Annotated in this window: 48 protein-coding genes (1 of these 48 cut by a window edge); 28 read left to right on the forward strand and 20 right to left on the reverse strand. The window is 73.9% G+C overall.

Annotation, left to right across the window (positions count from 1 at the left end):
• Window positions 1-992, reverse strand: the 5' portion of a protein-coding gene (locus H7H31_RS00245; protein WP_187059703.1) for an NAD(P)/FAD-dependent oxidoreductase. Its footprint begins 268 nt before the window's first position; only the first 992 of its 1,260 coding nucleotides appear in the window; it begins with the start codon at window positions 990-992; its stop codon lies off the left edge, out of view.
• A gap of 3 nt (window positions 993-995) precedes the next feature.
• Window positions 996-1,184 carry a ferredoxin gene (locus H7H31_RS00250; RefSeq protein WP_187059704.1) on the reverse strand — a complete coding sequence of 63 codons (189 nt, stop codon included), beginning with the start codon at window positions 1,182-1,184 and terminating at the stop codon, window positions 996-998.
• 354 nt (window positions 1,185-1,538) lie between these two features.
• Here H7H31_RS00250 and H7H31_RS00255 point away from each other — a divergent pair, with 354 nt between their 5' ends.
• Together H7H31_RS00255 and H7H31_RS00260 are read left to right on the forward strand one after the other, a co-directional pair.
• Complete coding sequence (locus H7H31_RS00255) at window positions 1,539-2,894, forward strand: glutamine synthetase family protein (RefSeq protein WP_187062740.1); 1,356 nt, start codon at window positions 1,539-1,541, stop codon at window positions 2,892-2,894.
• A 19-nt stretch (window positions 2,895-2,913) separates the two neighbouring features.
• Window positions 2,914-4,212: a cytochrome P450 gene (locus H7H31_RS00260; protein ID WP_187062741.1), complete on the forward strand. Its 1,299-nt coding sequence runs from the start codon at window positions 2,914-2,916 to the stop codon at window positions 4,210-4,212.
• Window positions 4,213-4,286: 74 nt separating this feature from the next.
• On the opposite strand, the gene H7H31_RS00265 is transcribed toward H7H31_RS00260, so the two are convergent.
• The 9 genes from H7H31_RS00265 to H7H31_RS00305 all read right to left on the reverse strand — a co-directional run bounded on the left by H7H31_RS00265 (window position 4,287) and on the right by H7H31_RS00305 (window position 14,313).
• The gene (locus H7H31_RS00265; protein WP_187062742.1) at window positions 4,287-4,730 is read right to left on the reverse strand and encodes a nuclear transport factor 2 family protein; all 444 of its coding nucleotides are present in this window, start codon (window positions 4,728-4,730) and stop codon (window positions 4,287-4,289) included.
• A 51-nt stretch (window positions 4,731-4,781) separates the two neighbouring features.
• Window positions 4,782-6,230, reverse strand: coding sequence for an aldehyde dehydrogenase family protein (locus tag H7H31_RS00270; protein ID WP_187062743.1), 1,449 nt, complete (start codon window positions 6,228-6,230; stop codon window positions 4,782-4,784).
• A gap of 57 nt (window positions 6,231-6,287) precedes the next feature.
• Window positions 6,288-6,878 carry a TetR/AcrR family transcriptional regulator gene (locus H7H31_RS00275; RefSeq protein WP_176165725.1) on the reverse strand — a complete coding sequence of 197 codons (591 nt, stop codon included), beginning with the start codon at window positions 6,876-6,878 and terminating at the stop codon, window positions 6,288-6,290.
• Window positions 6,879-6,886: 8 nt separating this feature from the next.
• Window positions 6,887-7,741, reverse strand: coding sequence for an ATP-binding cassette domain-containing protein (locus H7H31_RS00280; RefSeq protein WP_187062744.1), 855 nt, complete (start codon window positions 7,739-7,741; stop codon window positions 6,887-6,889).
• Window positions 7,738-9,534, reverse strand: a complete 1,797-nt coding sequence (locus H7H31_RS00285) for a dipeptide/oligopeptide/nickel ABC transporter permease/ATP-binding protein (RefSeq protein WP_187062745.1) — start codon at window positions 9,532-9,534, stop codon at window positions 7,738-7,740. Before H7H31_RS00285 ends, H7H31_RS00280 begins: the two co-directional genes overlap by 4 nt.
• Window positions 9,531-10,472, reverse strand: a complete 942-nt coding sequence (locus H7H31_RS00290; protein ID WP_187062746.1) for an ABC transporter permease — start codon at window positions 10,470-10,472, stop codon at window positions 9,531-9,533. Before H7H31_RS00290 ends, H7H31_RS00285 begins: the two co-directional genes overlap by 4 nt.
• A gap of 61 nt (window positions 10,473-10,533) precedes the next feature.
• On the reverse strand, window positions 10,534-12,045 hold the full coding sequence (locus H7H31_RS00295) for an ABC transporter substrate-binding protein (RefSeq protein WP_187062747.1): 1,512 nt from the start codon (window positions 12,043-12,045) through the stop codon (window positions 10,534-10,536).
• A 257-nt stretch (window positions 12,046-12,302) separates the two neighbouring features.
• Window positions 12,303-13,292 carry a methyltransferase gene (locus H7H31_RS00300; RefSeq protein WP_187062748.1) on the reverse strand — a complete coding sequence of 330 codons (990 nt, stop codon included), beginning with the start codon at window positions 13,290-13,292 and terminating at the stop codon, window positions 12,303-12,305.
• A gap of 70 nt (window positions 13,293-13,362) precedes the next feature.
• The gene (locus tag H7H31_RS00305) at window positions 13,363-14,313 is read right to left on the reverse strand and encodes an aldo/keto reductase (RefSeq protein WP_315971641.1); all 951 of its coding nucleotides are present in this window, start codon (window positions 14,311-14,313) and stop codon (window positions 13,363-13,365) included.
• A gap of 108 nt (window positions 14,314-14,421) precedes the next feature.
• On the opposite strand from H7H31_RS00305, the gene H7H31_RS00310 reads away from it, so the two are divergent.
• Together H7H31_RS00310 and H7H31_RS00315 are read left to right on the forward strand one after the other, a co-directional pair.
• On the forward strand, window positions 14,422-15,162 hold the full coding sequence (locus H7H31_RS00310; protein ID WP_187062749.1) for an SDR family NAD(P)-dependent oxidoreductase: 741 nt from the start codon (window positions 14,422-14,424) through the stop codon (window positions 15,160-15,162).
• A gap of 841 nt (window positions 15,163-16,003) precedes the next feature.
• A complete protein-coding gene (locus tag H7H31_RS00315) occupies window positions 16,004-16,366 on the forward strand; it encodes a peptidase inhibitor family I36 protein (protein ID WP_187062750.1) in 363 nt (120 codons plus the stop codon).
• A gap of 282 nt (window positions 16,367-16,648) precedes the next feature.
• On the opposite strand, the gene H7H31_RS00320 is transcribed toward H7H31_RS00315, so the two are convergent.
• Both H7H31_RS00320 and H7H31_RS00325 read right to left on the reverse strand, forming a co-directional pair.
• Window positions 16,649-17,329, reverse strand: coding sequence for a response regulator (locus tag H7H31_RS00320; RefSeq protein WP_187062751.1), 681 nt, complete (start codon window positions 17,327-17,329; stop codon window positions 16,649-16,651).
• Window positions 17,281-18,582 carry a sensor histidine kinase gene (locus H7H31_RS00325; RefSeq protein WP_232109614.1) on the reverse strand — a complete coding sequence of 434 codons (1,302 nt, stop codon included), beginning with the start codon at window positions 18,580-18,582 and terminating at the stop codon, window positions 17,281-17,283. Before H7H31_RS00325 ends, H7H31_RS00320 begins: the two co-directional genes overlap by 49 nt.
• Before the next feature lie 169 nt (window positions 18,583-18,751).
• Between H7H31_RS00325 and H7H31_RS00330 the strand changes: the two genes are divergently transcribed.
• Window positions 18,752-20,644, forward strand: coding sequence for an ABC transporter permease (locus tag H7H31_RS00330; protein WP_187117703.1), 1,893 nt, complete (start codon window positions 18,752-18,754; stop codon window positions 20,642-20,644).
• A 141-nt stretch (window positions 20,645-20,785) separates the two neighbouring features.
• Here H7H31_RS00330 and H7H31_RS00335 read toward each other — a convergent pair whose 3' ends face one another.
• The gene (locus H7H31_RS00335) at window positions 20,786-22,183 is read right to left on the reverse strand and encodes an amidohydrolase (RefSeq protein WP_187061834.1); all 1,398 of its coding nucleotides are present in this window, start codon (window positions 22,181-22,183) and stop codon (window positions 20,786-20,788) included.
• Window positions 22,184-22,281: 98 nt separating this feature from the next.
• Here H7H31_RS00335 and H7H31_RS00340 point away from each other — a divergent pair, with 98 nt between their 5' ends.
• The 5 genes from H7H31_RS00340 to H7H31_RS00355 all read left to right on the forward strand — a co-directional run bounded on the left by H7H31_RS00340 (window position 22,282) and on the right by H7H31_RS00355 (window position 26,881).
• Window positions 22,282-23,391 carry a zinc-binding dehydrogenase gene (locus tag H7H31_RS00340; RefSeq protein ID WP_187061835.1) on the forward strand — a complete coding sequence of 370 codons (1,110 nt, stop codon included), beginning with the start codon at window positions 22,282-22,284 and terminating at the stop codon, window positions 23,389-23,391.
• An 84-nt stretch (window positions 23,392-23,475) separates the two neighbouring features.
• Window positions 23,476-24,438 (forward strand): aldo/keto reductase, encoded by a 963-nt coding sequence (locus H7H31_RS00345; protein WP_187061836.1) that lies wholly within the window; start codon window positions 23,476-23,478, stop codon window positions 24,436-24,438.
• 42 nt (window positions 24,439-24,480) lie between these two features.
• Window positions 24,481-24,612, forward strand: a complete 132-nt coding sequence (locus H7H31_RS34510; RefSeq protein ID WP_261905772.1) for a hypothetical protein — start codon at window positions 24,481-24,483, stop codon at window positions 24,610-24,612.
• A gap of 5 nt (window positions 24,613-24,617) precedes the next feature.
• Window positions 24,618-25,607 (forward strand): alpha/beta hydrolase, encoded by a 990-nt coding sequence (locus H7H31_RS00350; protein ID WP_187061837.1) that lies wholly within the window; start codon window positions 24,618-24,620, stop codon window positions 25,605-25,607.
• On the forward strand, window positions 25,604-26,881 hold the full coding sequence (locus tag H7H31_RS00355) for a multidrug effflux MFS transporter (RefSeq protein ID WP_232109615.1): 1,278 nt from the start codon (window positions 25,604-25,606) through the stop codon (window positions 26,879-26,881). The genes H7H31_RS00350 and H7H31_RS00355 overlap by 4 nt, the downstream gene beginning before the upstream one ends.
• 210 nt (window positions 26,882-27,091) lie before the next feature.
• On the opposite strand, the gene hpaD is transcribed toward H7H31_RS00355, so the two are convergent.
• From hpaD to H7H31_RS00375, 4 genes are read right to left on the reverse strand one after another with little or no spacing between them, the layout of a single operon-like run.
• Complete coding sequence (gene hpaD / locus H7H31_RS00360; RefSeq protein ID WP_187061838.1) at window positions 27,092-28,120, reverse strand: 3,4-dihydroxyphenylacetate 2,3-dioxygenase; 1,029 nt, start codon at window positions 28,118-28,120, stop codon at window positions 27,092-27,094.
• A gap of 20 nt (window positions 28,121-28,140) precedes the next feature.
• Window positions 28,141-29,637 carry a 5-carboxymethyl-2-hydroxymuconate semialdehyde dehydrogenase gene (gene hpaE / locus H7H31_RS00365; protein WP_187061839.1) on the reverse strand — a complete coding sequence of 499 codons (1,497 nt, stop codon included), beginning with the start codon at window positions 29,635-29,637 and terminating at the stop codon, window positions 28,141-28,143.
• Between the two features lie 25 nt (window positions 29,638-29,662).
• Window positions 29,663-30,583, reverse strand: a complete 921-nt coding sequence (gene dapA / locus H7H31_RS00370; RefSeq protein WP_187061840.1) for a 4-hydroxy-tetrahydrodipicolinate synthase — start codon at window positions 30,581-30,583, stop codon at window positions 29,663-29,665.
• 34 nt (window positions 30,584-30,617) lie between these two features.
• Entirely contained in the window at window positions 30,618-32,054 is a 1,437-nt protein-coding gene (locus H7H31_RS00375) for a fumarylacetoacetate hydrolase family protein (protein ID WP_187060922.1), read from the reverse strand.
• A gap of 289 nt (window positions 32,055-32,343) precedes the next feature.
• Between H7H31_RS00375 and H7H31_RS00380 the strand changes: the two genes are divergently transcribed.
• The 10 genes from H7H31_RS00380 to H7H31_RS00425 all read left to right on the forward strand — a co-directional run bounded on the left by H7H31_RS00380 (window position 32,344) and on the right by H7H31_RS00425 (window position 45,043).
• Window positions 32,344-33,084 carry an alpha/beta fold hydrolase gene (locus H7H31_RS00380; protein WP_187060923.1) on the forward strand — a complete coding sequence of 247 codons (741 nt, stop codon included), beginning with the start codon at window positions 32,344-32,346 and terminating at the stop codon, window positions 33,082-33,084.
• A gap of 61 nt (window positions 33,085-33,145) precedes the next feature.
• Window positions 33,146-33,820: a GntR family transcriptional regulator gene (locus H7H31_RS00385; RefSeq protein ID WP_187060924.1), complete on the forward strand. Its 675-nt coding sequence runs from the start codon at window positions 33,146-33,148 to the stop codon at window positions 33,818-33,820.
• A gap of 109 nt (window positions 33,821-33,929) precedes the next feature.
• The gene (locus tag H7H31_RS00390) at window positions 33,930-34,787 is read left to right on the forward strand and encodes a maleylpyruvate isomerase family mycothiol-dependent enzyme (protein WP_187060925.1); all 858 of its coding nucleotides are present in this window, start codon (window positions 33,930-33,932) and stop codon (window positions 34,785-34,787) included.
• A gap of 101 nt (window positions 34,788-34,888) precedes the next feature.
• Window positions 34,889-36,004, forward strand: coding sequence for a phosphotriesterase (locus tag H7H31_RS00395; protein WP_187060926.1), 1,116 nt, complete (start codon window positions 34,889-34,891; stop codon window positions 36,002-36,004).
• Complete coding sequence (locus tag H7H31_RS00400; protein ID WP_187060927.1) at window positions 36,001-37,071, forward strand: phosphotriesterase family protein; 1,071 nt, start codon at window positions 36,001-36,003, stop codon at window positions 37,069-37,071. Before H7H31_RS00395 ends, H7H31_RS00400 begins: the two co-directional genes overlap by 4 nt.
• Window positions 37,072-37,115: 44 nt before the next feature.
• Window positions 37,116-38,093, forward strand: a complete 978-nt coding sequence (locus H7H31_RS00405) for an alpha/beta hydrolase (RefSeq protein WP_187060928.1) — start codon at window positions 37,116-37,118, stop codon at window positions 38,091-38,093.
• A gap of 205 nt (window positions 38,094-38,298) precedes the next feature.
• Entirely contained in the window at window positions 38,299-40,008 is a 1,710-nt protein-coding gene (locus tag H7H31_RS00410; RefSeq protein ID WP_187059978.1) for an amidohydrolase, read from the forward strand.
• Window positions 40,009-40,319: 311 nt separating this feature from the next.
• Window positions 40,320-41,798 carry an MFS transporter gene (locus tag H7H31_RS00415; protein ID WP_187059979.1) on the forward strand — a complete coding sequence of 493 codons (1,479 nt, stop codon included), beginning with the start codon at window positions 40,320-40,322 and terminating at the stop codon, window positions 41,796-41,798.
• A gap of 139 nt (window positions 41,799-41,937) precedes the next feature.
• On the forward strand, window positions 41,938-43,536 hold the full coding sequence (locus tag H7H31_RS00420) for a thiamine pyrophosphate-dependent enzyme (RefSeq protein WP_187061004.1): 1,599 nt from the start codon (window positions 41,938-41,940) through the stop codon (window positions 43,534-43,536).
• 49 nt (window positions 43,537-43,585) lie between these two features.
• Window positions 43,586-45,043 (forward strand): benzaldehyde dehydrogenase, encoded by a 1,458-nt coding sequence (locus tag H7H31_RS00425; protein ID WP_187061005.1) that lies wholly within the window; start codon window positions 43,586-43,588, stop codon window positions 45,041-45,043.
• Window positions 45,044-45,128: 85 nt separating this feature from the next.
• On the opposite strand, the gene H7H31_RS00430 is transcribed toward H7H31_RS00425, so the two are convergent.
• Complete coding sequence (locus H7H31_RS00430) at window positions 45,129-46,802, reverse strand: IclR family transcriptional regulator domain-containing protein (protein ID WP_187061006.1); 1,674 nt, start codon at window positions 46,800-46,802, stop codon at window positions 45,129-45,131.
• 245 nt (window positions 46,803-47,047) lie between these two features.
• On the opposite strand from H7H31_RS00430, the gene H7H31_RS00435 reads away from it, so the two are divergent.
• The 8 genes from H7H31_RS00435 (at window position 47,048) to H7H31_RS00470 (ending at window position 55,107) form a co-directional block, all read left to right on the forward strand.
• On the forward strand, window positions 47,048-47,854 hold the full coding sequence (locus H7H31_RS00435; protein WP_187061007.1) for a CoA transferase subunit A: 807 nt from the start codon (window positions 47,048-47,050) through the stop codon (window positions 47,852-47,854).
• Between the two features lie 5 nt (window positions 47,855-47,859).
• Window positions 47,860-48,504: a CoA transferase subunit B gene (locus H7H31_RS00440; protein ID WP_187061008.1), complete on the forward strand. Its 645-nt coding sequence runs from the start codon at window positions 47,860-47,862 to the stop codon at window positions 48,502-48,504.
• A 57-nt stretch (window positions 48,505-48,561) separates the two neighbouring features.
• Window positions 48,562-49,752, forward strand: coding sequence for a thiolase family protein (locus tag H7H31_RS00445; RefSeq protein WP_187061009.1), 1,191 nt, complete (start codon window positions 48,562-48,564; stop codon window positions 49,750-49,752).
• Window positions 49,753-49,760: 8 nt separating this feature from the next.
• Window positions 49,761-50,615, forward strand: a complete 855-nt coding sequence (pcaH, locus tag H7H31_RS00450) for a protocatechuate 3,4-dioxygenase subunit beta (RefSeq protein WP_187117704.1) — start codon at window positions 49,761-49,763, stop codon at window positions 50,613-50,615.
• A complete protein-coding gene (pcaG, locus tag H7H31_RS00455) occupies window positions 50,615-51,172 on the forward strand; it encodes a protocatechuate 3,4-dioxygenase subunit alpha (RefSeq protein ID WP_187059592.1) in 558 nt (185 codons plus the stop codon). The genes pcaH and pcaG overlap by 1 nt, the downstream gene beginning before the upstream one ends.
• 85 nt (window positions 51,173-51,257) lie before the next feature.
• A complete protein-coding gene (gene pcaB / locus H7H31_RS00460) occupies window positions 51,258-52,670 on the forward strand; it encodes a 3-carboxy-cis,cis-muconate cycloisomerase (RefSeq protein ID WP_372456079.1) in 1,413 nt (470 codons plus the stop codon).
• Entirely contained in the window at window positions 52,667-53,923 is a 1,257-nt protein-coding gene (gene pcaDC / locus H7H31_RS00465; RefSeq protein ID WP_187064399.1) for a bifunctional 3-oxoadipate enol-lactonase/4-carboxymuconolactone decarboxylase PcaDC, read from the forward strand. Before pcaB ends, pcaDC begins: the two co-directional genes overlap by 4 nt.
• Entirely contained in the window at window positions 53,923-55,107 is a 1,185-nt protein-coding gene (locus H7H31_RS00470) for a 4-hydroxybenzoate 3-monooxygenase (RefSeq protein WP_187064400.1), read from the forward strand. Before pcaDC ends, H7H31_RS00470 begins: the two co-directional genes overlap by 1 nt.
• Before the next feature lie 33 nt (window positions 55,108-55,140).
• Here the strand turns inward: H7H31_RS00470 and argJ are convergent, their stop codons facing one another.
• Complete coding sequence (gene argJ, locus H7H31_RS00475; protein ID WP_187064401.1) at window positions 55,141-56,295, reverse strand: bifunctional glutamate N-acetyltransferase/amino-acid acetyltransferase ArgJ; 1,155 nt, start codon at window positions 56,293-56,295, stop codon at window positions 55,141-55,143.
• Window positions 56,296-56,636: the final 341 nt, after the last annotated feature.

Consider the following 56,636-nt stretch of genomic DNA (forward strand, 5'->3'; position numbering starts at 1 on the left):
CCGAAGTCGGCTCCGGTTCCGGCTTTGGTGTCGGCTCCGGCTCCGGCTCCGGCGAGGTGGGCGGTGAGCACCCTGGCGGCGTGCTTGGCGGTGTCGGTGGGGATCGACCAGTGCTCGACGCGGCGGGGCACGCCGTCGTAACGCAGGCCGGGGAAGCGGGCGACGTCGCCGACGGCGACCACGTCGGGTCGCCCGCCGACGCGCAGGTGGGCGTCGGTGAGTACGCCGTCGGTCAGGTCGAGCCCGTTGCCGGCCAGCCACTCGGTGTTGGCGAGCGAGCCCACCGACTCCACCACCACGTCCGCGGCCAGCGTCCGGCCGTCGTCCAGGCGTACGCCGGTGACGCGGTCTCGGCCGGCGAAGCCGGTCACGTGTCTGCCGAGGGCGAAGCGCACGCCGCGCCGTTCGTGGCGGACGCGTAGCTCCGTAGCGAGCGACTCACCCAGGGGGCCGAGCAGGGGCAGTGGCAGCGGGTCGACGACCGTGACGTCGGCCGCGCCGAGCGCGCTGACGGTGGCGGCAACCTCGCAGCCGATGAAGCCGGCCCCCACCACGACGACGCGCGCGCCCGGCTCGGCCAGTGCGGCGCGCAGCCGCCGCGCGTCGCCGAGGGTGCGCAGGGTGTGTCGGCCGACCGAGGGACCGGGGCAGGTCAGCCGGCGTGGGCGCGTGCCGGTCGCGATGACCAGCGCGCGGTAGGGCAGGGTGCGGCCGTCGACCAGGTCGACGGTGCGGCGGTCGAGGTCGGCTCGGACGGCCCGAGTGCCCAGCAGCCAGGTCGCGTCGGCCACGCTGGGGCGCGGTCGCAGGGTGAGGGAGGCCGAGGACGCCGTGCCGGCGAGGAACGCCTTGGACAACGGCGGTCGGTTGTACGGCGGGTGGGGCTCGTCCCCGACGAGGGTGATCGGCCCCTCCCAACCCGCGGCGCGCAGTTGCTCGGCGGCGCGCAGGCCGGCCAGGGACGCACCGACCACGACGATGGGGGCGCGCACGGCTCAGTGCTCGATCCGGATGGCCTGCAGCGGGCACACGTCGGCCGCCTCCTCCACCGCGTCGCTCAGGGCGTCGTCGGGGTTGGACAGGTGGGTCAGGCGCCCGGCGTCATCGAAGCGGAAGACCTCGGGCGCGGCGAAGACGCACTGGCCGTGGTCCTGGCACTTGCTCATGTCGACGACGACCTTCATGGCCAGTCCTCCTGTACGGGTACGTGAGGGGGCGTCGGAGGGGAGATGAGGGGCCCGACCGCGGAGGTCGGGCCCCAGCCAGCGGGACGGCGGGCACCGTAACTCGTTTGGCTTCAAACAAGATAGGAAGCGGCCACCCCGGGGTCAAGAGCTATCCGGATGGATAAATTTCTGCCGCCAACCCCTTGCCGGCGGCCGGCGGCCTACCGTTTGATGTCAAACAACAGCGCCTCCCGCGCACCGCGGTACGAGGCACGGCCCCTGGCATCCCCCTCCCCCCGGCCCACTCCCCCGGCCCTTCCCCGCGCGCCCCGCGGCGCTGGGAGGCGCCCCCCTTCCCCAGAGGAGACACCGGTGAGCGCATCCGACACCTCACCCGTCCACCGGCGCATGGAGCAGTTGGCCGCCGCCGGCATCGACGTGGTCCGGGTGACCTATCCCGACCTCATCGGCACCGAACGGGCCCGGGACGTCCTCCTGGACCACCTCCCCTCGGCCTGCGACCACGGCCTGGCCTTCTGCCGCGCCGTCTACCACACCAGCCCACAGGGGGACACGGTCGACGTCGCCGGCGGCCTCGACGCCGGCCTGCCGGACATCCGCGTCACCCCCGACCTGGACACCCTGACGGCGCTGCCCTGGGAACCCGGGGTCGCCACCTGCCTGGGCAACGTCACCGACCCGGCCACCGGGCTGCCCGCGCCGGAGTCACCGCGCGACCTGCTGCGCGCCGTCCTCGACCGGTGCGCCGAACACGGCCTGCGGCCCGTGGTGGGACCGGAGTTGGAGTACTTCCTGTGCGACGAGGCGCCCGACCGGCCACAGGGTTGGCGCCGCTACAGCGACGCCGACGGCGTCGTCTACACGGCCGGGCTGCGCGCGGACCGGGACAACCACCTGCTGCGCACCCTGCGCCTGCTGCGCGACCTGGACATCGGCGTCAGCGGCGGCAACCACGAGTACGACGGCTCCCAGTTCGAGATCAACCTGACCCACGGCGACGCCGCGCGCGCCGCCGACCGCGCCTTCCGCTTCAAGTCCGCGATCAAGGAGCTGGCCCGCAAGGAGGGTCGCCTGGCCACCTTCATGGCCAAGCCCTTCAACGACGCCGGCGGCTCCGGCTTCCACCTCCACCTGTCCTGCGTGGACGCGGAGGGCGCGAACGTCTTCGCGGACCCCGCCGCACCGTACGGCCTCTCGGCCACCGCCCGGCACGCGCTGGCGGGCGTCCTCGCGCACGCGCCGGCGCTCAGCGCCCTGGCCAACCCGACCGTCAACTCCTACAAGCGGATCGGGCCCGACACCCTGGCGCCCTGGCTGATCGACTGGGGCCTGGACAACCGCAGCGCCATGGTGCGCGTCCCACCCGAGCGCGGCGCCGGTTCCCGCCTCGAACTGCGCCTCGGCGACGCGAGCGCCAACCCGTACCTCCTGATCGCCGCCACCCTGGCCGCGGCCCTGCTCGGCATCCTGGCCCGCGAGGAGCCGCCGGCCCCGCTGGAGGGTTACGGCTACGACGCCGCGCGGGCCGAGCCACTACCGGCCACCCTGTCCGCCGCCCTCGACGCGCTGGAGGCGGACACCGCGCTGACCGAGACGCTGGGCAAGGACTTCACCGCGTCCTACCTCGCCTACAAGCGCGACGAGGTCACCCGCTTCCAGCGGCACGTCACCGACTGGGAGTTCACCGAGTACGCCTACCACCTGTGACACCGAGGAGGCGACAGCCATGAGCCGCGTGCCACCCCCGCCCGCCACCACCGACGCCGCGCGCGAACCGATGCCCCTGGCCGAGGTGAACCTCGCCGACCTGGACCGGTTCACCGATGGCGTCACACCCTGGCGGATGTTCCACACCCTGCGCCACCAGGACCCTGTCCACTGGCAGCCCGAGGACGCGCCGAACTCCGGCTTCTGGGCGGTGACCCGGCACGCCGACATCGCCCGCGTGGACCGCGACCCCGAGACGTTCACCTCCTCCAGGTTCGTCAACCTGGAGGAGGTCGACGACGACCAGATCAGGCGGCGCGCCTCGCTGCTCGAACTCGACGGCCTGCGTCACCGGGCCCTGCGCGGGTTGCTCCAGCGCCAGTTCGGCGCGCGCGTCATCAGCGGCTACGCCGACTTCCTGCGCGGCCTGACCGCCACCACCCTGGACGCGGCCCTGGCCCGGGGCACCTTCGACTTCGTCGAGGAGGTGTCGGCTGACTTCCCCATCAACGTCCTCGCCCGCCTGCTCGACGTGCCGCCCGAGGACAACCAGCGGCTCATCGACTGGGGCAACCGCATCATCGGCCACACCGACCCGGACTACGCCGACGTCCTCCTGGACAGCGCGGAAAGCGAGCGGTACCGCGACCTCCCCTTCCGCTCCCCCGCGTCGCTCGAGGTCTTCGCCTACGGGAGGGAGTTGGCGCGGCAGCGACGCGGTGGCGCGGGCACCGACCTGGTCTCCCGGCTGGTCAACGAGGTGCCCCGGGACGGCGTGCCGCTGTCCGACCGGGACTTCGACAACTACTTCCTGCTGCTGGTCGTCGCCGGCAACGAGACCACCCGGCACACCATCAGCCACGCGATGCTGGCGCTCCTCCAGCACCCCGAGCAACTCGCCCGGCTGCGCGACGACCCCTCCCTCATCCCCACCGCGGTCGAGGAGTTCCTGCGCTGGGCCTCCCCCGTCTACCACTTCCGCCGCACCGCCACCCGCGACACCGAGCTGGGCGGCAAGCGCGTCCGGGCCGGCGAGAAGGTCGTCATGTGGTTCGCCTCCGGCAACCGCGACGAGGAGGTCTTCGGCGACCCGTACGCCTTCGACGTGGCCCGCCGGGACAACGACCACCTCACCTTCGGCAAGGGCGGCCCGCACCTGTGTCTGGGCAACCAGTTGGCCCGCACCGAGATCCGCATCCTGTTCGAGGAGCTCGTCCCGCGCCTCGCCGACGCGCGCCTGGCCGGCGACGTGCCGCGGGTGCGGTCCAACTTCGTCAACGGCATCAAGCGCCTGCCCGTGACGGTCACCCTGGCCTGAACCGGCGGCACGCGCGCGCATCGGCCCCGAGGCGTCGCCTCGGGGCCGATGCGCGTGCGCCGGTGGGGGCGTACTCAGTCAGCCGTCTGGTCGCCGGGCTCGACGCCGGCGCCCGCCGCCCCGGCCGTGTCGGAACGTTCCGGGTCGCGGCGGAAGAACGTCTTGCTGGCGATCAGCCACGCGCCGTCCTGGCGTACCAGCGAGAAGTGGTTGGTGAAGTCGTGGCCCTGGTAGCCGTACTCGTCGAGCACGGCCACCGCCACGTCGCCGCTGACCTCCACCGCGCGGATGCCGTACGTGTAGTCGCGGGACCACCTGGGGGCGTCCGCGTCGGCCGCGACGACCTCGCTGAACGCCTCGATCGGCGCGGAGACGAACTGCTCGCCGAGGTAGCCCCACATGTGCGCGTCCGCGCGGAAGGCGGCTCGCACGGCCTTCGGGTCGGCGGCGCGCACCGCCGACACGTACGCCTCCACCGCGGCCCGCACGTCGTCGTGGGCTGTCTTGCGCTGACTCATCTGACTCTCCTCATGGGGCTGACGGGTTGGCGGGATGGCGGGTTGGTGGGATCAGCCGTGGTGCATCCACACGCCCTTGGTCTCGGTGAACACGTCCAGCGCCTGGGAACCCATCTCCCGCCCCCACCCGCTGGCCCCGAAGCCGCCCCAGGGCGCCGCGGGGTCGGGGACCGGCGGCATGTTGACGAACACGGCGCCGGCGCGGATGTCCGCGGCGAGCCGGTGGGCCGTGGACAGGTCCCTGGTCCAGATCGCCGCCGCCAGCCCGTACCGGGTGTCGTTGGCCCGCGCCGCCAACTCGTCCTCGTCCTCGTAGCTGAGCACGGGCAGCACGGGGCCGAACACCTCCTGGCGGGCGATGGCCATCTCGTCGCGTACGCCGGCGAAGACGGTGGGCCGGTAGAAGTTGCCGCTCTCCAGGTCGCCGTCGGCGCGCGCCCCGCCGGTGACCAGTTCGGCTCCCTCGGCCACGCCCTCCTTGACCAGGGTGTCCACCCGTCGCAGGTGCTCGTCGCTCACCAGCGGTCCAAGATCGGTCTCCGGGGCCAGGCCGGGCCCCAGGCGCAGGGCGGCGACGGCCGCCGCGAGCTTCTCGGTGAACTCCTCGGCCCGGCGCCGGTCGACGTAGAAGCGCGCGTAGGCGGCGCAGACCTGTCCGCTGTTGAGCAGCGCGCCCTGGACGTTGCCCCGCACGGCGGCGTCGATGTCGGCGTCCCTGGCGATGATGCTGGGCGCCTTGCCGCCCAGTTCCAGGGTGACCCGCTTGAGGTCGTTGGCCGACGCCCGGACGATGCCCTGGCCCACCTCGGTGGAGCCGGTGAAGGAGACCTTGTCCACCCGGGGGTGCTCCACCAGGGCCCGGCCCGTCGCGGGGCCGCCGGTGAGCACGTTCACCACGCCCGGCGGGAAGCCGGCCTCCTCGCACAGCCGCGCCAGGTGCAGGCTGGACAGCGGCGTCTGCTCGGCCGGCTTGAGAATCACGGTGTTTCCGCAGGCCAGCGCGGGTGCCATCTTCCACGAGGCGATCATGAGCGGGAAGTTCCAGGGGGTGATCAGCGCGCACACCCCGACCGGCTCGCGCCGCGTGAAGTGCGTGGTGTCCGGGAAGGAGACCGGGCTGACCGCTCCCTCGATCTTGGTGACCCAGCCCGCGTAGTAGCGGAAGTGCTCCGCGGCCCCCGCGACGCTGACGGTACGGGCCACCCCCAGTGGCTGGCCCTGGTCGCGGGTCTCCAACTCCGCGAGCCGGGTCGCGTCGCGGTCGATCAACTCGGCGACCCGCCAGAGCAGTTTGGCGCGTTCGGCGGCGGGCAGCCTGGCCCACGCGGGGTCCGTCAGCGCCTGCCGCGCGGCCCCCACGGCGGCGTCCACGTCGGCCTCCGCCGCCTCGGCGCAGGTTCCGATGACCGATCCGGTGGCGGGGTCCAGGGTGGTGAACTCCGCCCCGTCGGCGGCGGCCGTCCACTCGCCCGCGATGAAGAGCCGGCCTCGCACGTCCATAGGAGATCCCTTTCTTGGCCTGGGGCGCGCTCCACGAGCGCTCCCGCGGGAGGTGGATCAGTCGGTGATGTTGCGCATCAGCCGGTCGACATGGGCGCGGTGTTCGGGGATCAGCTCGCCGCTGGGGAACATCAGGCAGGTGACGTTGGCCCCGATGGACATGCTGATGACCTCGCCGGCCAGCGCGGTCACGGTCGGCGCCTCGGGTGACTCGCCCCGGTCGCGCGCCTCGGCGATCCGCACCGCGAGCCGCCTGCGCCACTCCCTGAGGTGCTCGCGGTAGAGGGTGGCGAGTTCCTCGTTGGCCACCGAGTGCTCCCACAGGGAGAGCAGCACGCGGGCGGAGTCGATGCGGTACGTGTCCAGCGGCAGCGTCACCTCGATGTCGTGCCGCAGCGCCTCCTTCGGGTCGAGCGAGGGATCGCCGTCGTTGATCCGCTCGTTCATCTCCGCGAGCACGCTCTGGAACGTGGCGGCCACGATGCTGTCCTTGCTGGGGAAGTAGCGCTTGAGCGCACCGTTGGCGAATCCCGCCTCAGCGACGATGCTCCTCATGGTCGCGGCCTCGAAGCCGCCCTGGATGATGAGCTTCTTCGCGACGGCGACGATCTCTCGCCGGCGCTGATCGTGGTCGATAATCTTCGGCATAGTTGTCCCTACGGTACTGGCGATCCAGCCGCCGTACGAAGCCCGAGCCAGCTCCGCCGGCGCTCGGCCTGGCGGGCCGGATCGGCCACCGGGGAGGCCAGCAGCAGCCGCTGGGTGTAGGTGTGTCCGGGGTTGCGGGTGATCGTCTCGTTCGGTCCGGTCTCCACGCACTCTCCCTGGTACATCACCGAGACGCGGTGGCAGACGCGGCGCACCACGCCCAGGTCGTGCGAGACGAAGAGGTAGGAGACGCCGGTCTCGCGCTGGATGTCGATGAACAGGTCGATCACCGCGGCCTGGGTGGTCAGGTCGAGGGCGCTGACCGGTTCGTCGCAGACGATCAGGCGCGGCCGGCGCACCAGCGCGCGGGCGATGGCGATGCGCTGGCGCTGGCCGCCGGAGAACTCGCTGGGGTAGCGGGTCACGGTGTCGGCCGGCAGTCGGACGTGGTCGAGCATCTCGGCCACCGCGGTCCGCGCGGCGGCCCGGCTGGTGCCCGAGGCCGTGAGCGGTTCGGCGAGGATCTGTCCGACGGTCAGCGTCGGGTCCAGCGAGCCGTAGGGGTCCTGGAAGACGACCTGGAGGTCGGCGGCGAGCTTGCGCCGGGCGGCTCCCTTGGCGTGGGTGATGTCGCTGCCGGCGAACGTGATCCGGCCGGAGGTGACGTCGGCCAGGCCCAGGATGGCCTTGCCGAGGGTGGACTTGCCCGAGCCGCTCTCGCCGACCAACCCCACGCACTCGCCGGGCGCGATCGTCATGGAGACACCCTTGAGCGCGCGGAAGGTGGTGCGCCCGCGTCGGTAGTCCACGACCAGGTCGGCCACGTCGAGCAGCGGGGCGTCGCCGTTGGTGTCCGTGTTCATGCGCGCACCGTCCGTCCGGCCTTGTTCCAGGCCGCGTCCAGTTCGGCGCGGCTCTCGGTGTCGTCCTGCGAGGCTTTGATGAGCTCCGCGGTGTACGGGTCGCCGGGGTGGGCGAAGATCTGCTCGACCGCGCCGGTCTCGATGACCCGGCCGTCCTTCATGACGGCGACCCGGTCGCAGATGTCGGCGACCACGCCGAAGTTGTGGGTGACGATGACGAGCGCCATCCCGTACTCCCGCTGCAGCTCGCGCAGGAGTTCGAGCACCTCGGCCTGGACCGTGACGTCGAGCGCCGTGGTGGGTTCGTCGGCGACCAGCAGGCTGGGGTTGCCGGCGACGGCCCCCGCGATCAGGACGCGCTGGGCCATGCCGCCGGAGATCTGGTGCGGGTGGCAGGCCAGTACGCGGTCGGGGTCGGTGATGCCGACCCGCAGCAGCACCTCGCGGGCCCGCTCCCGGGCCTGTGCCCTGGTCAGCTTGTGTACCGCCCGCAGGGGTTCCATGAGTTGGTGGCCGACGGTGTAGCAGGGGTCGAGGTTGCTCATCGGCTCCTGGGGCACGTAGCCGATCCGGGTGCCGAGCAGTGCGTGTCGGCCGGCCCGTGACAGGTCGCCGACCGGCTGGCCACCGATCCAGATGCCGTCGGCCGTGGCCCGGCCGTCGGCGGGGAGCAGGTCGAGGGCGGAGAAGACGGTCTGCGACTTGCCGGAGCCCGACTCGCCGACGATGCCCAGCACCTCTCCGGGGGCGACGTCCAGGCAGACGCCGCGTACGACCCGCTTGTCGCCGTGTGGTGTGCGGTAGCTGACCCGGAGGTTGTCGATGCGCAGCGCGCTGGCCTCGACGGGGTGCACGAGTGCGCCGGTCCTGTCGGTGGCCTCCTCGGGCGCCTGCTCGGCGGAGCGCCGGCGGCGGGGTGCCGGCTCGCCGCGTACGCTCACCAGGTCGGCCAGGGTCGAGCCCATGAAGGCGAGGGCGGCGATCGTGATGCCCAGCGCCGCCGACGGCCACAGCAGGATGAGCGGGTGGGTCAGCATGGTGCGGAACCCGTCGTTCATCATCTGGCCCCAGTTGGCCTCCGACGCGGTGCCGATGCCGAGGAACTGCAGGCCGGTCTGCATGCCCATGGCGATGCCCGCGGTGAGGGCGGACTGGATGATCACCGGCGCGTGCACGGCCCGCAGCACGTGGGTGTGGAGGATCTTGACGTGGGTGAGCCCGGCGACGCGGGCGGCGTCGATGTAGGGCTCCTTGCGCACGGCCAGCGCCCTGGAGCGGGAGATGCGGTAGTAGCCCGGCGCCATGAACGCGCCGACCGTCACCATCAGCACCGTGAAGTCCGCTCCCGTGCCGGCGGCGACGATGAGCAGCACGATCATGCCGGGTACGGACTGCACGGCGTCGCTGATCCAGGAGAAGACCCGGTCGGTCAGGCCGCCGAAGTAGCCGGCCGCCACTCCGGCCGGCACCCCGAGCGCGATCCCCGTCAGACAGGCGACGGCCGCCCCGTACAGGGTCGTGCGCGCTCCGAACAGCAGTCGGCTGAGGATGTCGCGGCCGGCCGAGTCGCCGCCCATCCAGTGGCTGGAGTCGGGCGGTGCCTGGGTGAGGGCGAAGTCGACGAAGTTGGGGTCGTGCGGGGCGAGCAGCGGGGCCAGCAGCCCGGCGACGACCACCAGGAGGAAGACCGCCAGCGCGGCGACCCCGACGGGGCGGCGCAGGTACCGGGACCACAGTCCTCGCCCCGCCGGGGCGGGCGCGGTCCCCTCTGCGGGGGTTACGGCGTCGATCATTTCTCGCGCACCTTCGGGTTGACCCACCCGAGCACGAGGTCGAGTAGGAAGTTGACGAGGACGACGAACACGACCGTCACGACGGTCAGCCCGAGCAGGACCGGGATGTCGCCGATCTGGGAGGCCGACTGGGTGAGGCTGCCGATGCCCGGCAGGTTGAAGATGATCTCGACGACGATGGCGCCGCCGAGCAGTCCCACGAACATCACCGCGAGCACGGTGAGCGCCGCGGGCGAGGCGTTGCGCAGCACATGCACGGTCACGCGCCGGGCGGAGAGTCCGCGGGCCCGCAGCGTGCGGACGAAGTCCTGGTTGTTGACCTCCTGGAAGCCGTTGCGGAGCTGTTCGGCGATCATCACGATCGCGCCGAGCGCCAGGGCGATCGAGGGCAGGGTGATGGAGCGCAGCCACTGCGTGCCGGAGTGGGACAGCGGCACGTAGCCGACGGCGGGGAACCACTGGAGCTTGATCGCGAAGGCCATGACGAGCATGAGGCTCACCCAGAAGCCGGGGAGGGCGAACAGGACCACCGAGGCGAGCTTGAGGACGCGGGCCAGGACGCCGCCGGGGTTCAGCCCGGTGGCCACGCCGACGACGAGCCCGACGACGGCCGCGAGCAGCGTGGCGGCGACCACGATCGACAGGGTGACGGGCACGCGCAGTTCGATCTGGTCCGAGACGGGTTGGAAGTTGCGCCATGAGGTCCCGAAGTCGCCGCGCACCGCGTGCGAGAGCCAGTCCCAGAACTGCGTCATGAGCGGGCGGTCCAGGCCGAGTTGCTCCCGCAGCGCCGCCCGCTGGGCGGGGGTGGCACTGTCGCCGAGCAGGCCGGGGGTGGGATCGCCGATGGCCAGGTGGGCCAGGAAGAAGGAGGCGGACGTGACGACCACCAGGAGGACGGCCCCTGACAGCAGGCGCCGAAGCGTGAATCTGATCATGTGAAGACCCCTCTGGGGGCGGCGTCGCCCGCACGCCGGGCGTCCGCCGCCGGAACGGGAACTAGCCGCGCTGGAGGAACCGCAGGGTCGGGAACATCATCCCGGTGATGGGGGTCACCGTGATGCCCTTCTTGCTGAAGTAGGTGTTGTCCGCCTGGTACCAGACGTCCTGCCATGCCTGATCGGTAACTTCCGCGTTGAGCCGGCGGATCACCGCGAGTTGCTCCTTGCCGGTCGTGGCGCCGATCTTGCCGAGCAGTCCGTGAAGCTCGGGGAACGCCTCGGTCGAGGGGTTGGGGTTGAACCACTGCTGGGAGGCGATCCGGCCGTCCACCGACGCCGCGGCGTTGGAGTCCAGGGCCACGACCGCGACGAACATCGGGTAGGTCGCGGCGTTCTTCTGGTAGTCGGCGGGCGACAGGTTCTTCCAGGTCACCTTGATGCCGATCTGGCCGAGGATCTGCTGGACGGCGGGCTGCCAGGGTTGGAAGATCGATGACATCGGCATGGTGACACGGAACCCGTCGGCGTAACCCGCTTCGGCCATGAGTTGCTTGGCCTTCTCCAGGTCGAAGGCGTACCGGTCGTTGAGCGAGGCGTCGTAGGCCGGGTCGCCGGCGGGGAAGACCTGGTTGGTGGCCACCCCCGCGCCCTGGCCCACCGACTTGAGGATGGCCGCGCCGTCGAAGGCGTGGTTGATGGCGCGCCGCACCCGTACGTCACCCAGCGGCTTGAGTTGTCCGCCCGTGCGGTCGGTGAACTGGATGCCCACCCAGGTGGCGACCTTGGACGCGATGTTCCAGCCGTTGCGCTTGGCGTGCGGGGTGTCCGCGGCGTTGGCGTAGGCGACGTCCAGTTGTCCCGAGAGCATGGCGTTGAAGCTCGCGGTCGGGTCGGCGATCGGCAGGACGCGCACGGACTCGAACGGGTAGGTGCGGCGGTCCCAGTGTTGCGGCTTGCGGGTGAAGGCGTACTGCGATCCGGGGGTCGAGTCACCCTGGTCGTAGGTGTACGGGCCCGATCCGACGGGCCGGGCGACGAGCGACTTGGCCTTGATCGCGGCCGGGGACGCCATCCAACTGCGTCCCAGGCCCATGTTGTACAGCAGGGCGTCGTCCTTCTTCTTCAGGCGAAGGGCGATGGTGTGCGCGTCGACCCGGCGTACGTCGGCGACGTTGGCGTAGGTCTGGCCGGAGCGGACGCCGGCCTTGAGGTGGTTGAGGTTGGCCACCGCGGCGGCGGCGTCGAAGGACTTGCCGTCGGTGAAGGTGACTCCGGAGCGTAGCCGCATGGTGAGCGTCAGGCGGTCCGGGGAGTACGTCCAGGAGGTGGCGAGTGCCGGGATGGGCTGGGACTTCTCGTCCAGGGCGACCAGCGGGTCGTAGACGGCTGACAGGTAGGGGCCGTCGAAGCCGATGTCGGCCTGTGCCGGGTCCCAGGAGGTGACGTCGAGGAGGGTGCCGATCCTGATCTTCTCGACGGGTCCGTCGCCGGAGCTGGCTCCGGCGTTCGTACAGGCGGCCAGCGCGAGGGCGACGACCGCGACAAGTGTGGCTCTCCAGATCCTCTGCATGGAATCTTCTCTCAAGTAAGAGGGGCGCTGATGCCAGATCGAGCCGGGAGAGGAAACCGCAGGTCCTCTTGGCCGTCGCAACGCTCGGCCCAAAGACGGGGGCGGGTGCCTGAAGGAGTTCCCCTGCCCGCCATCTCACGTGTCGTGGCCGTTAGTCTACGGTCGTCGGCAAAAAAGGCAATGGCCCCGCCACAGCCAATTTGGCAGGGGCGGGGCCGTTGTTCAGCCAGGTGCCGCGAGGGGTGGATTGGGGCCGGTCAGACGGCCTCGGCGACGATGACGCGCGGGCTTCCGGGCAGGGCCAGCACCTCGCGCTGACGCCAGCCGGCCGCCGTGAGCCAGGCCGTCACCTCGGACTCCGGGTAGACGACCGTACCGTCGATGACCAGGTACTCCCCCGCGTGCAGCGCGTCGATCGGGCGCTGGCGGTCGTCGTCGTCCAGCAGGAAGTCGAGCAGCAGCAGGGTGGCGCCGGCGCGCGCGGCGGCCCGGGCGTTGGCCAGGATGGCGCGGTTCTGCTCGGCGGTGAAGCGGTGGATCACGTGGTTGACCATGACCAGGTCGTGCTCCCCGCCCGGGTCGGCCTCGGCGGTGGCCGCGGGATCGATCCGGGCCCGGTCGGTCAGGCCCGCCGCCGCCAGCGCCTCGGCGATGGCCTCCGATGACTGCGGGTCGAAGACGAAGCGCGCCGACAGCTCCGGGTTGGCCTGGAGGGCGCCGATGGCGAAGGCCGGGGAGAGCCCGCCGAGGTCGAGCAGGTCGCGGTAGGGGCCGAAGTCGAAGGACCTGGCGAGCATGGCGGCGTGCAGCGCGTTGTAGCGCATGACCCCCGCCATGAACGACTTCCAGCGCTCCTCGTCCATCGCCAACTCGCCGGGCTTGGTCGTGTCGACGGTGGCATCGAACTGGAGCCAGTGGCCGTAGCTGATCTCGTTCAGGAAGGCGAGGAAGGGATGCAGGTCGAGGTCGCCCTCGCCGGTCAGATGGGCGGCGGCGTCCGGCGCCAGGGAGTAGCGGCCCGCCCGGCGCTCGAGCAGCCCCAGCCCGTTCATGGCGTCGGCGAGTATCCGCGCCATGCGCTCGCTGACACCGGTCGACGAGGCCAGTTCGGCCACGTCGCGCTCGCCCTCGGCCAGGGCCCGGAAGAGTCCGACGCGCGCGGCGGCGAAGAGTTGCTTGGCGCCCATGTAACCGGTGGCGATGTCCACGATGCGGTCGGGCGAGGCGTGCGTACTGGGTGCGGTCATGGTGTCCTCCTGAAGGGTTGTCCTACGACTGTCGAACGGGTGCGCGCCCGCCCGCGGGCGGCGCCGTGCCTCACCAGGTGCCGTCCGCGGCCACGTCGCGATCGAGCCACAGGTCCGCCACCGCCTCGCGCAGCGCCGCCGCTCCCACCCGGTCGAGCAGGGCGATGGCGCCGACGTTGTCCTCCCACTGCGCCCGCCGGCTCACGCCGACCAGCACGTTCGCGGTGCCGGGGTTGGCCAGGCAGAAGGCGATGCCCAACTGGGCGGGGGACGCGCCGAACTCCTCGGCGACGCGGCGCACCTGGTCGTACGAGGCGGCGATGCGCTCGCGGATGCCGCCGACGTCGGCGCCGATCTTGCGGTTCGGGCGGAGGTTGCCGACCAGCAGGCCGCCCTCGAAGACGTCGGATGCCTGGAGGGCCAGCTCCCCGGAGTCGAACAGGGGCGCGTAGTAGCGGCCCTCGGCCATGGACCTGCGCGCCAGGCCGTACTTGAGCTGCGCGAACGAGGGCGGTACCAGGCCCCGCTCGCGGGCGATGTCGAGCGCCGCGCGCAGGTCCGCGTACCGCCAGTTGTTCACACCCCAGGTGGCGAACCGGCCGGCCTCGATCTGCTCGGCGACGTCGGTGACGACACGCTCGACGTCCAGGTCGCCGAGGTAGTCGCCCACGACCACCATGTCGGCCCGGTCGACGCCCACCCGCTCCAGGGACGTCTCCATCTGCTGGGTGAACCCGGTGCCCGGGTAGTCCCAGAGCCAGAGCTTGCCGCAGAACTGCCAGTCGGAGCGGGCGAGACCGGCCTCCCGCACGGCGCGGCCGAAGATCAGGTCGGTGCGGGCGTTCTCCGCGTGCGGTCCCATGTTGTAGTGCGCGACGTCGAAGAAGGCGCAGTCGAGCTCCGCGGCCCGGGCGATCAGCGACACCGCGTCATCGAATTCCATTCGGTCCCAGGTGTTCCAGGACCCCAGTGCCAGCACCGGTACGTCGGGGCCACCAGGCCCCAACCGACGGCGGGGCACGGACTGCGTAGTGCTCAAAGCTCCTCCCGGAAGCCTCGGCTTTTTCGTCTACACTTGTATACTATACGGCCCACGCCGCGACAGGGGTCCCGGCGGAGGGGAGTGACAATGAAGCGCACACGCACCGTCCTCGTCACCGGCGGAGCCGGAGGGATCGGCCAGGCGGTGGCCCGGGCCTTCGCCACCGCGGGCGAGACCGTGGTGATCGCCGACCGGGACGCCGAGCGCGTCACGGGGACAGCGCAGGCCCTGGGCGTCCACGGCCGGGTTCTCGACATCACCGACGAGGCGTCGATCCAGCGAGAACTCGACGCCCTACAGGCCGAGTTGGGCCCCGTCGAGGTGCTGGTGAACAACGCGGGCCTGCTCACGACGCACGGCACGCTCATGGAGTTGCCCGGCAGCGATCTCGACACCATCCTGCGCACCAACGTGGTGGGCACCTTCCTGATGACCCAGCACGTCGCACGCCGCATGGTCGCGGCCCGCGTCGCCGGCACGATCGTCAACATCTCCTCGATCGGCGGCAGGCAACCCACGCCGGGCATGGGCGGTTACGAGAGCAGCAAGGCGGCCGTGGACGCGGTCACCCGTTGGGCCGCGATCGAACTGGCCGAGCACGGCATACGCGTCAACGCCGTCGCGCCCGGCCCCGTCCTCACCGAGATGCTGGCGGCCGGCATGCCCGAGGGATCGCCGCAACGACAGGCGTGGGAGGGGCGCATCCCGCTGCGCAAGCTCGCCGCCGTGGACGACGTCGCCGCGGCGACCGTCTTCCTCGCCAGCGACGCGGCGGCGCACATCACCGGGACCAGCCTGCCGGTGGACGGCGGCCAACTGCTGACCTAGCCACTTCGGCGCGCCGCCCGCGTACGGAAGGGCGGCGCGCCCAGCGGGCCCACGTCACCCCCGGCCCCGGCGAGGAGGCCGAGCGGTACGCGGCGGGTCCGCCGGCCCGGGCCGGGCGCCCGCCGAGGAGAACTCGGCCTGGGAATCGGGCGGTTGGACTCCCCTCCCGGGCTTCCGTCTCCGGGCACTGGCCCCACGCCGCCCCCCGTCACTCGGGCCCGCTCGGGCACGTTCCGCTCCCACTCGGACACGGAGCCTCTCGCTCCAGGCTCGTCGCACTCTTCCCACCTGCACACGCGGGGCGCCAAAACCGCATCGCTCGGGCCGCCAGAAAGCGGCAACGGGCGTGCTCCAAGGTGATTTGACGGATAAGTCGGAGTTGGCACGTCGATAGTCCGAACCAGTGTGCCAAGCTTGCGCACGTACCTCGGAAACGGAATTCGTGGCCGAAGTCCGGAAACGTACGGCCATGGCCAGCCACAGCACACGGACTCCCGGGAGCCCTTGGCGGGCATCCGAAACGGTCACGGTGCGGCCATGGCGCGGTTGCGGACTCGCGACCACGGCGCGACAGGCACGGGGCGGCCCCGCCGCCCCGCCGGTCATCGCCGAACCACTCGTTCCACGCTCGACACCCACGCCGACAGGCACGACGGAACACGCGACGTCGAACGCACGGATTCCAGACGCGGATTCCACCCGCGCATGCGGCGCGTGACCTCGACACACGTATGCGACTCACGTATTCGGCGTGCGGGTGCGACGCGCGGAAAGCGACGCACGGAACATGGCGCGCGATATTCCGACGCGCGACGACTCGACGAGAGAAAGGCATGACGCCATGAAGAAGTCCCTCATCGCCGGCGCCGTAGCGGCGACCTGCATGGCCGCTACCACCGTCCTCGCCGGCGCCACCCAGGCCAGCGCCAACCCCAACGACTGCCCCGGCGGTTACGTGTGCGTGTGGGGTGACAGCAACTACGAAGGGCGCTTCCTGTTCGTGCCCGGCACCTCCCGGTCGAACGTGGGCGACCACATGAACGACCTGACCACCGCCCTGTGGAACCGCACTGGTTCGCGGGTGTGCTTCTACGACCACTCCAACTACGGCGGCTCCGTGTTAGCCATCGTGAGCCCCGGGGAGTCCCGTGGCAACATCGGCCCGACGGCCAACGACAGGATCTCCTCGTGGCGGGCCTGCTAACCCTCGCGCCCACGGCGTCGACAGCGCCGGTGCCGGTGCCGCTGGCCTGAGCGCACCTGCCACGGGCTCGTCTCCCGTGGCGTGCGTGGGCGCGGTGCGCGGCGTGCGCCGGGCCGGCACGGGGGGGGCGCGCCGTGCAGGGTGTGACGGCGGGGGCTCGGGCGGATCGCCCGGGCGACTGACCGGAGGGGTCCCGGCCGCACGTACTGGGCCGGGACCCTGCTCCGCGTGCGGCCGGTCCTTGTGGCCCGCCGACCCGCCCCGGCCCGGTGGCGGGTGGGCTCAGGCGCGCAGGAACTCAAGGACCGCCATCACCCTGCGGTGGGTCTCCTCGGCCGGTGGCAGGTCCAGCTTCATCAGGATGTTGCCGACGTGCTTGCCCACCGCGGCGTCCGAGACCACCAGCGCGCGACAGATCGCCGCGTTGGACCGCCCCTCGGCCATCAGCGCCAACACCTCGCGCTCGCGCGGGGTCAGCCGCTCCAGCGGGTCCCGGCGGCGGCGCAGCAACTGGCGCACCACCTCCGGGTCGACCACCGTGCCGCCTGCCGCCACGGCGCCGACCGCCGCCACGAAGTCGTCGACCTGGCCGATCCGGTCCTTGAGCAGGTAGCCGACGCCCGAGCCGTCGCCGGAGTCCAGCATGTCCGCGGCGTAGGAGCGCTGCACGTACTGGCTGAGGACCAGCACCGGCAGGCCGGGGCGCCGCTCGCGCAGCGCGACGGCGGCCCGCAGCCCCTCGTCGGTCTGGCCCGGGGGCATCCGCACGTCGGTGATGACGATGTCCGGTACGTGCTCGGCGACGGCGGCGTGCAACGCCTCGGCGTCCCCCACCGCGGCCACCACCTGGTGGCCGAAGCGGGCGAGCAGGCCGATCAGCCCCTCGCGCAGCAGCACGCTGTCCTCGGCCAGGACTATGCGCAGCGGGTCGGGCTCGGTGGGGTCGGGCTCAGCGGGGTGCAAGGGATCTCCACGCGCAACAGGGTCGGGCCGCCGGGCGGGCTGTCCAGCGTCAGTGCGCCGTCCACCACCGAGACCCGGTCGGCCAGCCCGGTCAGGCCGGTGCCGCCCGCCGGATCGGCGCCGCCGCCCCCGTCGTCCCACACGTCGATGGTCAACAGCCCGTCAGCGTAGCGTCCCTCGATCCGGGCGGCCCCGGCGCCGCTGTGCCGGGCGATGTTGGCCAATGCCTCGCAGACGGCGAAGTAGCCGGCCGACTCGACCGCGGGCGCGAACCGTCCCGGCAGGTCGAGGCGGACCTCGACGGGCACGGGCGAGCGGTCGGCGGCGTCCGCGCAGGCGTCCGGCAGGCCACGGTCGGTGAGCACCTGGGGGTGGATGCCGTGGATCAGCTCACGCAGCTCGGCGAGGGCCGCCCCCGCCTCGCGCTGCGCGGCGGCCAGTCGAGTGGCGAGCGCGCTGCCGGCGGGGGCGTCCAGGCGGGCCAGCCCCAGCGCCATCGACAGGGCCACCAGGCGCTGCTGGGCGCCGTCGTGCAGATCGCGCTCGATCCGGCGCCGCTCGGCCTCGAAGGCGTCCACGAGGCGGGCCCGGGAGCTGACCAGTTCGCCGATCCGTACCTCCTGGCCGGTCGGCGACAGCAACAGCCTGGCCAGCGCGGCGCGGCCGGCCGCCACCGCGGTCAGCGGGTACGCGCACAGCGCCGCCGCCGCGAGGCCCGCGACCCCCAGCGCGCCGGCCACGACCGGCGAGTGGACCACCCACACCTTGAGGACGTTGACCTGCTCGCCATCGGCCAGCAGCAGCGGCAGCGCGCCCAACAGATAGGCCGGTACCACCAGCGCGCCACCCACCACGATCAGGTCCACCGGCCACAGCAGGAAGGCGGCCAGCACGGTGAAGCCCAGCTCCCGCCAGGTCGCCTGCTCCCGGTAGCGCAGCCGCAGCCAGGCGGGCAGGCCCGGGCGGACCGGCACCTGGTGCGGGTCGGCCACCCGCGTGCCGTCGAGCAGCCGCAGCAGGCCGCGCTCCCAGGGCGCGTACGCCACTCCCACCAGCCCCAACGCCGCCAGCAGCGGCAACCCCACGAGCACCACGGCCAGTGCCCCGAAGACCACCACCGCCACCAGCAACCCCGCGCACAGCAGGGCCCCCGTCGCCCCGGTCACCAGCAGGTAGCCGGCCGCCCGCCATGGCAGCGCCGAACACGCGAATTCCGGGCGCAGCATCGCCCGCCACACGCCGCCCTCCCCCATGCGCCCAACCCCTCGCCCCGCTCGTCCAACCCAACCCGACCCAGCCACCGAGCCAGCCAGCCGACCCACCCTAGGCGCCGTTGCCGCCGTGCGGGGTAGGGCGGGCCCTACCCCGCACGGTGACCCGTGCCCCACTGATCGGGACCGCCCGGGCCGGTTGGCTTGTGCCATGAGGATGTTGCCGATTGCTTGGAAGTCCCTACGGGCCCGCTGGGTCGGTCTCATCGGGGCGTTCACGGCCCTGGCGCTCGGCGTCGCGATGATGACGGTGATGCTGCTCGGGCTGGCCACCGCCCTGGCGTTGCCCGGCGGGGAGGCCGTGGTGTCGCTGGTGGCGGCGCTCGGCACGGCGGGCGGGGTGAGCGCCTTCGTGTCGGCGTTCGTCGTCGCCTCCACCTTCTCGTACGCGGTGGCGCAGCGCCGGCGTGAACTGGGCCTGCTGCGCCTGGCCGGCGCCACCCGGGCGCAGGTGCGCCGGGCCGTCCTGGCTGAGGCCCTGATCCTGGGCGTCGCGGCCTCGGCCGTGGGGTGCGTGCTCGGCCGGCTCGCGGCGCCCTCGATGGTGCGCTGGCTCGGCGAGGTCGACATGGCGCCGCGTGACCTCGCGCTCGGGTCGCAGCACTGGCCCCTGTACGCGGCCTTCTGGACCGGCCTGTTGGTGGCCCTGGGCGGGGTGGCGGTGGCTGCCCGGCGCGCGGGGCGGCTGGGGCCGCTGGACGCGCTGCGCGATGCCGAGGTGGACACCGGGGTGATGACCGCCGGTCGTTGGCTGTGGGGCCTGGGGTTGCTCACCGCCGCGGCCGTCCTGGTCGGCGCGGCCCTGTGCACCGACCCCGCCGAACTGCTGCGCCGCAAGACGTACACCGTGCGCCCGATGGTGCTGATCTCCGCCTGCGGGCTGCTCGCGCCCGTCCTGGCGCGGCCCCTGCTGCGCGCCCTGACCTGGTGGCCGGCCCGGCACACCGCGTACGCCGGGCGCCTGGTGCGGGCGAACGCGTCGGCCGCGGTGCGCCGCACGGGCGCCGTGGCCGCGCCCGTGCTGGTGGCGGTGGCGCTGTCGGGGTCGCTGGCCGGGGCGCTGGAGACGGTGAGCGCGGCCCGTACCGTCGAGGCTCGTTCCCGGACCGCCGCCGACTTCGTCGCCGTGCCGCGCACCGCCTCCCCCGACGCGCTGGTCGACGCGCTGCGCGCGGTGCCGGGGGTCACCGTCTCGGCGACGGCGCCGACCCCGCTGTCGCTGGTCGAGCCGGACGGCACGGTGGTGGACTCCGAGGCCAGGACCGCCGAGCCGGCCGCTCTGGCGGCGCTGGCCAGGCTGCCGGTGCGCGCGGGGGCGGTGTCGGCGCTGGACGATGGCGGCATCGTGTTGCCCGAGGAGTGGGGGCGCACCACCGTCGGGGACCCGGTGCCGGTGATCCGCGCGGACGGCAGCCGGGTGACACTGCGGGTGGCCGCCGTGCTGCGCGACGGCCTGGGCGACAACGGCCTGTACGTCACGCCGCCCAACGGCCCGGGCGCCCGCGTCGACCGCGTCGAGATCAGGCTGACCGGCGCGGCCGACGCCGCCACGGTGCGGCGGCTGGAGGCCGCGGCTGCCCGGTTCGACGCGAGCGTCGACACCCGCGAGGAGTGGTTGGCGGCCACCTCCCCCGCCGCCAGCCGCGTGGCCTGGCTGCGCACCGTCCTGGTGCTGGGCCTCGCCCTGGTGTACACCGGGATCGCGCTCGTCAACACCCTGGCCATGGCGACCGCCGACCGGCGCCGCGAACTGGCCCTGCTGCGGCTGGCCGGCGCCACCCGGGCGCAGGTGATCCGTCTGGTGACCGCCGAGTCGGTGCTGGTGGTGGTGGTCGGCGCGGTACTGGGCTGCGCGGTGGCCGGCATCCAACTCGGCACGATGCACGCCGGCTTGGCGATGCTCGCGGTGGACGCGCCGCTGATCGTGCCGTGGCGCCCCGTCGCCCTGGTCACGGGCGCGTGCGTGCTGGTCGCGGCCCCGTGCGCGGCGCTCAGCGCGGCCTGGGCGTTGCGGCGTCGGCCGGTGACGGTGGCGGCGGGGTAGGTGGGCCCAGGCCGGGGGCGTGCGCCGGCGGGGCCTGGCCGTACGCGGTAGGCGGCGAGCCGGGTCGCTCCCGTTGGCCCGCGCTCGTGGCCGGTCGGCCTCGCCCGGTGCGCTTCGGCGGACCGGGCGGGCTCGGTGGCGTCAGGCCGTCTCCGGGACCGCGACGCGCGCGGCGCGGTCGTAGACGATCTCGCCGTCCACCACGGTGAGGTCCACGTTGACGTCCGGCAGCTCGGCCGGGGTCACGGCGAGCGGGTCGGCTTCGAGTACGCACAGGTCGGCGACCATCCCGGGGGTGAGGGTGCCCTTCCACTCCAGGGCGTGGTCCTGGCGGGCGGGCTCGACCGTGTAGCAGCGCAGCAGGCGGCCCATCCGGCGGCGCGGGTCGGGCGCGGGTCCCATCCACTCGTCGGCGGCGGCGATCTGGCGGCGCCAGTCCGGGGAGAGCACGGGTGCGTCGGAGGTCAGGCACAGGGGGACGCCCTCGTCGAGCGCCGCCTGTAGGGGCCACGCCGCTGCCGCCGATCCGGGGCCGAGCGCGGCGTCCACCAGGGTGCGGGTGCGGACCGCGATCTCGGGCTGGGTGTCCAGGCCCACGCCGAGGGCGGCCATCCGGCGCAACTGCGGCCGGGTGACCAGGTCGCCGTGGATGACGTAGTGGCCCAGGTCGGTGTCGCGCTCGGCGCGGGCACGCTCGATCGCGTCGAGCGTGACGTCGATGGAGCGGTCCCCGGTGGCGTGCACGCCGACCTGGTGGCCGGCGCGGTGCGCGGCGATGATCATCTGGGCCAGGTTGGCCTCGCGCTCGGCGTCGTCGGCGCCGGCCACCAGGAGGGAGGGGCTGACGCCGTCGGCGTAGCAGTGGTGCGTGTAGGCGGAGCGCATCGGCGGGATGCCGTCGGCGAATATCTTGACGCCGGCGAAGCGGAGCCAGCGCGGGTCGTTGGTCGTGCCGTCGGTGGCGGCGAGGCCGGCGAGGAAGCTCTCCAGGTCGCTGGGCCCGTCCAGCTCACCGAACAGCCACAGGGCGGTGACCCTGGCTCTGAGCTGTCCCTCGGCGGCGAGCGCGCGGTACTGCTCGGCGACCGAGGTGCCGAAGGCGCCGGTCGCGCCGTGGTCCTCGCCGGGGCCGAGGCCCGGTTCGGTGTAGCTGGTGATGCCGAGCGAGGCGACGAGTTCGCCGGCGCGCAGGATCGCGCGGCGGCGCTCGGCGGCGTCGAGCAGTGGGCGCTGCGGCGCGGGGCCGGGTCCCGCCTGGCCGCCGAAGAGCGTGTCGGGCCACATGGCGCCGAGCCAAGTGGCGTGCAGGTGGGCGTCGTTGATGCCCGGGAGGACGGCGCGTCCGGCGAGGTCGACGACGCGGGTCGCGGGGCCGGCGAGTGCCATCACCTCGCGCTCGTCGCCGATGCGGGCGACGTGTCCGGCGCGCAGCGCGATCGCGGTCACTCCCCCGTCTCCCGGGCACAGGGCGTGGACCGCACCGCCTCGCAGGATCAGGTCGGCCGATGCATTGCGGGCGTCGCCGTCGGCTGTGCGCACGGGTGCTCCTCGTTGCTCTCAGGGTCTCGACATTTGAGTCAACGTCCGTAGACTAACGCATCATCGAGCCCCCGTTAGCTCGATCCGAAGGAGCTTCGATGGACTTCCCCTCCTCGACCCGCGCCGCCGTCCTCAGCGCCCACGGCGCCGGCCTTGACCTCACTGACCTGCCGCTTCCGGCGCAACCCGAACCGGGCGCGGCCGTGGTGCGCATCGTGTGCACGACGCTGTGCGGCACCGACATCGAGATCTGGTCGGGCAAGATGACCTTTCCCGGCATGCTGCCGATGGTGCTCGGCCACGAGATGGTCGGCGAGATCGTCGCCGTCGGCGAGGGCACCCGCGACGCCCTCGGCCGCGAGCTGTCCGTCGGCGACCGCATCGGCTGGTCCGAGTCGACGTGCGGCGCCTGCCACGGCTGTACGGTGCTGCGCGAGCCGGTCGCCTGTTCCACCCGCGGCTACGGCTTTCTGCAACGCGCGGACGTGCCCCCGTACGCGACGGCGGGTCTGTGCGAGTACGCCTACGTGGTCCCGGGCGCGGCCAAACTCCTGCTGCCCGCGGCCATCCCCGACACCTGGGCCGCGATGGCCGGCTGCGCGGCGAAGACCGTGCTGCGGGCCTTCTCCCGGGTCGGCGGCGTACGCCCGGGCTCGCGCGTGGTCGTGCAGGGCTCGGGGGCGCTCGGCCTCTTCGCGACCGCGGTCGCCCACCTCAGCGGCGCGGGAACGGTGATCACCGTCGGCGCTCCCCCGGCGCGCCTGGAGCTGGCCCACGCCTTCGGCGCCCAGGAGACGGTGGACATCGCCCACGGGTCCGAGGCCACCGTCGCCCGGGTGCGGGAGCTGACCGGTGGTCAGGGCGCGGACCTGGTACTGGACTTCGCCGGCGCCCCCTCGGTCGGTCGGGAGGCCGTGGAGATGGCCGCGCAGCGCGGGCGCGTCGTCGTCGTGGGCTCCACCGGGCCGACGGCCGAACCGCTGGCGCTCGGCACGGTGATGGGCAAGGAGCTGACCATCGTCGGCTCGCTCAACGGCGACATCGCCGACTACCACGACGCGATCGGCTTCTTCACCTCCTTCGCCGACCGCATGCCCTGGGACCGCCTCTTCGGCACGCCCGTCGGGCTCTCGTCGGCCTCCGCGCGCATCGCCGCGATGAGCCGGCACGAGGAGATCAAGGCCGTCATCGACCCCCGGCTCCCCTGACCGGCCGGCCACCCCCGTGGGCACCGGCGCTACCCGGTGCCGTCCGGTGATACCCGGAGAGACCCAGAGATTGAGGAACCACACGTGACCACCACACAGCTCCCCCGGCACCCCATCGGCACCAGCGAACTCACGGCGTCGGCGCTCTCCCTCGGCTCGTGGCACACCTTCGACCGGATGGACTTCGCCGACGCGGTGGACCTGGTCCGCTACGCGCTCGACCGCGGCGTCACCCTGTTCGACGTGGGCGTCTACGGCCTGCCCGGCAAGCCCCCCGTCTTCACCGACGTGCTGTGGGGCGCCATCATGCGCGCGGTCGGGGTTCCCCGGGACGCGTACCTGGCCTCGGTGAAGCTGTGGATCGAGGGCTTCGACGCGCGGGGCTTCGCGCCCCAGTTGAAGAACGCGTTCCTGCGCACCGGTCTCGACCACGCGGACCTGGTGATCCTCGGCGACCTGCGGCGCGACGACGTAGCCCTGGAGGACCTGGTCGGCGACCTCGCGGCGCTCACCGACGCCGGGCTGATCCGCGCCTGGGGCGTCAACAACTGGTCGGCGTCCGCCATCCACGCCCTGCGCCGCATCGCCGCCGAGCGCGGCGTGCCCGGGCCGCAGATCGCGCAGCTCAAGTACAGCCTCGCGCGCCGGTCCATCCCCGACGGGCAGCCCTTCGCCGCACTGTTCGACTCCGGCCTGAGCATGCAGTCGTCGGACGTCCTGGAGGGCGGCATCCTGGCCGGACGGACCGCGCCCGACCGGGAGATCGGCCGCGACCCCGGCTCGATCCGCGAGGCCATCGTGGCGACCGTGCCGGCCGTCACCCAGCTCGCCGAGAAGCTCGGCGCCACGCCGGCCCAGCTCGCGATCGCGTTCACGCTCAGCCACCCGGCCAACGCCACGACGCTGGTCGGCGCCACCAAGCTGGCGCAGGTACGGCAGAACATCGAGGCCCTGGACCTGCTGGAGCGGGTCGGCGCCGCCGAACTGCGCACCCTGGTCGAGCCGTTCTGGGTGGACCGCGGCATCGTCGACCCGGAAGGCCCCTGACCGATGACGGCCCCGCCCCGCAGACCGAACCAGGAGCGACCGGTGACCCGCATATCCGACCCGCGCGGCGGGCCCGGCGTCCGCGGCGCGGGTGCCGGCGGCGCCGCGCCCGCCGACAGCCAGCCCGTGCGCGCGCGGCAGGTCGCGCGCCCGCGCCCGGGCCCGCAGTGGTGACCGGCATGCCGCGCCCGCGCCCCGTCCCCTACGACCCGCATCTGGAGCCGGGCCTGGCCGCGTGCCGCGAGCTCATCGAGGGCATCCCGCTGCGGGCCCACACCATCCACGCCAACCGCGCCCACTTCGCCACGATCGTGCCGCCGCTGGAGACGGCGATCGGCGCCAGCCCGGTGGACTTCGAACACGTCACCGTGGCCGGCCCGGCGGGCGCGCCGGAGGTGGAGCTGACCGTCCTGCGGCCCCGTGGCGGGGTGCGCGGGGCGCCCGGGATCTACGCCATCCACGGTGGCGGCATGATCCTGGGTAACCGGTTCTTCGGCGCGGCGGGCCTGGTCGACGAGGTGGTGCGCTACGGCGCCGTCGCCGCGACCGTCGAGTACCGGCTCGCGCCCGAGCATCCCGCGCCAGCCGCCGCCGAGGACTGCTACGCCGGGTTGGTCTGGTTCGCCGAACACGCCCGCGACCTGGGCGTCGACCCGTCCCGCATCCTGGTCAGCGGCGCGAGCGCGGGCGGCGGCCTGAGCGCCGCGGTCGCGCTGATGGCCCGCGACCGCGGCGGCCCCGCCCTGGCCGGGCAGCTCCTGGACTGCCCGATGCTGGACGACCGCAACGAGTCGGTCTCCAGTCGGCAGTACGACGGCATCGGCATCTGGGACCGGCACAACAACGACACCGCCTGGAACGCCGTGCTGGGCGCGGACCGGGGCACCGAGGGCGTCTCGCCCTACGCGGCGCCCGCGCGCGCCGCCGACCTGTCCGGGCTGCCGCCCGCCTTCGTCACGGTCGGCGCGGCCGAGGTCTTCCGCGACGAGGCCGTCGAGTACGCCACCCGCGTCTGGGCCACCGGCGGCCAGGCCGAACTGCACGTGTGGGCCGGCGCGTACCACGGCTTCACCGGCTTCTCGCCGGACACCGAGGTGTCCCGGGCCGCGGCGGCCACCCGCGCGTCGTGGATACGGCGCGTCCTGGGCAGTACCGGCCGGTCGCGGTGACGACGGCCGCACCGCGCGGCGCGCGGGTGATGAGCGCGCGCCGCGCCGCGTTCGTCCTGGGCTCGCTCGAGGTGTTCGGGCCGCTGTCGATGGACCTGTCCATGCCGCTGCTGCCGCACCTCGCCAGGGACCTGCACACCAGCGACAGCCTCGCCCAGGCGTCCATGTCGGTGTGCATGCTCGGGCTCGCGCTCGGGCAGCTCGTGACGGGACCGCTCAGCGACCGGTTCGGCAGGCGGCGGCCCCTGCTGTGGGGAGTGGCGCTGTTCACGGTGTTCTCGCTGCTGTGCGCGTTCGCGCCGACCATCGAGACCCTGCTCGTCCTGCGGTTCCTACAGGGCGTCGCCGGGTCGGCGGGCGTCGTCATCGCGCTCGCCGCGGCCCGGGACATCGCCTCCGGCGCCGAGCTGGCGCGGCTGCTCAGCCTGCTCGGCCTGGTCGGGGCGCTGGCCCCGATCCTGGCGCCGGTGGCCGGCGGGCAGCTCGCGGCCGTACTGGACTGGCGGGGCCTGTTCGTGGTCCTGGCCGGCGTGGGCGTCGCCCTGCTGGTCGTCTCGGCCACGCTGCTGCCCGAGACCCTGCCACCCCCGCTGCGGCACGCGGGCGGGTTCGCCGAGACGGGCCGCCGGTTCGGCGTGGTCCTGCGCGACCGGCTGTTCGTCTGCTACCTGCTGGTGGGGGCGTGCACCGGTACGGCGTTCTTCACCTACCTGGCGTCCATCAGCTTCGTCCTGCAGGACGGCTTCCACCTCAGCCCGCAGGCGTTCGGTCTCGTCTTCGCGATGAACGCGATCGTCGCGGTGTTCGGGTCGCTGTCCAACCGCGCCGTCGTACGCCGGGCCGGCCCGGCGCGCATGTACGTACTGGGTACGACGGCGACGGCGGTCGCCGCCCTGGCCCTGCTCGGCACGGTCGTGCTCGGGCTCGGCCTCGGCCTGCTGCTCGTCGTCCTCGCGCTGGTGCTGTTCTGCTACGGGGTGATCAGCCCGAACAGCTCGACCCTCGCGCTCACGGGCCACGGCGAGCGCGCCGGGACCGCGGCGGCCCTGCTCGGCATGTCGAGCTTCGCCGTCGGCCCCGTCGTCGCCCCGCTCGTCGCGCTCGGCGGCAGCCCGGAGCTGACCATGGCCTGCACCATGGCCGTCGCCACCACCCTCGCCTGCGTGCTGGTGTGGGCCACGGTGCGCCCCCGCCTGCGCCGGTCCCAGGACGCCCCACCCGCCGGCGCACACCACGCCGACGACGCCGGGGCCCAGCACGGCGCCCTGCACTGATCGCCCCACGCCGATCTCCCCTCGCGTACGCCCCGTCGCACGCGCCAGAGCCGCCGCCGGCACCCCTCGCCGGCGGCGGCTCTCGTGCGTGGCGGCCCACGTCGTGGGCGGCCTGCGACCACGGCCCAGCGGGAAGCGTGCGGTCGGCGCGGAACAGACGAAACCGGGTGACGGCCGAAGCCGTCACCCGGTGGGCCACCCGGTGGTGGGTCAGTCGCCCTGCTTGGCCGGCTCGACGATCCCGAGGCCGTCGGCGCCGACCTGGACCGCGGACTCGTCCAGGACGGACTCGGTGACGGGCACCGGGCGGCCGTCCAGGTCGAGGACCGGGGACGCCTCCTTGTACCAGGACTCGATCACCGCGTTGCCCCAGAAGTCCCGGCGTCGGTCGTCGTGGACGTTCCACCGGTAGGTCTCGTGGTCCGGGTCGCCGGTGTAGTAGTCGGAGGTGTAGATCTCCACCCGGTGGCCGTCCGGGTCGCGCAGGTAGAGGTAGAAGGCGTTGGAGACGCCGTGCCGGCCCGGGCCCCGCTCGATGTGGTGTTCCTGGCGCAGCGAGCCGAAGAGGTCGGCGGTGCGCAGCACCTGGTGCGACTCGTGGGTGGCCACGCCCACGTGGTGCAGGCGCGGGCCCGCGCCGCCGGTGAAGGCCACGTCGTGGACGGTCTGCTTGCGGTACATCCAGGCCGCGTACAGCTCGTGTTCGTCGCCCTCGATCGTCTCCGAGCAGCCGAAGCCGAGCGCCTCGTAGTGGGCGTAGGCGGCGGGGATGTCGGGGGTGCAGATGTTGAAGTGGTCCAGGCGCGCTATCTCGGCGCCGCGGCGCAGGTCGTAGCGCTGGATGAGGCGCTCGGCGCGCTCGATGTCGTGGAAGAACTCCACCGGGAAACCGAGCGGGTCGATGACGCGCACGGCGTCGCCGACCCCCGGCGTGCCCGCTCCCTTGGGCACGCGGCGCACGGGCCGGCCGAGCGCGGTGAAGTACGCCTCGGCGCGGTCGACGTCCTCGCTGGTGCGCACCCGGTAGGAGAGGTGGTCCAGGGCCGCCGTCCCGCCCTTGCGGAGCACCAGGGAGTGGTGGGTCAGCTCGTCGGTGCCGCGCAGGCACAGCAGGGACTCGTCCTGGTACTGGAGGTGGAAGCCGAGCATGTCGACCCAGAACCAGCGGGCCTTGGCCAGGTCGGTGACGACGAGCTGGGCGTAGGCGGAGCGGACGACGTCAGGAGGGGTGAGGGTCATGGGAGGTCGCTCCTTGACGGTCACGCGCCGAAGCGGGGGGTGTGGGGCTGGTCGAGCATGACGTGGACGATCTTCGACTCGGTGTAGAAGTCGATACTATGCGCACCGCCCTCGCGGCCGAGGCCGGACGACTTGACTCCGCCGAAGGGAGTGCGCAGGTCACGCACGTTGTGGGAGTTGATCCAGACCATGCCGGACTCGACGGCGTGCGCGACGCGGTGCCCGCGCTTGAGGTCGGAGGTCCACACGTAGGCGGCGAGCCCGTACTCGGTGGCGTTGGCCAGCTCGACGGCCTCGGTCTCGTCGTCGAAGGGGGCCACGGCCACGACCGGGCCGAAGATCTCCTCCTGGAAGATGCGGGCGTCGCGGGGGACGTCGGCGAAGACGGTGGGCTGGAGGTAGTTGCCCTCCGGCAGGTGCGCGGGGCGTCCGCCGCCGGCTACCAGCTTCGCCTCCTGCTGCCCGATCTCGACGTAGTCGAGGACACGCGCGTAGTGCTCGGCGTGGACCAGGGCGCCGACCTCGGTGGCCGGGTCCGACGGAAGGCCGACCTTCACGCGCTCGGCGCGCTCGGCCAGGCGGCGGGTGAACTCCTCGTAGATCGGGCGCTCCACCAGGACGCGGGAGCCGGCGGTGCAGCGTTCGCCGTTGAGGGAGAAGACGCCGAAGACGACCGAGTCCAGCGCCGCGTCCAGGTCGGCGTCGGCGAAGAGCACGACCGGGGACTTGCCGCCCAGCTCCATCGACGTGGTCTTCAGGTGCGCCGCCGAGCTGCGGACGATGTGTCGGCCGGTGTCGGTGGAGCCGGTGAAGGAGATCAGCGGCACGCCGGGGTGGTCCACCAGCGCCTGGCCGGCCTCCTCGCCGATGCCGTGCACGATGTTGACCACGCCGGACGGTACGCCGGCCTCGTCCAGGATCTCGGGCCACAGGCTCGCGGACAGGGGCGTCCACTCGGCGGGCTTGAGCACCAGGGTGCAGCCGGAGGCCAGCGCCGGGGCCAGCTTCCAGCTCTCCAGCATGAACGGGGTGTTCCAGGGGGTGATCAGGCCGGCGACGCCGACGGGGGTGCGGACGACGTAGTTGATCTGCTGGTCGCCGGCGCGGAACGCCTCCTCGCCGATGGCGACGATGACGTCGGCGAAGTAGCGGAAGTTCTCGGCCGCCCGCCGGGCCTGGCCGCGGGCCTGGGTGATGGGCAGGCCGGAGTCGAAGGTCTCGAAGGCGGCCAGGCGCTCCTCGCGCGCCTCGACGCCGTCGGCGATCCGGTACAGGACGCGGGCACGCTCCCGGTTGCCCAGCTTCGACCAGGCGGGGAAGGCGGCGCGGGCCGCAGTGACGGCGCGGTCCACGTCGTCGGTGGTGCCGGCCGCCGCGGTGGCGTAGGGGGCGTTGGAGACGGGGTCGCTGACGGGGAACGTGCGGCCGTCGGCGCTGTCGGTGAGTTCGCCACCGATCCAGTGGCGGATCCGGGTGGGCAGGTCGGCCGGGCGGCCCGGGGTGGGGTTCGTGGACATGGGTGTCTCTTCCCGTAGCGGAGGGTCAGAGCTGCTGGGTGAGGTCGCCGCCCTCGGCGAGCAGGGCGCGGACGCGGGTAAGGCCGTCCTCGGTGGGCGGGGTGAGCGGGGGGCGTACGTGGTGCGAGGCGATGCGGCCCTGCTGCTCCAGCACCCACTTGGCCGGGGCCGGGTTGGTCTCGACGAACAGCAGGTCGACCAGGGGGTGCAGGCGGTAGTGCAGCTCTCGCGCGGCCTCGTGGTCGCCGGCCTCCCACAGTTCGTACATCCGGGCCACGGCGGTGGGTGCCAGGTTGGCGACGGCGGAGACGAAGCCGGCCCCGCCGAGCGCGAGCAGCGGCAGGCACAGCAACTCGATGCCGGACCACACGAGCAGCTCACGGCCGCAGGCGTGCAGGACGCGGGAGAAGTGCTCGAAGTCCTTGGTGGTCTCCTTGACGCCGACGAAGTTGTCGAAGTCGGTGAACAGCCGCCGCACCGTGTCCGGCGCGATGTCCACGGCGGTGCGCGAGGGGACGTTGTAGGCGACCAGCGGCAGGTCGGGGAACTCGCGGGCCACGGTGGCGTACCACTGGTACAGCGCCTCCTGGGTGGGGCGCGCGTAGTACGGGGTGATGACCAGGGCGGCGTCCGCGCCCAGCTCCCGGGCCGCCGCGGTGATCTCCAGCGTCTCGTCCAGCTTGTGCGAGCCGGTGCCGGGCAGGAACGGCACCCGGTCGCCGATCTCGGCGGCGGCGGTGCGCATGGCGGCGATGCGCTCGGCGGCGCTCTGCGCGGAGGGTTCGCCGGTCGAGCCGCCCAGCGAGATGCCGTGCGAGCCGGACTCCAACTGCCAGCGGACCAGGCCCCGCAGGCTGTCGTGGTCGACCGCGCCGTCGGCGGTGAACGGCGTGACGAGGGGGGCGATGGACCCGCGGATGGTGGCGGGGTCGGTGCGGAACTTCATGGGGTGCTCCGTGGGTGGGTGGGTGCGGGCGGGTTCACGGTCGGGTGCCGCGCCACTGCTGGTAGGCCGGCTCCCAGGTGGGCCCGAGCGGGTACAGGCCCTCGATGGCCTCGCCCGCCGCCACCTGTTCGGCGATGAACCGCTCCCGCGATTCCTGTTCGACGCTGTCGGCGATGAGTTCGCCGGCCAGGTCGGGCGGGACGACGACGACGCCGTCGGCGTCGCCGACGAGGATGTCACCGGGCTGTACGAGCGCCCCGCCACAGGCGATGGGCACGCCGGTGTCCCAGGGGACGTGCCGGCGCCCGAGGACGGCGGGGTGCTCGGCGGCGTAGTACGTCGGAAGGTCCAGGTCGGCCACCGCGGCGCTGTCGCGCAGCCCGCCGTCGGTGACGATGCCGGCGGCGCCGCGCTTCTGGGCCCGCAAGGCCAGGATGTCGCCGATGGTGCCGGAGGTGGGGTCGCGGCGGGCGTCCATCACCAGCACCTGGCCCGGGCGCAGCTCCTCGACGGCGCGCTTCTGCGCGTTCATGCCGTTGCCGTACCGCGCGAAGAGGTCCTCGCGCAGCGGCAGGTAGCGCAGGGTGTGGGCGGTGCCGACGAGTCTGCCGCCCGGCTTGGTGGGGCGCAGCCCGTCGATCGTCATGTGCTGGAGGCCGCGCTTGCGCAACTGGGAGCTGAGGGTGGCGGTGGCCAGGCCACGTAGCGCCTCGGCGACGGCCTTGTCGAGGGTGGGCTCCTCGACGTGGGCCGGGCCCCAGGCGTCGGCCCGCAGCGCGGCGTCGACGCGCGGCATGGCGCCCCACTCCGCCAGGGTGTGTTCGGCCTCGGTGACCTGGTTGCGCAGCCGGCCGCTGGTCAGTCCCTGGTCCGGGGCGCTGACCTCGACCTCGACGGTGTCGCCGGGCGCGACCACGGAGGCGCCGGCCGGGGTGCCGGTGAGGATCACGTCGCCGGGCTCCAGAGTGACCAGCCGCGACAGGTCGGCTATCAGGGTGCCGAAGGGAAAGAGCAGGGTCGCGGTGTCGGCGTCCTGGACCAGTTCGCCGCCCACCCAGGTCCGCAGCCGCAGGGCGGCGGGGTCGAGCGCGGTGGCGTCGAGCAGCCTGGGGCCGACGGGGGTGAAGCCGTCGGCGCCCTTGGACCGCAGGTTGGAGCCGCGGTCGGCGTAGCGCAGGTCGTACGCGCCGGCGTCGTTGGCCGCCGTCACCCAGGCGACGTGGCTCCACCCACGCTCCGGGCTGACCCGGTGCGCTCGGCTGCCGATGACCAGCGCGATCTCGCCCTCGAAGGACATCAGTTCACAGCCGCTGGGCCGCGCGATGGCGTCGCCCGTGCCGGCCAGCGACGAGGGGGGCTTGAGGAAGTAGGACGGCTGGTCGGGGACGCGTCCGCGTTCCTTGGCCCGGCAGGGGTAGTTGAGGTGGACTGCGATGATCTTCGAGGGCTGGGTTCCCAGCGGGTGCGGCATGGGAGTTCTCCTGGGCGTGTGCGGCGCGAGGCGCTGGTCGAGGAGGAGCGGCGACTGTCCGCGCAGGCGGTGGCGAAGGGGTCCGGCGCGGACCGCGGGCGGCCTCACTGAGACGACCGGGCAGGTACCACGGTGGAATAATCGTATACGATATCATGCATGGCAGGTCGGGGAAGATGGCCCGCCCGGCCAGTGGTGAGGGCGCGGCCCACCCCGCGCGCCAGCGGACCACCGTTCGCGTACAGAATCGAAGTTCACCGCCGACACTCGATGTGAGGATGTGCGACCGATGCAGAGTCGAACCGGTCTGACGGTCCGAACGTTCGCCCCCGCCCAGACCGCCGGCCAGCCGCCCGTGCTCCTCGTGCACGGCTTCGGCTCGGACGGTGGCCGGGACTGGGTGGACACCGGGATAGCCCGGGCGCTGACCGCGGCCGGGCGCGTGGTGATCGCGCCCGACCTGCGCGGCCACGGGGACAGCCCGGCCCCCGCGACGGTCGCCGAGGTCGCCGTGCCGGCCCTGGTCGCCGATCTGGTCACGGTGGTGGACGAGGCGGGCGCGGAGGCGTTCGACGTGGTCGGGTACTCGCTGGGCGCCCGGCTCGCCTGGGAGTTGCCCGCGGCGGCGCCCGGTCGGTTGGGGCGGGCGGTGCTCGGCGGGCTGAGCCCCGTCGAGCCGTTCGCGGCGGTGGACGTGGTGGCGCTGCGCCGCGCGGTCGCCGACGGCATCGAGCCCGCCGACCCGTTCACCGCGATGATCGCCGGCATGGTGCGCGCCCACGGGCCCCGGGCCACCGGCCTGGCCCGGTGCGTGGAAGGGCTGCGTGCCACGCCCTTCGCGCCCCGGTCCTGGGCCGGCGGCACGCCACCGGTCTTCGTCGCCGGAGCGGACGACGTGATGACCCGTGGCATAGAGCAGGTCGCCCAGTCGGTCGACGGGGCGCGGTGGGTCCCGGTCCCGGGTGACCACCAGGGGGCCCTCTCGGGGGACGCGTTCCGCCGTACAGTCCTGGAGGTGCTCGCGGGGTGAACATGGGAACAGACAGCCGGGGTCGCGGTGCGGCCGGCCGGCCCGGGGTAGGGAAGCGGCGATGAGTACGACGGAGAAGCGGACGGCCGCCAAGGGGTCGAAGGCCGAGCTCAGCTACGACCTGCTGCGCTCGCGCATCCTCGACGGCACCTACGGGCCCGGCTACCGGCTGGTCCTCAGCCAGCTCGCGCGGGAGACCGGGGTCAGCACGATCCCGCTGCGCGAGGCGTTGCGCAGGCTCCAGTCCGACGGGCTGGTCGAGGTGGTGCGCAACATCGGCGCCCGGGTGGCGGTCTTCGACGCCACGCAGGTCGAGCACTCGCTCCAGGTCCTGGCCCGCCTGGAGGGGTACGCCACCGCGATCTCCGCCGCCCACATGTCGGCCACGGACATCGAGCGGTCCCGGCAGGTCAACGCCCGTATGACCACGGCGCTGGAGGACTTCGACCCCACGGCCTTCACCGCGCTCAACCGCGAGTTCCACTTCTCCCTCTACGCGCACTGCCCCGACGCGCACCTGGTCGCCCTCCTGGAGGCGGAGTGGGCCCGGCTGGACCACATGCGCCGCTCGACCTTCAGCTACGTCCCCGGGCGGGCCCGGCGCTCCGTCGCGGAGCACGAGCGGATGCTGGGGCTGATCGCGGCGGGGGCGCCGCCCCAGGAGATCGAGCAGGTTGCCTGCGCCCACAAGATCGCCACCGCCGACGCGCTGCGCCAGTCGCAGGCCGCGCCCTGAGGCGCGCGGGCTCGGCGGGGCCCGGCGGCGCCCCGCCGGGCCGGGGCACGCGCTCACCCGGGGCGGAAATCCGGTAGTGGGCGGGGCGTTGGGTTGGCAGGCTTGCGCCATGGACTCGCAGCCCAACGACGTGCCCGGCCTCTCCTGGCTCGGCGCTCCGATCGACGCCCGCCCCCTGTTCGCCCCGGAACAGGCCGCGCTGATGGCCACGTTGCGCGGTCTGGCGCCCGCCGACTGGGCCAGGGAGGCGGTGCCGGGATGGACCGTTCGCGACCTCGCCGCGCACGTCCTGGGTGACTTCTACGGGCGCCTCGCGCGGGACCGCGACGGCCACCGGGAGGGGCCGGCCCCCGCGCCGGGCGAGACGTTGGAGACCTTCATCCACCGCATCAACCAGGAGTGGGTGACCGCCTTCTCCCGGGTGAGCCCCGCTACGCTCACCGACACCCTCGACCTGATCGGCCGGCAGGTCGCCGAACTCTTCGCGGCCAGCGACCTCCACGCGCCGTCGCTCGGCGTGTCCTGGGCCGGCGTGGACCCGGCCCCGGTGTGGCTGGACAGCGCCCGCGACCTCACCGAGTTCTGGACCCACCGCCAGCAGATCCGCCGCGCCGTCGGCCAGGGCGTCGACCCCGATCCCGCCCCGCTCGCCGTGGTCCTGGACACCTTCCTGCGGGCCCTGCCCCACACCCTGCGCGAGGTCGCCGCGCCGGTGGGCACGCAGGTCCGGGTACGGATCGACGGCCCCGCCGGCGGCACCTGGACCGCGACGGCCACCGGCCCGCGCTGGTCGCTCGCCGAGCCGGACGCGGGACGCCCCGCCTCGGTCGTACGCCTGGACGCGGACACCGCCTGGCGCCTGTGCGCCCGCGACCTCCAGCCCGACGCCGCCCTGGCCCGGGCCGGCGTCGAGGGCGACCGCGACCTGGCCGAGGCGGCCTGTCAGATCGTGTCGATCGTCTACTGACCGCGACCGGCCGCCCCCTCGTCCGGGAGCAGAAGGTTTCTCCGGGATCGTTGGCGCACGATCGTATACGATGAGGTATCTCGCCTGTTAGGTTGAGTCGCATGTCCACCACCGACTCGACTGCGGGTGCGGTCGGCGCGGCCCAGGCCGCGCAGGAATCCGGGGGCACCGTCGTCACCGTCACCGGCGAGATCTCGCCGGCCGCGCTCGGCGTGGTACTCCCCCACGAACACCTTCTGAGTGACTACGCCACGCCGCACGACACGGCGGAGTCCTGGGCGGCCGTCGGGCGCGCCCGCCCCACGGCCGCGAGTTGGCAGCCCTACCAGGCGCCCCTGACGATGGAACTGCTCGGCGACATCGGCGTGGGCGCCGTCAACCGGGACAACTGGCGGCTCCACGACGAGGAGTTGGCCACGGCGGAGGCCGCCGCGCTGCGGCGCGCCGGCGGCGGCACCCTGGTGGACGCCACGGCGCCGGGCCTGGGTCGGCGGCCGGCCGCGCTGCGCCGCGTCGCCGAGGCGACCGGCCTGCGTCTGGTGATGGGCTCGGGCCGCTACCACCCGGCGTGGCCCGCCGGACCCGCCGACCTGAGCGCCGAGCGCCTGGCCGAGGAGATCGTCTGCGATCTCACCGAGGGGGTGCGCGGGGTCCGGGCGGGCATCATCGGCCACCTGGCCGCGCTCGACCCCACCGCCCCCGCCGAGCGCGCCGTCCTGGTCGCGGCGGCACGGGCGTCGGCGGCCACGGGCGCCGCGATCTCGCTCAGCCGCTCCGCCGATGCCGCCACCCAGCAGCGCGTGCTCGACGTGCTCGCGGCCGAGGGCGCGGACCTCGCGCGGGTCGCCGTCGGGCACTGTGACGGTCTCGCGCCGCGCCCGGACGACCTCGAACCCCTCCTGGAGCGCGGGGTGTTCGTGCAGTTCGACCAGCTCGGCCGGCTGCCGTCGGTGCACAGCGTCAGCGACGACCAGGACGTCGCCGCGGCCGTGCTGGAGCTCGCCGGGCGGGGCCACGCCGCACGCGTCCTGCTCTCCCAGGACGTCAGCACCAAGGCCCAGTTGCTCGCCTACGGCGGGGGCGGATACGGCTTCGTCCTGACGCAGTTCGTCCCGTACCTGAGGATGCTCGGCGCCGACGACGCGCTCGTCACCGCCCTCACCGTGGACAACCCCCGGCGCCTGCTCACCCTCACCCACCGGAGGGCCCCCTCGTGAGCCGCTACCCGTTCGAGATCCCGGACATCGCCGGCAAGGCGCTCACCGTCGCGGGGCCCGTGGACCCGTCGGTCCTCGGCCAGACGCTCATGCACGAGCACATCTTCGTGGACCTGCGACGGCCACCCGGCTCCCACCGTCCCGGCGAGGACTCGCCCGAGGCCGCCGAGCCGCTCACCCTCGCCAACCTGGCCCGCACCCGGCACGGCCACCCCAACGCCGACAACGACCGGTTGGCCGACTTCGACGAGATGCTGTCGGAGGTGAGCGCCTTCGCCCACGCCGGGGGCGGCACGGTGGTGGAGGTCTCCCCCATGGGCCTGGGCCGGGACCCCGAGTCGCTGCTGCGGCTGTCCCGGGCCAGCGGGCTGCACGTCGTCATGGGGGGCGGCTGGTACACCCCCACCTTCCATCCGGCGGACATGGCCGGGCGCGACGTCGACGCGCTGGCCGACACCATCGTGCGCGACATCGCCGTCGGGGTCGGCGACACCGGCATCCGCTCGGGCGTCATCGGTGAAGTGGGCGCGGAGACGGCCCCGTTGACGGAGAACGAACTCAAGAGCGTGCGCGCGAGCGGCCGGGCTAGCAGGGTGACGGGCGCGCCGGTCACCTTCCACGTCGGCGGCGTCGGCGAGGACAAGCTCCGGGTGCTCGACATCCTCGCCGAGGAGGGCGTGGCCGCGTCCAACATCGTTCTGGGCCACGCCATGGAGGTCATCACCAACCCGTCGCTCGGCGAACGCGTCCTGGCGCGCGGCGTCTTCGTGGAGTTCGACTTCCTCGCCTCGCCCGGCAGCCCGTGGGGGCACCTCGTCCTGACCAGCGACCACAAGGTGGCCCGGGGCATCGCCGAACTCGTCGAGCGCGGGTACGCGCGCCAACTCCTGCTCGGCCACGACGTGTGCCAGAAGATCCAACTCAAGCGGTACGGCGGGCAGGGTTACGACTACATCCCGCGCCACTTCCTGCCCGCCCTGCGCCGGCTGGGGGTGAGCGAGCGGGCGCTGCACACGATCATGGTCGAGAACCCGGCGCGCGCCCTCGCGTTCGCCAGACCGCGGTGACCGGCCGCCCTCGCCACCCATCCCACCACCCGTGAGGGAGCACCATGCGCGTTCGCCCCGTCCCCTTCGACCCCACGCTCAGCGCGGTGCTCGACGCGCTGCCCCGCCCCTCCGGCCCGGAGTTGTCCCTGGCGGACGTTCCGAAGCTGCGCGAGGCCGCGACGGCGTTCCCCGCCCCGCCGATCGCCGAGGTCATCGGCGACCGGGAGATCGACGCCGAGGAGCTGACGGTGCCCGGCCCCGACGGCGCGCCCGACCTCGCCGTCACCGTGCTGCGCCCGCGCCGCCTGCCGGCGCCGGCCCCGGGCCTGTACAACATGCACGGCGGCGGCATGATCAGCGGCCATCGCCACCAGGACGCGGCACGCCTGGCCGATCTGGTGGAGGAGCTGGGGGCGGTCGCCGTCAGCGTCGAGTACCGGCTCGCGCCGGAGCATCCGGACCCGGCGCCCGTGGAGGACTGCTACGCGGGCCTGGTGTGGATGGCGCGCGGCGCCGCCGAGCTGGGCGTCGACCCCGGCCGTGTCGTCGTCATGGGCGGCAGCGCCGGCGGCGGCCTAGCGGCCGGGGTCGCGCTGCTCGCCCGCGACCGCAACGGGCCGGCTCTGGCGGGGCAGTTGCTGTTGTGTCCGATGCTCGACGACCGGAACACGACGGTCTCCAGCCACCAGTACGACGGCAGCGGCACCTGGCAGCGGTCGATGAACCTGCTGGGGTGGCGGGCGCTGCTCGGCGACCGGGCGGGCGGCACGGCGGCTCGGGTGTCGCCCTACGCCGCCCCGGCCCGGGCCGGCGACCTGTCGAACCTGCCGCCGGCGTTCGTCGAGGCCGGCAGCGCCGAGCTGTTCCGGGACGAGGACGTGGCGTACGCGTCCCGCATCTGGGCGGCGGGGGGTCAGGCGGAGCTGCACATCTGGCAGGGTGCCTTCCACGGCTTCGACGTCTTCGCCCCGGACCACGAGGTGACGCGCGCCGCGCTGGCCACCCGCCTGTCCTGGCTGCGCCGCGTGCTCGACCGCTGAGGCGCCGACGACGCCCCGACACCGCCAACGCTCTCACCCCGCCACGGCCCGCCGCGAATGTCTTGCCGGGCCCGCACGCCGAGCATAAGGTTTGGCCTCAAACGAGACGCACTCGACGGCCGGCCTGCCTCGCCACCCCCTCACCTCCTCGCCACCCTCGCGAATCTTTCCCCACCCCACCGACCCCCAGCCAGAAAGGCCATCGATGTCGGAGACAGCGGACCTCATCCTGACCGGCGGCTCCGTGCTGACCATGGACGACGCGTTCACCGTCGCCCAGGCGGTCGCCGTCACGGCCGATCGCGTCGTCGCCGTCGGCACCGACGCGGAGATCGCCGCGCTCGCCGGCCCCGCCACGCGGGTCTTCGACCTGGCCGGCCGGACGGTGCTGCCGGGCATCAACGACTCGCACCTGCACGCCGCGGCGTGGGCGCTGACCAGGCCGCCGTTCGCGCTGGACGTGGGCCACCCGACGGTGCGCTCGATCCACGACGTCACCCAGGCGGTACGGGAGGCCGCGGCCCGTACCCCCCGGGGCGAGTGGATCACCGGTCTCGGCTGGGACGTCGGCTACCTGGCGGAATGCCTGGCCGACCAGGCCCGCCGACCGCACCGGGGTGACCTGGACGCCGCCGCCCCCGAGCACCCGGTCTGCCTGACCGACTTCTCCGGCCACATGGTCTGGGTGAACTCGGCGGCGCTCGAACGCGCCGGGATCGCCCGCGACACGGAGTCACCCTCGGGCGGGGTGATCGAGACCGACGGCGCGGGGGAACCCACCGGCATCCTGAAGGAGACGGCACAGGCGCTGGTCCAGCGGCTGGTGCCGCCCGCGACCGTGGCCCAGCGCAAGGAGGCGATCCGGTCGGCCGTGGCGGCGTTGCACGCCGAGGGCATCACGAGCTTCACGGAGCCCGGCCTCGGCCCGGGTGGCGCCGAGATCCTCGGCGGCGGGCTCGACACCGGCACCCTGCACGCCTACGTCGAGTTGGCCAGGGCCGGCCAACTGGCCTCGCGGGTACGGGTGTTGTTGCTGCCCGCGCCCATGGGCGGCTCGGCGGCCGACGTGACCACCGGCCTGCGCGGGCTCGCCCTGCCGCGTGACGTGGACGAACGGCGGCTCGCCGCGATCGGGGTCAAGGTGTTCGCCGACGGGGTGCCGCCGAACGAGACGGCCTGGATGCACGAGCCCTACCCCGGGGGCGGCCACGGGGCGCTGTGCGTACACGGCGCCGACGCCGGCCTCAAGCAGGCCGAGCTCGCCGAGATGATCCGGGTGGCGCACACGGCCGGGTACCAACTGGGGGTGCACGTCACCGGCGACCGGGCGATCGACGCCGTGGTCGACGCCTTCGTGGCCGCCCAGCGGGCGCATCCGCGCCCGGACGCGCGGCACTACGTCATCCACGGCGACTTCGCCTCGCCCGGGAGCCTGGCCAAGCTCGCCGCGCACGGCTACGGCATCAACATGAACCCCGCCATCAAGTGGACCATCGCGGACCTGATGGACGACGTCGTCGGCCGTGAGCGGTCGGACTACCAGTGGCCGGTGCGCTCCGCGGCCGAGGCGGGAATCGCCGTGTGCGTGGGCTCCGACGCGCCGATCACGATGCCCAACTGGCGGCAGGGGGTCGCCGCCATGCTGCTCCGCGAGTCCAAGGCCACCGGCCGGGTGAGCGGCCCCGACCAGCGGGTCTCGCTGGAGACGGCGCTGCGCGCCTACACCGTCAACCCCGCCCGGCAGGACTTCGCCGAGGAGTGGAAGGGCACCGTCGAGCCGGGCAAGGTCGCCGATCTGTGCGTCGTGGGTGGCGACCTGCGCGCCACCGACCCGCACGAGATCGTCGACCTGCCCATCGACCTGACCGTCTTCGACGGGGACATCGTCTTCGCGCGCGAGTCCGCCGACCGGTGACCCCGGGGTCCGGATGAACCACACAGCGGAGGCCGACCGTCCGCCCCACGGAAACCAGGAATTCCACATAGCAGAACACATGCCTTCAACCATTCCGCTCTACATATCACTTGCCTACATTGAGGCTCCTGGCCCCGCGGAGGCGGCCGAGGTCACGGTGGGCGCGCGTACCGCCGTACGGAACGGACCGCGGGGTACGAACCCCACGGCGCTTCGGCGAGCACCGTACGCGCGGGGCGGCACGGCCGGGCCCGAGCGCCCCGAGCATCGCGCACGCGGCCGTGGTCCGCCCCTTGAGCCAAGGAGATCCCATGAAGGCTGTACCGGACGAGGCCCCGGGCCCGGTGGTGGGTGCGGGGGCCGAGCCGGACGCGGAGCAGACGCGGGGGCGGCTGCGGCCCTGGCACACCCTGTGGTTCCTGTTGCTGCTGGGTTGGACGGTCAGCGCGGCCGACCGGGCCGTCACCGGGCCCGTGGTCTCCTGGATGATCGACAACGGCGTGGGCTTCCTCGCCGACGCGGACAACCCGCACGCCCTGGGCGGGCTCATCGGCGGCCTCTTCTTCGCGGGTTACATGCTCACCCAGTTCCCCGGCGGCTACCTCGGCGACCGCTACGGACACCGCACGCTGATCGTGGTGAGCCTGCTGTGGGCCGGCGTCGCCACCATCCTGACCGGCTTCCTCGGCGGGCTGATCGCGTTCATCGTCGTCCGCGTGGTGACCGGGCTCGGCGAGGGGGCGTTCTACTCCAACGACCGCACCCTGATCACCGCCGCGACGCCCGAGCGGGACCGCAGCCTGGGCATGGGCGTGGTCATCACCGGGCTCGCCTTCGGCATCACCATCGCCATCGTCGGCACCCCGCACTTCATCGACGTGGGCAAGGTGTTCCTGCCCGACGTCGAGGCGTGGCGGATGGCGTTCTGGATCCTCGGCGCCGCGACGCTCCTCGTCGGCGCCGCCACCACCTGGTACTTCCGTGCCCACCTCCAGTGGCGCACCGTGTGCCGGGCGACCGCGCACCTGGGCGCGTACTCGTTGGTGTCCCTGGTGCTGATCATGGCCGTCTACCTGATCGGCGACCGCTCCGGCCTGTCCGACCTGTGGATCGCGCTCCTGGAGGTCGTGCTCGCCGCCGGGCTCGTGCTGTTCGCGCTGACCCGCAAGGGTGAGGAACTCGGCCCGGTGCTCAGGAACCGTGACCTGTTCCTCATCTACCTCGCCAACATCGCGATCCTGTGGAACCTGTGGTTCTTCAGCTTCTGGTCCGTGTCGATCGTCGCGGGCGCCGCACACTCGTCGTTCGCGAGCGCCGCGCTCACCGCGGGGTTCAACGCGGGCGCCGGCATCCTCGGCTTCCCCGCCGGCGGCTGGCTCTCGGACCACGGCGTACGGCGCGGCTGGAGCCGGAAGTCGATCATGCTCACGTTCACCGGCATCCAGGCCCTGCTCACCGTCGCGTTCGCCTGGTACCTCAGCGCGACCGACCGGCCCTCGCTGTGGGTGATGGGCGTGCTGCTCTTCTTCGCCAGCCTGTTCTTCAACGCCCTGCAACCGGTGGGTCACGCGCTCACCGCCGACCTGGCCCCACCCGAGCTGCGCGGCTCCGCCTTCGGCATGCAGAACCTCATCGGCGAGACGGGCGCCGTGCTCTCGCCGGCCGTGGGCGGCGTGCTGCGTGACTCCACCGGGAGTTGGACCGCGGCCGTGTGGCTCGACGCGGCGATCGTCGCCGTCGGGTTCTGCCTGTTGGTCGGCGTCCGTGGCCGGCGCCCCACTCCCCCGTGAAGCACCCTCCCCCACCGTGCGAGCCACCCGCCCCACCCCGGACGCCCCGCTCTGGCCCCCCGGCGCGCGAGACCCCGGGCGCCGGGGGCCGGCGGGCGAAGCCCGGGAACCACCCTCACAGAACGAAGGAACCATCACGATGCGCACCGTCCGCGACGCCGCCTTCGACGTCATGCGTCAACACGGCCTGACGACCCTCTTCGCCAACCCGGGCTCGACCGAGGTGGCCCTGCTCGCCGACCTCCCCGACGACCTCGCGTTCGTCCTCGCCCTCCACGAGGGCTCGGTGGTCGGTGCCGCCACCGGCTGGGCGATCGCGCGCGCCCAGCCCGCGCTGGTCCTGCTGCACACCACCGCCGGGCTGGGCAACGCCGTGGGGGCCCTGGCCACCGCCCGGGTCAACCGCGCGCCGCTGGTGGTGCTGGTCGGCCAGCAGGACCGCCGCCACCTGGCCCAGGAACCCTTCCTCGCCGGCAACCTGGAGGGGCTGTGCGGCGAGTACCCGGTGCGCGTGGAGACCCCGATCCGGGCCCAGGACGTGCCGGGGGCCATCGGCCGGGCCGCGCACGCCGCGACCACCCGGCGCGGCCCGGCGCTGGTGATCGTGCCCATGAACGACTGGGCCGAGCCGGCCGACGACCTGCCGGTGCCCGCGCCGGCCGCCCTCCGGCAGGCCACCGGGGCCGACCCGGAGGCGGTGGCGCACCTGGCCGACCTGCTGGCGGAGGCGCGCTCCCCCGCGCTGGTCGCCGGGTCGGCCGCCGACACCGAGGCGGGCTGGGCCGCGCTCACCGCGCTGGCCGAGCGGCTGAACTGCCCGGTGTGGCAGGAGTCCTTCGGCGCGCGCGCCGGCTTCCCCCAGGACCACCGGCTGTTCGCCGGCCACCTGCCCGGCGACCGCGCCCGGCTGCGCGAGACCCTCGCGCCGTACGACCTGGTGCTCGCGGTGGGCGCCCCGGTGCTGCGCCAGTACGGCTACGGGGAGGGGCCGTTGGCGCCGGCCGGCACCCGGCTGGCGCTGCTGACCGACGACGCCGACGAGGCCCACCGCGCGCCGGTCGAGCTCGCGGTCCTGGCCCCGCTGCCGGCGTTCTGCGCGGCCCTTGCCGAGCGGGTCCCGGCCCGCGCGCAGGCCCCGGCCATCCCCGCGCGGACCGCGCCGCCCGCGCCACCCCGGCCGGGCGAGCCGCTGCGGGCCGCGCACGTGCTGTCCGCGCTCGCCGAGCGCCTGCCCGCGGACGCGGTGGTCGTCGAGGAGACCCCGTCGAGCCGCCCGGAGCTGCACGCGCTGGTGCCGGCCCGGCAGCCGCTCGACTTCGTCAGCGCCGCCATGGGGGGCCTGGGGTTCGCGCTGCCCGCCGCCATCGGCATCCGGATGGCCGCGCCGCGCCGCCCGGTGGTGGCCGTCGTCGGCGACGGCTCGTCGCTCTACCAGATCCAGGCGCTGTGGACGGCCGTGCACTACGAGGTCGGCGCCGTCTTCATCGTGCTGGCCAACGGCCGGTACGCGGTGATGGACAGGCTTGCCGAAAAGCACGGTGGCAAGGCACCCTGGCCCGCGTTCGACCAGGTCAGCGTCTGCTCGCTCGCCGAGTCCCTGGGCTGCCCCGCTCGCCGGGTCACCCGCTACGACGAGTTGGTCAGCGAGCTGGGCTCCCTGGTCGCCACGTTCGAGACGCGCACGGAGCCGCTCGTCCTGGAGGTCGCCGTCGAAGCCGAGACGGCCTTCCAGCCGTGAGGCCCCACCTGCCCACCCCCGCACTCGACCGCTCACCTTGGAGACTGTGATGTCCCTTCTCGACCCGTCCCACTGGTCCGGCAAGGTCGCCATCGGCGGCTGGACCCCGGCCGCCGGCGGCCAGACCTCCGTCGTCGAACCGGCCACCGGCGACACCCTGGAGCGCGTCGGCTCCGCCAACCCCGAGGACGTCGCGCGCGCGAGCGAGCGCGCCGCCGAGGCCCAGCGTCAGTGGGCCAGGACGCCCTACACCGAGCGGGCCGCGGTGCTGCGCCGGGCGGGCGACCTGTTCACCCGGCACGCCGACGAGATCCACCACTGGCTGATCCGCGAGGCGGGTTGCGTGCCGGGCAAGGCCGCGTTCGAGACCAACCTGGCGGCCCAGGAGTGCTACGAGGCGGCTGCCCTGGCCTCCCGTCCGCTCGGCGAGCTGCTGCCGTCGGCCGAGCCACGGCTGAGCATGGCCCGGCGCCTGCCGGCCGGGGTGGTGGGCGTCATCGCGCCGTTCAACGCGCCCCTGGTGCTGGCCACCCGCTCGGTGGCGCCGGCGCTGGCCCTGGGCAACGCCGTGGTGCTCAAGCCGGACCCGCGCACGGCGGTGTGCGGCGGCGTGGCGGTGATGCGGGTCTTCGAGGAGGCCGGGCTGCCCGAGGGCGTGTTGGCGGTGGTGCCCGGTGGCGCCGACGCCGGGCACCAACTGGTCGTCGATCCGCACACCCAGGTCGTCTCGTTCACCGGCTCGACCGCGGCCGGCCGCAAGGTGGGGGCGACGGCGGCGGAGCACCTCAAGCGGGTGCACCTGGAGCTGGGCGGCAACTCCGCCATGATCGTGCTGCCGGACGCCGACCTGGAGCGCGCGGTGTCCACCGCCGCCTTCGGGTCCTACTTCCACCAGGGCCAGATCTGCATGACCACCGGCCGTCATCTGGTGCACGCCTCGATCGCCGACGAGTACGCCGAGCGCCTCGCGCACAAGGCGGAGCAGCTCACCGTCGGCGACCCGGCCAAGGAGGAGGTGGCCCTCGGGCCGATCATCGACGCCCCGCAGCGCGACAAGATCCACGCCCTGGTGACGGCGAGCGTGGAGGGCGGCGCCCGCCTGGCCGCCGGCGGCACCCACGAGGAGCTGTTCTACCGGCCCACGGTCCTCACCGGGGTCACCGACGCCTCCCCCGCGTACGCCGAGGAGGTCTTCGGCCCGGTCGCCCCGATCCGCGCGTTCTCCGACGTGGACGAGGCGGTGGCGCTGGCCACGGCGAGCACGTACGGGCTCGCCCTGAGCGTCCTGACCCGGGACGTGATGCGCGGGTTGGAGGTGGCCGAACGCATCCCGGCCGGCCTGGTGCACATCAACGACCAGACGGTCAACGACGAGGCGCTCGCCCCCATGGGCGGCGTCGGCGCCTCCGGCACCGGTGTCCGGTTCGGCGGCACGGCCAGCCTTGAGGCGTTCACCGAGACGCGCTGGATCACGGTGCGCGCGCAGGAGGCCACCTACCCGATCTGAGCCGGGTGAGCGAGCGTCGGGCGGCCCCGCGTCAGTGGGGCCGCCCGCGCGCGTCACACCCGGCCGGTGGCGCGGCGGGGGTGGCTCACAGCGCGGGGACGCGGACGAAGCGCTGGGCGACGTGCAGGTCGGCCTCGATCGCGTGCGCCGTCGCGCGGAGCGCGGGCAGGACCTCCTCCAGGCAGGCGTCCGGGGTGCGGCGGCTGGTGTGCATGCCGACGTTGACCGCGGCCACCGCCCGGCCGGACCGGTCGCGCACCGGCACGGCCAGCGAGCGCAGCCCCTCCTCCAACTCCTCGCTGACCAGCGCGTACCCCTCGCGCGCCACCTGTTCCAGGCACGCGGCCAGGTCGGCCGGGTCGGTGCGGGTGTGCGGGGTCAGGGCCCTGGGCCGGGCGCGGGCGAGGTGGCCGTGGCGCTCGTCGGCCGGCAGGTCGGCGAGCAGGACCCGCCCCATGGAGGTGGCGTACGCCGGGAACCGGGTGCCCAGGGTGATGTTCACGCTCATCACACGGCCGGTGGCGACCCGGGCCGTGTAACGGATGTCGTCGCCGTCGAGCACGGCCAGCGACGCCGAGTCGTGCACGCGCTGGACGAGGGTCCTCAGGTGGGGCGCGGCGATCTCGGCGAGGGTAGTGCGCGAGAGCGGCGGGTAGCCGAGGGCCAGCACGCGGGGGGTGGGGCGGAACCGGCCGACCTCCGCGGCGACGTAGCCCAGGTGTTCCAGGGTGATGAGCGCGCGCCGGGCGGTGGCGCGCGCGAGGCCGGTGGCGCTCGCGATGGCGGCCAGCGTCAACTGGTCCCGGCCCTGGTCGAAGGCGGTGAGGACGGTCAGTCCACGGGCCAGGGACTCGACGAACTCGGCGCCGAGTTCCTGCTTGGACGCGTGCGTCCAGTCGGCGAGGCCGGCGGCCGGGGCGGGTGGGGTCTGCGGTGCCTCACGGAGCGCCCGCTCCATGGCCCGGGCCGTGGCCCGGGCGCGGGGCAGCACCGCGCGGCGCAGCGAGGCGACGCTGTGTCGGCTGGTGTGGCTGACGACGCTGAGCGCGCAGGCGGCCCGCCCGTCCGGGGCGCGCACCAGCAGGCCGAGCGCGATCAGGCCGGGCTCGATGCGCTGGTCGTCCTCGGCCCAGCCGCACTGGCCCGCGTGGGCGGCGCGCTCCTCGAACGTCGGGTGCTGGCCCTGGTCGCCGGCCCGGGGCGGGAGCACGGCGGGGAAGTCGGCGCCGTGGCCGCCGGCCGCCTGGGCCGCTCGCCAGTCGGCCCAGCGCTCGGCGGACCACTCGGCGGCGAACAACGGCCCGGGCGCGGTGCGCTCGACGGGCAGCAGGTCGCCGATGCGGAAGGTGAGCGACATGGCACGGCGGCGGGTGGTCTGGTGCACGAAGCGGATGCCGTCGCCGTCGGGCACGGCGAGCGAGACCGACTCGTCCAACTCCTCGGCGAGCCACTCGGCCAGCGGGCCGAGCGGTCCCGGCAGTCCGGTGGCGGCCAGGTAGGCGTTGCCGAGTTCCATCAGGCGCGGGGCGAGGGTGGCCGCGTACTGGTCCAGGCGCAGATAGCCCATGCGGGCCAGGGTGGCGGCGACGCGGTCGACGGTGGAGCGGGCGAACCCGGTCTCGCGGGCAAGTTCGCCGAGGCTCAGCCGGCCGCCCGCGTCGCTGATGGCGCGCAGCACGGCGATGCCCCGCAGCAGCGGGCCGACCGCCTCGGCCGGTGGTGCGGGATCGGTCGGGCCGGTGGGGCGCTGGGCTGGCATCGGGCTCTCCGGACGGATCGGGGTCGTGGTCGCGCGCCCGCGCGGGCGCGGGCGCCGGGTGCGGTAGCGGAGCGTAGCCGCGTTCGGGGTGGTCGGGGGTGGCGGGGCGTTGACACGCGTGGCGGGGGGATGCAAGCTGTCGCCATATAAATGAACTTTAGTTCATCTGGCGAACGCAGGCGAGGCCGAGGCCCGAGGCCCGGTGTTCCCCGTCGCGGCGCCAGCTCGGGACAAGGAAGCCCTGCATGGACAAAGTCAGCGCGACCGCCGCCGACGCGGTCGCGGACATCGCGGACAACGCCTCCCTGGCGGTGGGCGGATTCGGGCTCAGCGGCGTGCCGAACGTGCTGATCGAAGCGGTGCACGCGCGTGGCGTCAGCGGCCTCAGCGTGGTCTCCAACAACTGCGGCGTGGACGGCGGCGGACTCGGTGTCCTGCTCGCCTCGGGCCGCATCGCCCGGGTCACCGGCTCCTACATCGGCGACAACCGGGAGTTCGCCCGCCAGTACCTCGGCGGCGAGCTGGAGGTGGAGCTGGTGCCGCAGGGCACGCTCGCGGAGCGGTTGCGCGCCGGCGGCTGCGGCATCCCCGCGTTCTACACGCCGGCCGGCGTCGGCACCCAGGTCGCCGACGGCGGCCTGCCGTGGCGGTACGCGCCGCCGGCCGACCCGGGCGCGCCCGAGGCCGCGGCCCGCGCGGTGGCCGTGCCCTCGCCGGCCAAGGAGGTGCGCGCCTTCGACGGGCGCGACTACGTGCTGGAACGCGGCATCCGGACGGACTTCGCGCTGGTACGGGCCGCCCGTGGGGACCGGCACGGCAACCTGGTCTTCCGCCGTGCCGCCCGTAACTTCAACCCGCTGGCGGCGATGGCCGGCCGGATCACCATCGCCGAGGTGGAGGAGCTGGTCGAGCCCGGCGTGCTCGACCCGGACGCGGTGCACGTGCCCGGCGTGTTCGTCCAGCGGGTGCTGGAGCTGACGCCCGAACAGGCGGCGGCCAAGGGGATCGAGCGGCGCACGACCTCCGCGCCGGTGACGCAAGGGACGGTGTGAGGCGCATGGCCTGGACGCGCGAACAGATGGCGGCGCGAGCCGCCGCCGAGCTGAGTGACGGGGCGTACGTCAACCTCGGGATCGGGCTGCCCACGCTCATCCCCGGCCTGTTGCCGGCCGGCGTGGACGTGGTGATCCACTCGGAGAACGGCATCCTGGGCGTGGGCCCCTACCCCGCGCCCGACGACGTCGACCCCGACCTGGTCAACGCGGGCAAGGAGACGGTGACGGTGTTGCCGGGCGCCGCCTTCTTCGACTCCGCGCTCTCCTTCGGCATGATCCGTGGCGGGCACATCGACGTGGCCGTGCTCGGCGCCATGCAGGTCTCGGCCGCGGGCGACCTGGCCAACTGGTCGGTGCCCGGCAAGCTGGTCAAGGGCATGGGCGGGGCGATGGACCTGGTGCACGGCGCCCGCCGGGTCATCGCGCTCACCGACCACCTCGCCAAGGACGGCAGCCCGAAGATCGTCGAGCGCTGCACCCTGCCACTGACCGGCGCGCGGTGCGTGCACCGCGTCATCACCGACCTCGGCGTGCTCGACGTGACCGACGCGGGACTGGTCCTGGTGGAGACCGCGCCCGGCACCAGCACGGCGGAGATCGTGCGCCACACGGCCGCGCCCGTACACGTCCCCGCCACGACGCCGTGACCACCCGCCCACCGCGCCGGCGCCCGTGCCCGCCGGCCGCTCGTACCAGGAGCTGACATGACCGACCGCCTGCGTGACGTGTACGTCGTCGACACCGTACGCACCCCGATCGGCAAGTACGGCGGCGCCCTGTCCGGCGTACGCCCCGACGACCTCGCCGCCACGGTGCTGCGGGCCCTCGTGGACCGCGCGCCCGACCTGGACCCGGCCCGCGTCGACGACGTGTTCTTCGGCAACGCCAACGGCGCCGGCGAGGAGAACCGCGACGTGGCCCGGATGGCCGTACTCCTGGCCGGGTTGCCGGTCACCGTGCCCGGCACGACGGTCAACCGGCTGTGCGGTTCGGGCATGGAGGCCGTCATCCAGGCGGCCCGCGCCGTGGCGGTCGGCGACGCGTCGATCGCGGTGGCCGGCGGCGTCGAGTCGATGAGCCGCGCCCCCTGGGTGCTGCCCAAGCCCTCCCGCGCCTTCCCCGCCGGCCATCAGGAGCTGTACTCCACGACGCTGGGCTGGCGGATGGTCAACCCGCGGATGCCCGGGGAGTGGACGGTGGCGCTGGGCGAGGGCGCCGAACTGGTCGCCGACCGGTACGGCGTCGACCGCGCGGCGCAGGACGCGTTCGCGCTGGCCAGCCACGAGAAGGCGGCGCGCGCCTGGCAGCAGGGGCACTACGCCGCCGAGGTCGTCCCGGTGGCCGGCGTCGACCTCGACCGCGACGAGACCATCCGAGCCGACACCAGCGCCGCCGCGTTGGCGCGGCTCAAGCCCGCCTTCCGCACGGACGGCACCGTGACGGCGGGCAACTCCTCGCCGCTCAACGACGGCGCGGCGGCGCTGCTGCTCACCGACGAGGCGGGGCTGCGGGCCACCGGGCGCCAGCCGCTGGCCCGCATCGCCGCCTCGGCCGTCACCGGCGTGGAGCCTCAGTACTTCGGCATCGGCCCGGTCACGGCGGTGGAGCGGGCCCTCGACCGGGCCGGCCGCGGCCTGGCCGAGCTGCGCACCGTCGAGCTCAACGAGGCGTTCGCCGCCCAGGCGTTGGCCTGTCTCGGCCAGTGGCCGGACCTGGACCCGGCCGTGGTCAACCCGTACGGCGGCGCCATCGCCATCGGGCACCCGCTCGGTGCCTCCGGGGCCCGCATCGCCGGCGCCGTCGCCCACCAGCTCGCCGCCGCGGGCTCCGGAACCGGCCTCGCCGCGCTGTGCATCGGCGTCGGCCAGGGCCTGGCCCTCGTCCTGGAGAGGTGATCCGTCCCATGTCCCCCGCATCCCTGCCCTCCCAGCGCACCGGCGCAGCCGCCCCGAACCCGGGACCGGCCGGCCCCGGCGCGACCCCGCCGACCCCGCCGACCCAGCAGGACATCAGCGCGGAGATCGCCGCCGCGCACGCCCGCGCCGCCGCGGCCGTGGCCGCCGGCGCGGCCCCGCCCGACCATCCCCCGCGCGACTTCGCCCCGTACCGCAGCAGCGTATTGCGCCACCCGCGCCAGTCTCTGGTGAGCGTCGGCGATCCGGAGGCCGCCGAGTTGCGCGGCCCGGTCTTCGGTGTCACCGACGTCACCGAGACCGACGCCGACCTCACCCGGCAGCACCTGGGCGAGCCGCTCGGCGAGCGCATCACCGTCAGCGGACGGGTCACCGACCGGGCCGGCCGGCCGGTGCGCGGCCAACTGGTGGAGATCTGGCAGGCCAACGCCTCCGGCCGGTACGCGCACCAGCGCGACCAGCACCCGGCGCCGCTCGACCCACACTTCACCGGCGTCGGCCGGTGCCTGACCGACGACCTGGGCCGGTACCGCTTCACCACCATCAAGCCGGGCGCCTACCCCTGGCGCAACCACGACAACGCCTGGCGGCCCGCGCACATCCACTTCTCGCTGTTCGGCACGGCCTTCACACAGCGCCTGGTGACGCAGATGTACTTCCCCGGCGACCCGCTGTTCCCGTACGACCCGATCCTCCAGTCGGTCACCGACCAGGCCGCGCGCGAGCGTCTGGTCGCCGCGTACGACCACGCGCTGTCGGTGCCCGAGTGGTCGCTGGGCTACCGCTGGGACATCGTGCTCGACGGTCCGGCCGCCACGCTCCCCGACCCCGAGGAGGGCTCCTGATGCCGCGCCCCACCCCCTCGCAGACCGTCGGCCCCTTCTACGGCTACGCGCTGCCCTTCACCGACGGCGCGCGCCCCGCGCCGCCCGGCCACCCGGACGCGATCACGCTGCACGGCGTGGTGCGCGACGGGGCCGGCCAGCCCATACCCGACGCGCTGCTCGAGTTCTGGCAGGCCGCCCCGGACGGCTCGCTCGACGGCCACCCCGGCTCGCTGCGCCGCGACCCGGTCACCGGCGGCTTCCTGGGCCGCGACGGCGTGCGCTTCACCGGCTTCGCGCGGGTGCCCACCGACGCGGACGGCCACTGGCGCGTGCACACCCTCCGGCCGCCGGCCAGCGCGCCGTACCTGTCGGTGTGCGTGTTCGCCCGCGGCCTGATGCACCATCTGTACACCCGCGCCTACCTGGCCGAGCCGGCCGCCGACGCGCTGCTCGACGCGCTGCCGGCGCGGCGCAGGGCGACGCTGGTCGCCCGCGACGAGGGCGCGGGCGTGCACCGCTTCGACATCCACCTCCAGGGGGAGAAGGAGACGGTCTTCCTTGACTTCGCCCGCTGACCCCGGCCGGCCCCACCCCGCGCCCGACCCGCGCACCGGGCCACCCCCGGGCCCCGAACCGGCGACCGCGACCGGCCCCTACCCCGTGCACCAGCGCGACGTGGGCCTGTTGGCCCCGGTGCGGGCGACGAGCCCCGTCGACGAGGTCACCAGTGACCACGCCTTCGTGCGGGCGATGCTCGACGCCGAGGCCGCCGTGACCCGGGCCCAGGCCGCCGTGGGGCTCGCGCCACCGGAGGCCGCGGCCACCGTGACGGCGGTGGCCCGCGCGGACCGGTTCGACCTGGCGTCGCTGGCCGACCGCGCCCGCGCGGGCGGCAACCCGGTCATCCCGCTGATCGCCGACCTCACCCAGGCAGTGGCCGACGCCCACGCCGAGCACGCCGCGTACGTGCACCGCGGGCCCACCAGCCAGGACATCATGGACACGGCGTGCATGCTGGTCACCGCCGCGAGCCTGGACCTGATCGCCGCCGACCTGGGGCGGGCGGCCGACGCGTTCGGCGCGCTGGCCGCCCGGCACCGCGACACGCCGCTGGCCGGCCGCACGCTGACGCAGCACGCGGTGCCCACCACCGTGGGGCTCAAGGTGGCCGGATGGCGCGCGCTGGTGCTGGACGCGTACGAGCGGATCACCCGCGTGCGCGCCGCGCTGCCGGTGCAACTCGGCGGCGCGGCCGGCACGCTGGCCGCCTTCCACGCCTACGCCGAGGCGCCGAACGCCACCCCGGGGCCCGCCGGCGGCGATCCGGGCCTGGCCCTGGTCGCCGCGTACGCCGACGAACTGGGCCTGGCAGCACCCGAGTTGCCCTGGCACGCGCTGCGCACCCCGATCGCGGACACGGGCGCCGCGCTCGCCTTCGGCGCGGGCGCCCTCGGCAAGGTCGCCGGCGACGTGCTGGTGCTGGCCCGCACCGAGATCGGCGAGCTGGGCGAGGGCTCGGGCGGCGGCTCGTCGACCATGCCGCACAAGGCCAACCCGGTGCGGGCCACGCTCATCGCGGCGGCGGCCCGACAGGTCCCGGCGCTCGCCTCGGTACTGCTGGGCGCGCTGGCCGCGCCGGACGAGCGGGCGGCCGGGCCCTGGCACGCCGAGTGGCAGCCGCTGCGCGACGCCCTGCGCCTGCTGGGCGGGGCCGCCCACACGGCGGCCGAACTCGGCGCGTCGCTGACGGTCGACGCCGACCGGATGCGCGCCAACCTCGGGCTGACCGGAGGAGCGTTGCTCAGCGAACGACTGGTCGCCGAGCTGGCCCCGCGCCTGGGCCGTGGCCCGGCCAAGGCCGCGCTCACCCGGGCCGCGCGGCGGGCCGCCGAGCAGGGCACCGACCTGCTCGACGCGCTGCGCGCCGAGCCCGACGTGACCGGCGCGCTGCCGGCGGCCCGGCTGCGCGAACTCGCCGATCCCGCCGACTACCTGGGCTCGGCCGGCGCCCTCACCGACCGCGCGCTCCGGCGCGACCCCCGCTCCCCGCACCCTGGGCAGGACCCCCGATGACCCTCCTCCACCACCGCGTCGAAGGCCCGGCACACGCCCCCGCCCTCCTCCTCGGGCCCTCGCTCGGCACCTCGTTGTCCGTCTGGGACCGGCAGGCCACCGCACTGGCCCACGACCACCGGGTGGTCCGCTGGGACCTGCCGGGCCACGGCGGTTCGCCCGCCGACGCGATGCCCGCCGAACCGACCGTGGCCGACCTGGCCGAGCGGGTCATCGCCCTCGCCGACGCGCTCGGCATCGAGACCTTCGCCTACGCCGGCGTCTCGCTCGGCGGCGCGGTCGGCGCCTGGCTCGCCGCCCACCACCCGCGCCGCGTCAGCGCGCTGGCCCTGCTGTGCACCTCGGCCCGGTTCGGCCCGCCCGAGCCGTGGCACGAGCGGGCCGACGCGGTGCGCGCCCGCGGCGTCGGCCCGCTGGCCGACAGCGCCCCGGACCGCTGGTTCGCGCCCGGCTTCGCCGCCGGCCACGCCGAGACGGTGGCGGCGCTGGTGGCCGACCACCGCGCGGTCAACCCCGCGGCGTACGCGGCGTGCTGCGAGCTGATCGCCCGCCTCGACCTGCGGGACGAGCTGGCCCGGATCACCGCGCCCACCCTCGTCGTCGGCGGCCGGGACGACGCCGCGACGCCGCCGGCGCACGCCCGCGCGCTCGCGGACGGCATCCCCGACGCGCACCTGGTCGAGATCGCCCGCGCCGGCCACCTGGCCTGCGTCGAGCAACCTCGAGCGGTGCTCGCCGCCCTGCGGGCACACCTGGCCGCCGACCCGAGCGAACCGCACCCGACCCGGGACCGGGCCCCCGACAACTCGGGGGCGTTCTCGCGCGCCGAGGCCATGGCCGTACGCCGCGCCGTACTCGGCGACGCGCACGTGGACCGCGCCATCGCGCACACCACCGCCTTCACCGCCCGCTTCCAGGACTTCATCACCCGCTACGCCTGGGGCGAGATCTGGACCAGCGACGCGCTGGACCGCCGCACCCGGAGCTGCGTCACGCTCACCGCGCTGGTGGCCGGCGGCCACGACGAGGAGCTGGCCATGCACGTCCGCGCCGCGCTGCGCAACGGACTCAGCCCCGAGGAGATCGGCGCGGTGCTGTTGCAGACGGCCGTGTACTGCGGCGTGCCCGCCGCCAACTCGGCCTTCAAGGTGGCCGACCGCGTGCTGGCCGAGGAGCGGCCCAGCGCGCCCACCCCACCTCCCGCGCCGGGCGCGGAGACCGAGTGCTTCGGCGACGACGAGGAGACCCCCTGATGCGTACCACCGTCGGCATCATCGGCGGCGGCCCGGCAGGACTGTTGCTGGGCCGGCTGCTGGACAACGCGGGCATCGACAACGTGGTCCTTGAGCGCCGCGACCGCGCGTACGTCGAGCAGCGCCAGCGGGCGGGCATCCTGGAGCAGCAGACCGCGGACACGCTGCGCGCGGCGGGCGCGGGCGCGCGCATGGACCGCGAGGGGCTGGTGCACCACGGCATCGAGCTGCGCTTCGACCGGGGTGCGCACCGCGTCGACTTCCCCTCGCTCACCGGCGGCCGTGGGGTGGTGGTGTACGCGCAGACCGAGGTGGTCAAGGACCTGATCGCGCTGCGGCTCGTCGACGGCGGCCCGCTGTGCTTCGACGCCGAGGTGCGCGCCGTCGAGGGCGCCACCAGCGACCGGCCGGTCATCCACTACCGGCACGAGGCCGAGGACCGGGCGCTGACCTGTGACTACGTGGTGGGCTGCGACGGCTTCCACGGCGTGGCCCGCGAGGCCGTACCGGCGAGCGTGCGGACCACCTACGAGCGCGACTACCCGTACTCCTGGCTCGGCATCCTGGCCCAGGCCGCGCCGGTGTACGACGAGTTGATCTACGCCCACTCCGCGCGCGGCTTCGCCCTGGCGAGCGTGCGCTCCCCCACCGTCAGCAGGCTCTACCTCCAGGTCCCCAACGGCACCGATCCGGCCGCGTGGCCCGACGAGCGCGTCTGGGACGAGTTGGACGCCCGCTTCGCCCTGGACGACGACCCCACCTGGAAGCTGGAGCGCGGCCCGGTCACGGCCAAGGCGGTGTTGCCGATGCGCAGCCACGTGACGGAGCCCATGCGCCACGGCCGCCTCTTCCTGGCGGGCGACGCGGCGCACATCGTCCCGCCGACCGGCGCCAAGGGCCTCAACCTCGCGGCGGCCGACGTGACCGTCCTGGCCCGGGCGTTGATCCACGAGCGCGACACCGGCTCCGCCGACCTGCTGGACGCCTACTCCGACACGTGCCTGCGCCGGGTGTGGCGAGCCGAGCACTTCTCGTACCTCATGACCACCACGCTGCACACCGACCCGGCCCACTCGCCCTTCGACACACGCCTGCAACTCGCGCAGTTGGCGCGGCTGGCCACCTCGCCGCACGCCGCGGCCGACCTCGCGGACAACTACACGGGGCTGCCCCTGCCGCGCTAGCGCCGCGCCGCGACCGAGCCGGCGGGGGGTGCGTCAGGTGGTGTAGTCGGCGTTGATCCTGATGTATCCGTCGGTGAGGTCGCAGCCGTAGACGGTGAAGGCGCCGGAGGCGATGCCGAGGTCGACGGCGATCACGACCTCGTCGCCCCCCAGGTGGGTGGTGGCGGCGGCCAGCGTCTCGTCGGTGCCGGGGGCCGGGTAGGTCTCCACGTCCCCGAAGTGGATCGTCACCTTGGCCGGGTCGATGTCCAGGTCGTCCTCGCACTTGCCGACGGCCATCGCGACCCGGCCCCAGTTGGGGTCGGCGCCGTGCACGGCGGTCTTCACCAGCGGCGAGTTGACCACGGCCTTGCCGACCCGCTTGGCCTGCGCGTCGTCGCGCGCGCCGGTCACCCGCACCTCGATCAGCTTGCCGGCGCCCTCGCCGTCGGCGGCGATCGAGCGCACCAGGCGCAGGGCCGCCTGGTACAGCACGGCCTCGAACTCGGCCTCCGCCACCGGCCCCGCCAGGCCGTTGGCGAAGATCGCCGCGCTGTCGCTGGTCGAGGTGTCGGTGTCGATGCTCAGCGCGTTGAACGTCCGGTCGACCACCCGGCGGAACACCCGGTCCAACACCGGCTGTGCCACCTCGGCGTCGGTGAAGAAGAAGACCAGCAGCGTCGCCATGTTCGGCTCGATCATGCCCACGCCCTTGGCGATGGCGGCGATGGTCGCGTCGCCACAGGGAAGCGCGACGTGCTTGGCAACGGTGTCGGTAGTCATGATCGCCCGCGCGGCGGCCTCCAGGTCCGCCTCCGGCAACGGCCACCCGAGCCGCGCGAGCCCGGCCCTGACCCGCTCCATCGGGTACTGCCGCCCGATGACCCCCGTGGACGCGATCAGCAACTCCTCGGGCGCCAACCCGGCCGCCTCGGCCACAAGGGAGCGCACCTCGCGCGCGTTGGCCATGCCCTGGGCCCCGGTGGCGACGTTGGCGTTCCGGGCGATGGTCACGATCCCGCGGGCTTGCCCCGTCGCCGCCGACTCACGGCTCAGCGTGACGCTGGGCCCGACGAACCTGGACCGCGTGAAGACCGCCGACACCGCCGCCGGCACGTCGGAGACGACGACGGCGAAGTCGTCCGCCTCGTCCTTGATCCCCAGTGCCGCTGTACGACTACGAAAACCCCGTGGGCTGGGTGACGACATGACCTCGCGTCCTCTCGTCCGGGTGTGTGCGGGAAGGTCAACCGAGTTACGTAGTATGCACTGTGCCGCATGATCATGCCTATAGTCGAATCCTTTTCCTGGGCCGAGAAGAAGGACAGTCGCCGCTCTCTCAGGCGACCTTCGCTCCTACGCCACCGCCATGCACCGCCCACCACCAAACACGCCCCTGCATATTCATGCATCATCGAGGGTTAGCCGGAAGGTTGTCTGTTGGCCCGACTCCCACCACCACGCAGGCCGCGACCGTCCCACCCTTGGGCACCGGCCAGGCATCGGCCACCGGGCCCTTCCTCGCCGGGTGACGCCTCTCGTAGGCTGGC

Source organism: Streptomyces buecherae, assembly GCF_014295035.1.
Taxonomy (GTDB): Bacteria; Actinomycetota; Actinomycetes; order Streptomycetales; family Streptomycetaceae; genus Streptomyces; species Streptomyces youssoufiensis.

What these genes read in the sequence shown, in the direction of transcription:
- H7H31_RS00260 (WP_187062741.1), top strand. Translation starts at nt 2,914, where the DNA reads ATGAGCCGCGTGCCACCCCCGCCCGCCACCACCGACGCCGCGCGCGAA.
- H7H31_RS00325 (WP_232109614.1), bottom strand. Translation starts at nt 18,582, where the DNA reads ATGGGGGAGGGCGGCGTGTGGCGGGCGATGCTGCGCCCGGAATTCGCG.
- H7H31_RS00350 (WP_187061837.1), top strand. Translation starts at nt 24,618, where the DNA reads ATGCCGCGCCCGCGCCCCGTCCCCTACGACCCGCATCTGGAGCCGGGC.
- pcaDC (WP_187064399.1), top strand. Translation starts at nt 52,667, where the DNA reads ATGACCCTCCTCCACCACCGCGTCGAAGGCCCGGCACACGCCCCCGCC.
- pcaG (WP_187059592.1), top strand. Translation starts at nt 50,615, where the DNA reads ATGCCGCGCCCCACCCCCTCGCAGACCGTCGGCCCCTTCTACGGCTAC.
- H7H31_RS00425 (WP_187061005.1), top strand. Translation starts at nt 43,586, where the DNA reads ATGTCCCTTCTCGACCCGTCCCACTGGTCCGGCAAGGTCGCCATCGGC.
- H7H31_RS00310 (WP_187062749.1), top strand. Translation starts at nt 14,422, where the DNA reads ATGAAGCGCACACGCACCGTCCTCGTCACCGGCGGAGCCGGAGGGATC.
- H7H31_RS00340 (WP_187061835.1), top strand. Translation starts at nt 22,282, where the DNA reads ATGGACTTCCCCTCCTCGACCCGCGCCGCCGTCCTCAGCGCCCACGGC.
- H7H31_RS00250 (WP_187059704.1), bottom strand. Translation starts at nt 1,184, where the DNA reads ATGAAGGTCGTCGTCGACATGAGCAAGTGCCAGGACCACGGCCAGTGC.
- H7H31_RS00445 (WP_187061009.1), top strand. Translation starts at nt 48,562, where the DNA reads ATGACCGACCGCCTGCGTGACGTGTACGTCGTCGACACCGTACGCACC.
- H7H31_RS00390 (WP_187060925.1), top strand. Translation starts at nt 33,930, where the DNA reads ATGGACTCGCAGCCCAACGACGTGCCCGGCCTCTCCTGGCTCGGCGCT.
- H7H31_RS00290 (WP_187062746.1), bottom strand. Translation starts at nt 10,472, where the DNA reads ATGATCAGATTCACGCTTCGGCGCCTGCTGTCAGGGGCCGTCCTCCTG.
- H7H31_RS00435 (WP_187061007.1), top strand. Translation starts at nt 47,048, where the DNA reads ATGGACAAAGTCAGCGCGACCGCCGCCGACGCGGTCGCGGACATCGCG.
- hpaE (WP_187061839.1), bottom strand. Translation starts at nt 29,637, where the DNA reads ATGTCCACGAACCCCACCCCGGGCCGCCCGGCCGACCTGCCCACCCGG.
- H7H31_RS00285 (WP_187062745.1), bottom strand. Translation starts at nt 9,534, where the DNA reads ATGATCGACGCCGTAACCCCCGCAGAGGGGACCGCGCCCGCCCCGGCG.
- pcaH (WP_187117704.1), top strand. Translation starts at nt 49,761, where the DNA reads ATGTCCCCCGCATCCCTGCCCTCCCAGCGCACCGGCGCAGCCGCCCCG.
- H7H31_RS00275 (WP_176165725.1), bottom strand. Translation starts at nt 6,878, where the DNA reads ATGCCGAAGATTATCGACCACGATCAGCGCCGGCGAGAGATCGTCGCC.
- H7H31_RS00385 (WP_187060924.1), top strand. Translation starts at nt 33,146, where the DNA reads ATGAGTACGACGGAGAAGCGGACGGCCGCCAAGGGGTCGAAGGCCGAG.
- H7H31_RS00295 (WP_187062747.1), bottom strand. Translation starts at nt 12,045, where the DNA reads ATGCAGAGGATCTGGAGAGCCACACTTGTCGCGGTCGTCGCCCTCGCG.
- H7H31_RS00330 (WP_187117703.1), top strand. Translation starts at nt 18,752, where the DNA reads ATGAGGATGTTGCCGATTGCTTGGAAGTCCCTACGGGCCCGCTGGGTC.
- H7H31_RS00405 (WP_187060928.1), top strand. Translation starts at nt 37,116, where the DNA reads ATGCGCGTTCGCCCCGTCCCCTTCGACCCCACGCTCAGCGCGGTGCTC.
- argJ (WP_187064401.1), bottom strand. Translation starts at nt 56,295, where the DNA reads ATGTCGTCACCCAGCCCACGGGGTTTTCGTAGTCGTACAGCGGCACTG.
- H7H31_RS00280 (WP_187062744.1), bottom strand. Translation starts at nt 7,741, where the DNA reads ATGAACACGGACACCAACGGCGACGCCCCGCTGCTCGACGTGGCCGAC.
- H7H31_RS00470 (WP_187064400.1), top strand. Translation starts at nt 53,923, where the DNA reads ATGCGTACCACCGTCGGCATCATCGGCGGCGGCCCGGCAGGACTGTTG.
- H7H31_RS00380 (WP_187060923.1), top strand. Translation starts at nt 32,344, where the DNA reads ATGCAGAGTCGAACCGGTCTGACGGTCCGAACGTTCGCCCCCGCCCAG.
- H7H31_RS00300 (WP_187062748.1), bottom strand. Translation starts at nt 13,292, where the DNA reads ATGACCGCACCCAGTACGCACGCCTCGCCCGACCGCATCGTGGACATC.
- H7H31_RS00265 (WP_187062742.1), bottom strand. Translation starts at nt 4,730, where the DNA reads ATGAGTCAGCGCAAGACAGCCCACGACGACGTGCGGGCCGCGGTGGAG.
- H7H31_RS00315 (WP_187062750.1), top strand. Translation starts at nt 16,004, where the DNA reads ATGAAGAAGTCCCTCATCGCCGGCGCCGTAGCGGCGACCTGCATGGCC.
- H7H31_RS00395 (WP_187060926.1), top strand. Translation starts at nt 34,889, where the DNA reads ATGTCCACCACCGACTCGACTGCGGGTGCGGTCGGCGCGGCCCAGGCC.
- H7H31_RS00440 (WP_187061008.1), top strand. Translation starts at nt 47,860, where the DNA reads ATGGCCTGGACGCGCGAACAGATGGCGGCGCGAGCCGCCGCCGAGCTG.
- H7H31_RS00420 (WP_187061004.1), top strand. Translation starts at nt 41,938, where the DNA reads ATGCGCACCGTCCGCGACGCCGCCTTCGACGTCATGCGTCAACACGGC.
- H7H31_RS00430 (WP_187061006.1), bottom strand. Translation starts at nt 46,802, where the DNA reads ATGCCAGCCCAGCGCCCCACCGGCCCGACCGATCCCGCACCACCGGCC.
- hpaD (WP_187061838.1), bottom strand. Translation starts at nt 28,120, where the DNA reads ATGACCCTCACCCCTCCTGACGTCGTCCGCTCCGCCTACGCCCAGCTC.
- H7H31_RS00375 (WP_187060922.1), bottom strand. Translation starts at nt 32,054, where the DNA reads ATGCCGCACCCGCTGGGAACCCAGCCCTCGAAGATCATCGCAGTCCAC.
- H7H31_RS00415 (WP_187059979.1), top strand. Translation starts at nt 40,320, where the DNA reads ATGAAGGCTGTACCGGACGAGGCCCCGGGCCCGGTGGTGGGTGCGGGG.
- dapA (WP_187061840.1), bottom strand. Translation starts at nt 30,583, where the DNA reads ATGAAGTTCCGCACCGACCCCGCCACCATCCGCGGGTCCATCGCCCCC.
- H7H31_RS00410 (WP_187059978.1), top strand. Translation starts at nt 38,299, where the DNA reads ATGTCGGAGACAGCGGACCTCATCCTGACCGGCGGCTCCGTGCTGACC.
- H7H31_RS00270 (WP_187062743.1), bottom strand. Translation starts at nt 6,230, where the DNA reads ATGGACGTGCGAGGCCGGCTCTTCATCGCGGGCGAGTGGACGGCCGCC.